62 protein-coding genes (2 of these 62 cut by a window edge) are annotated in these 56654 nt (G+C 40.2%); 19 read left to right on the top strand and 43 right to left on the bottom strand.

The genetic code is table 11. The features are described 5' to 3' along the window. From rpoA to I6E80_RS18490, 17 genes are all read right to left on the bottom strand, one after another. A protein-coding gene (gene rpoA / locus I6E80_RS18570; protein WP_002959452.1) for a DNA-directed RNA polymerase subunit alpha crosses the window boundary here: on the bottom strand, window positions 1-820 show its 5' portion. It extends 167 nt beyond the left edge of the window; the window shows 820 of its 987 coding nt (coding positions 1-820); its start codon is at window positions 818-820; its stop codon lies beyond the left edge, outside the window. A gap of 24 nt (window positions 821-844) precedes the next feature. After that, window positions 845-1465, bottom strand: a complete 621-nt coding sequence (gene rpsD / locus I6E80_RS18565) for a 30S ribosomal protein S4 (protein ID WP_002959461.1) — start codon at window positions 1463-1465, stop codon at window positions 845-847. A 21-nt stretch (window positions 1466-1486) separates the two neighbouring features. Beyond that, window positions 1487-1873, bottom strand: a complete 387-nt coding sequence (gene rpsK / locus I6E80_RS18560) for a 30S ribosomal protein S11 (protein ID WP_002959471.1) — start codon at window positions 1871-1873, stop codon at window positions 1487-1489. Window positions 1874-1885: 12 nt separating this feature from the next. Continuing rightward, window positions 1886-2242, bottom strand: a complete 357-nt coding sequence (gene rpsM, locus I6E80_RS18555; protein WP_007584664.1) for a 30S ribosomal protein S13 — start codon at window positions 2240-2242, stop codon at window positions 1886-1888. Window positions 2243-2366: 124 nt separating this feature from the next. After that, entirely contained in the window at window positions 2367-2480 is a 114-nt protein-coding gene (rpmJ, locus tag I6E80_RS18550; protein ID WP_002959476.1) for a 50S ribosomal protein L36, read from the bottom strand. 22 nt (window positions 2481-2502) lie between these two features. Then, window positions 2503-3831 carry a preprotein translocase subunit SecY gene (gene secY, locus I6E80_RS18545; RefSeq protein ID WP_024599499.1) on the bottom strand — a complete coding sequence of 443 codons (1329 nt, stop codon included), beginning with the start codon at window positions 3829-3831 and terminating at the stop codon, window positions 2503-2505. A gap of 10 nt (window positions 3832-3841) precedes the next feature. Continuing rightward, window positions 3842-4276 carry a 50S ribosomal protein L15 gene (rplO, locus tag I6E80_RS18540; protein ID WP_002959480.1) on the bottom strand — a complete coding sequence of 145 codons (435 nt, stop codon included), beginning with the start codon at window positions 4274-4276 and terminating at the stop codon, window positions 3842-3844. A gap of 4 nt (window positions 4277-4280) precedes the next feature. Then, the gene (gene rpmD, locus I6E80_RS18535; RefSeq protein WP_002959482.1) at window positions 4281-4463 is read right to left on the bottom strand and encodes a 50S ribosomal protein L30; all 183 of its coding nucleotides are present in this window, start codon (window positions 4461-4463) and stop codon (window positions 4281-4283) included. A gap of 2 nt (window positions 4464-4465) precedes the next feature. Continuing rightward, window positions 4466-4972 (bottom strand): 30S ribosomal protein S5, encoded by a 507-nt coding sequence (gene rpsE / locus I6E80_RS18530; RefSeq protein ID WP_002959485.1) that lies wholly within the window; start codon window positions 4970-4972, stop codon window positions 4466-4468. Window positions 4973-4981: 9 nt separating this feature from the next. Then, window positions 4982-5332: a 50S ribosomal protein L18 gene (gene rplR, locus I6E80_RS18525; protein WP_002959486.1), complete on the bottom strand. Its 351-nt coding sequence runs from the start codon at window positions 5330-5332 to the stop codon at window positions 4982-4984. Window positions 5333-5341: 9 nt separating this feature from the next. Continuing rightward, on the bottom strand, window positions 5342-5875 hold the full coding sequence (gene rplF / locus I6E80_RS18520) for a 50S ribosomal protein L6 (protein WP_002959488.1): 534 nt from the start codon (window positions 5873-5875) through the stop codon (window positions 5342-5344). Between the two features lie 13 nt (window positions 5876-5888). Then, complete coding sequence (gene rpsH / locus I6E80_RS18515) at window positions 5889-6281, bottom strand: 30S ribosomal protein S8 (RefSeq protein WP_007584660.1); 393 nt, start codon at window positions 6279-6281, stop codon at window positions 5889-5891. Between the two features lie 21 nt (window positions 6282-6302). After that, window positions 6303-6608, bottom strand: a complete 306-nt coding sequence (gene rpsN, locus I6E80_RS18510; protein ID WP_010554914.1) for a 30S ribosomal protein S14 — start codon at window positions 6606-6608, stop codon at window positions 6303-6305. A gap of 10 nt (window positions 6609-6618) precedes the next feature. Further along, entirely contained in the window at window positions 6619-7158 is a 540-nt protein-coding gene (gene rplE, locus I6E80_RS18505; RefSeq protein WP_010554915.1) for a 50S ribosomal protein L5, read from the bottom strand. 16 nt (window positions 7159-7174) lie between these two features. Next, entirely contained in the window at window positions 7175-7489 is a 315-nt protein-coding gene (gene rplX / locus I6E80_RS18500; RefSeq protein ID WP_002959496.1) for a 50S ribosomal protein L24, read from the bottom strand. A 10-nt stretch (window positions 7490-7499) separates the two neighbouring features. After that, window positions 7500-7868 carry a 50S ribosomal protein L14 gene (gene rplN / locus I6E80_RS18495; protein ID WP_002959498.1) on the bottom strand — a complete coding sequence of 123 codons (369 nt, stop codon included), beginning with the start codon at window positions 7866-7868 and terminating at the stop codon, window positions 7500-7502. Window positions 7869-8141: 273 nt separating this feature from the next. Next, complete coding sequence (locus I6E80_RS18490; protein WP_170072840.1) at window positions 8142-10112, bottom strand: AsmA family protein; 1971 nt, start codon at window positions 10110-10112, stop codon at window positions 8142-8144. 233 nt (window positions 10113-10345) lie between these two features. Here I6E80_RS18490 and I6E80_RS18485 point away from each other — a divergent pair, with 233 nt between their 5' ends. From I6E80_RS18485 to I6E80_RS18450, 8 genes are all read left to right on the top strand, one after another. Continuing rightward, entirely contained in the window at window positions 10346-10777 is a 432-nt protein-coding gene (locus I6E80_RS18485; RefSeq protein WP_197184287.1) for a hypothetical protein, read from the top strand. 8 nt (window positions 10778-10785) lie between these two features. Next, window positions 10786-10986, top strand: coding sequence for a helix-turn-helix transcriptional regulator (locus tag I6E80_RS18480; protein ID WP_197186171.1), 201 nt, complete (start codon window positions 10786-10788; stop codon window positions 10984-10986). Window positions 10987-11141: 155 nt separating this feature from the next. Continuing rightward, complete coding sequence (locus I6E80_RS18475; RefSeq protein ID WP_024591362.1) at window positions 11142-12305, top strand: hypothetical protein; 1164 nt, start codon at window positions 11142-11144, stop codon at window positions 12303-12305. A gap of 277 nt (window positions 12306-12582) precedes the next feature. After that, on the top strand, window positions 12583-13269 hold the full coding sequence (locus tag I6E80_RS18470) for a TorF family putative porin (RefSeq protein ID WP_197186170.1): 687 nt from the start codon (window positions 12583-12585) through the stop codon (window positions 13267-13269). Between the two features lie 192 nt (window positions 13270-13461). Further along, on the top strand, window positions 13462-14175 hold the full coding sequence (locus I6E80_RS18465) for a YIP1 family protein (protein ID WP_197186169.1): 714 nt from the start codon (window positions 13462-13464) through the stop codon (window positions 14173-14175). 55 nt (window positions 14176-14230) lie between these two features. Continuing rightward, window positions 14231-15397: an efflux RND transporter periplasmic adaptor subunit gene (locus I6E80_RS18460; protein WP_197186168.1), complete on the top strand. Its 1167-nt coding sequence runs from the start codon at window positions 14231-14233 to the stop codon at window positions 15395-15397. Continuing rightward, on the top strand, window positions 15397-16104 hold the full coding sequence (locus I6E80_RS18455; RefSeq protein WP_024594267.1) for an ABC transporter ATP-binding protein: 708 nt from the start codon (window positions 15397-15399) through the stop codon (window positions 16102-16104). The genes I6E80_RS18460 and I6E80_RS18455 overlap by 1 nt, the downstream gene beginning before the upstream one ends. Beyond that, a complete protein-coding gene (locus I6E80_RS18450; protein WP_076925846.1) occupies window positions 16097-17335 on the top strand; it encodes an ABC transporter permease in 1239 nt (412 codons plus the stop codon). The genes I6E80_RS18455 and I6E80_RS18450 overlap by 8 nt, the downstream gene beginning before the upstream one ends. A 12-nt stretch (window positions 17336-17347) precedes the next feature. Here the strand turns inward: I6E80_RS18450 and I6E80_RS18445 are convergent, their stop codons facing one another. The 4 genes from I6E80_RS18445 to I6E80_RS18430 form a co-directional block, all read right to left on the bottom strand. Continuing rightward, window positions 17348-17677 carry a hypothetical protein gene (locus tag I6E80_RS18445; RefSeq protein WP_024599489.1) on the bottom strand — a complete coding sequence of 110 codons (330 nt, stop codon included), beginning with the start codon at window positions 17675-17677 and terminating at the stop codon, window positions 17348-17350. After that, window positions 17674-17985 (bottom strand): Bor family protein, encoded by a 312-nt coding sequence (locus tag I6E80_RS18440; RefSeq protein WP_024599488.1) that lies wholly within the window; start codon window positions 17983-17985, stop codon window positions 17674-17676. Before I6E80_RS18440 ends, I6E80_RS18445 begins: the two co-directional genes overlap by 4 nt. Window positions 17986-18168: 183 nt before the next feature. Continuing rightward, window positions 18169-21747 (bottom strand): M1 family aminopeptidase, encoded by a 3579-nt coding sequence (locus I6E80_RS18435; RefSeq protein WP_197186167.1) that lies wholly within the window; start codon window positions 21745-21747, stop codon window positions 18169-18171. 9 nt (window positions 21748-21756) lie between these two features. Continuing rightward, complete coding sequence (locus tag I6E80_RS18430) at window positions 21757-22638, bottom strand: ABC transporter ATP-binding protein (protein WP_197186166.1); 882 nt, start codon at window positions 22636-22638, stop codon at window positions 21757-21759. A gap of 186 nt (window positions 22639-22824) precedes the next feature. On the opposite strand from I6E80_RS18430, the gene I6E80_RS18425 reads away from it, so the two are divergent. Next, on the top strand, window positions 22825-23502 hold the full coding sequence (locus I6E80_RS18425; RefSeq protein WP_024599486.1) for a nitroreductase family protein: 678 nt from the start codon (window positions 22825-22827) through the stop codon (window positions 23500-23502). Window positions 23503-23706: 204 nt separating this feature from the next. Here the strand turns inward: I6E80_RS18425 and I6E80_RS18420 are convergent, their stop codons facing one another. Then, complete coding sequence (locus tag I6E80_RS18420) at window positions 23707-24009, bottom strand: metalloregulator ArsR/SmtB family transcription factor (RefSeq protein WP_024599485.1); 303 nt, start codon at window positions 24007-24009, stop codon at window positions 23707-23709. Window positions 24010-24308: 299 nt separating this feature from the next. Between I6E80_RS18420 and I6E80_RS18415 the strand changes: the two genes are divergently transcribed. Next, complete coding sequence (locus I6E80_RS18415; protein WP_024599484.1) at window positions 24309-24653, top strand: rhodanese-like domain-containing protein; 345 nt, start codon at window positions 24309-24311, stop codon at window positions 24651-24653. Between the two features lie 22 nt (window positions 24654-24675). Here I6E80_RS18415 and I6E80_RS18410 read toward each other — a convergent pair whose 3' ends face one another. The 5 genes from I6E80_RS18410 to I6E80_RS18390 form a co-directional block, all read right to left on the bottom strand. Further along, a complete protein-coding gene (locus I6E80_RS18410; protein ID WP_197186165.1) occupies window positions 24676-25071 on the bottom strand; it encodes a DUF1801 domain-containing protein in 396 nt (131 codons plus the stop codon). A 45-nt stretch (window positions 25072-25116) separates the two neighbouring features. Continuing rightward, window positions 25117-25662, bottom strand: a complete 546-nt coding sequence (locus I6E80_RS18405) for a PH domain-containing protein (RefSeq protein ID WP_197186164.1) — start codon at window positions 25660-25662, stop codon at window positions 25117-25119. A gap of 66 nt (window positions 25663-25728) precedes the next feature. Next, window positions 25729-26346: a LysE family translocator gene (locus I6E80_RS18400; protein ID WP_170072836.1), complete on the bottom strand. Its 618-nt coding sequence runs from the start codon at window positions 26344-26346 to the stop codon at window positions 25729-25731. After that, complete coding sequence (locus I6E80_RS18395) at window positions 26347-26529, bottom strand: hypothetical protein (RefSeq protein ID WP_170072835.1); 183 nt, start codon at window positions 26527-26529, stop codon at window positions 26347-26349. 17 nt (window positions 26530-26546) lie between these two features. Then, the gene (locus I6E80_RS18390) at window positions 26547-26945 is read right to left on the bottom strand and encodes a DUF3224 domain-containing protein (RefSeq protein ID WP_024599479.1); all 399 of its coding nucleotides are present in this window, start codon (window positions 26943-26945) and stop codon (window positions 26547-26549) included. A gap of 91 nt (window positions 26946-27036) precedes the next feature. Here I6E80_RS18390 and I6E80_RS18385 point away from each other — a divergent pair, with 91 nt between their 5' ends. Continuing rightward, entirely contained in the window at window positions 27037-28815 is a 1779-nt protein-coding gene (locus I6E80_RS18385; RefSeq protein WP_024599478.1) for an ABC transporter transmembrane domain-containing protein, read from the top strand. Here the strand turns inward: I6E80_RS18385 and I6E80_RS18380 are convergent. Further along, the gene (locus I6E80_RS18380; protein ID WP_024599477.1) at window positions 28812-29444 is read right to left on the bottom strand and encodes an OmpA family protein; all 633 of its coding nucleotides are present in this window, start codon (window positions 29442-29444) and stop codon (window positions 28812-28814) included. The genes I6E80_RS18385 and I6E80_RS18380 overlap by 4 nt on opposite strands. A gap of 190 nt (window positions 29445-29634) precedes the next feature. On the opposite strand from I6E80_RS18380, the gene chrA reads away from it, so the two are divergent. Next, entirely contained in the window at window positions 29635-30789 is a 1155-nt protein-coding gene (chrA, locus tag I6E80_RS18375) for a chromate efflux transporter (RefSeq protein WP_197186172.1), read from the top strand. Here chrA and I6E80_RS18370 read toward each other — a convergent pair. From I6E80_RS18370 to speA, 4 genes are read right to left on the bottom strand one after another with little or no spacing between them, the layout of a single operon-like run. Continuing rightward, window positions 30749-32005, bottom strand: a complete 1257-nt coding sequence (locus I6E80_RS18370) for a mechanosensitive ion channel family protein (protein WP_024599475.1) — start codon at window positions 32003-32005, stop codon at window positions 30749-30751. The two genes, chrA and I6E80_RS18370, sit on opposite strands and share 41 nt — an antisense overlap. Continuing rightward, a complete protein-coding gene (locus I6E80_RS18365; protein ID WP_121955065.1) occupies window positions 32002-32922 on the bottom strand; it encodes an acetyltransferase in 921 nt (306 codons plus the stop codon). Before I6E80_RS18365 ends, I6E80_RS18370 begins: the two co-directional genes overlap by 4 nt. An 18-nt stretch (window positions 32923-32940) precedes the next feature. Next, entirely contained in the window at window positions 32941-33825 is an 885-nt protein-coding gene (locus I6E80_RS18360) for an acyltransferase (protein ID WP_024599473.1), read from the bottom strand. 60 nt (window positions 33826-33885) lie between these two features. Then, window positions 33886-35766, bottom strand: coding sequence for a biosynthetic arginine decarboxylase (gene speA / locus I6E80_RS18355; protein WP_024591379.1), 1881 nt, complete (start codon window positions 35764-35766; stop codon window positions 33886-33888). 198 nt (window positions 35767-35964) lie between these two features. Between speA and speE the strand changes: the two genes are divergently transcribed. Continuing rightward, entirely contained in the window at window positions 35965-36828 is an 864-nt protein-coding gene (gene speE / locus I6E80_RS18350) for a polyamine aminopropyltransferase (protein ID WP_197113285.1), read from the top strand. Between the two features lie 220 nt (window positions 36829-37048). On the opposite strand, the gene I6E80_RS18345 is transcribed toward speE, so the two are convergent. Together I6E80_RS18345 and I6E80_RS18340 are read right to left on the bottom strand one after the other, a co-directional pair. Next, window positions 37049-38281 carry a hypothetical protein gene (locus I6E80_RS18345; RefSeq protein WP_197186163.1) on the bottom strand — a complete coding sequence of 411 codons (1233 nt, stop codon included), beginning with the start codon at window positions 38279-38281 and terminating at the stop codon, window positions 37049-37051. Continuing rightward, the gene (locus tag I6E80_RS18340) at window positions 38271-38894 is read right to left on the bottom strand and encodes a methylamine utilization protein (RefSeq protein ID WP_197186162.1); all 624 of its coding nucleotides are present in this window, start codon (window positions 38892-38894) and stop codon (window positions 38271-38273) included. Before I6E80_RS18340 ends, I6E80_RS18345 begins: the two co-directional genes overlap by 11 nt. Window positions 38895-39052: 158 nt before the next feature. Between I6E80_RS18340 and I6E80_RS18335 the strand changes: the two genes are divergently transcribed. Continuing rightward, on the top strand, window positions 39053-41095 hold the full coding sequence (locus tag I6E80_RS18335; protein ID WP_197186161.1) for a glycoside hydrolase family 97 protein: 2043 nt from the start codon (window positions 39053-39055) through the stop codon (window positions 41093-41095). A gap of 22 nt (window positions 41096-41117) precedes the next feature. On the opposite strand, the gene envZ is transcribed toward I6E80_RS18335, so the two are convergent. Continuing rightward, window positions 41118-42431 carry a two-component system sensor histidine kinase EnvZ gene (gene envZ / locus I6E80_RS18330; protein ID WP_197186160.1) on the bottom strand — a complete coding sequence of 438 codons (1314 nt, stop codon included), beginning with the start codon at window positions 42429-42431 and terminating at the stop codon, window positions 41118-41120. Between the two features lie 5 nt (window positions 42432-42436). Next, window positions 42437-43156, bottom strand: a complete 720-nt coding sequence (gene ompR, locus I6E80_RS18325; protein WP_002959552.1) for a two-component system response regulator OmpR — start codon at window positions 43154-43156, stop codon at window positions 42437-42439. A 195-nt stretch (window positions 43157-43351) separates the two neighbouring features. Between ompR and greB the strand changes: the two genes are divergently transcribed. The 4 genes from greB (at window position 43352) to I6E80_RS18305 (ending at window position 47387) form a co-directional block, all read left to right on the top strand. Next, window positions 43352-43831 (top strand): transcription elongation factor GreB, encoded by a 480-nt coding sequence (greB, locus tag I6E80_RS18320; protein WP_076925836.1) that lies wholly within the window; start codon window positions 43352-43354, stop codon window positions 43829-43831. Between the two features lie 116 nt (window positions 43832-43947). Beyond that, a complete protein-coding gene (locus I6E80_RS18315; RefSeq protein WP_024599664.1) occupies window positions 43948-44259 on the top strand; it encodes a hypothetical protein in 312 nt (103 codons plus the stop codon). 50 nt (window positions 44260-44309) lie between these two features. Then, a complete protein-coding gene (locus I6E80_RS18310) occupies window positions 44310-44891 on the top strand; it encodes a CBS domain-containing protein (RefSeq protein WP_024599663.1) in 582 nt (193 codons plus the stop codon). Window positions 44892-45059: 168 nt separating this feature from the next. After that, window positions 45060-47387 (top strand): Tex family protein, encoded by a 2328-nt coding sequence (locus I6E80_RS18305; RefSeq protein ID WP_076925834.1) that lies wholly within the window; start codon window positions 45060-45062, stop codon window positions 47385-47387. 70 nt (window positions 47388-47457) lie between these two features. Here the strand turns inward: I6E80_RS18305 and I6E80_RS18300 are convergent, their stop codons facing one another. From I6E80_RS18300 to bioH, 3 genes are all read right to left on the bottom strand, one after another. Then, the gene (locus tag I6E80_RS18300; RefSeq protein WP_170072829.1) at window positions 47458-48318 is read right to left on the bottom strand and encodes a putative metalloprotease CJM1_0395 family protein; all 861 of its coding nucleotides are present in this window, start codon (window positions 48316-48318) and stop codon (window positions 47458-47460) included. Window positions 48319-48322: 4 nt separating this feature from the next. Then, window positions 48323-48631, bottom strand: a complete 309-nt coding sequence (locus tag I6E80_RS18295; protein WP_197186159.1) for a hypothetical protein — start codon at window positions 48629-48631, stop codon at window positions 48323-48325. A gap of 90 nt (window positions 48632-48721) precedes the next feature. Further along, entirely contained in the window at window positions 48722-49459 is a 738-nt protein-coding gene (gene bioH, locus I6E80_RS18290) for a pimeloyl-ACP methyl ester esterase BioH (RefSeq protein WP_197186158.1), read from the bottom strand. Between the two features lie 74 nt (window positions 49460-49533). Between bioH and I6E80_RS18285 the strand changes: the two genes are divergently transcribed. Further along, window positions 49534-50211, top strand: a complete 678-nt coding sequence (locus I6E80_RS18285; protein ID WP_197186157.1) for a ComF family protein — start codon at window positions 49534-49536, stop codon at window positions 50209-50211. 9 nt (window positions 50212-50220) lie between these two features. Here I6E80_RS18285 and I6E80_RS18280 read toward each other — a convergent pair whose 3' ends face one another. The 4 genes from I6E80_RS18280 to I6E80_RS18265 form a co-directional block, all read right to left on the bottom strand. Further along, complete coding sequence (locus I6E80_RS18280) at window positions 50221-52341, bottom strand: TonB-dependent receptor (RefSeq protein WP_076925830.1); 2121 nt, start codon at window positions 52339-52341, stop codon at window positions 50221-50223. A gap of 83 nt (window positions 52342-52424) precedes the next feature. Continuing rightward, window positions 52425-52655: a hypothetical protein gene (locus I6E80_RS18275; protein WP_143475958.1), complete on the bottom strand. Its 231-nt coding sequence runs from the start codon at window positions 52653-52655 to the stop codon at window positions 52425-52427. Between the two features lie 176 nt (window positions 52656-52831). After that, window positions 52832-54199, bottom strand: coding sequence for an alkaline phosphatase PhoX (locus I6E80_RS18270; RefSeq protein ID WP_197186156.1), 1368 nt, complete (start codon window positions 54197-54199; stop codon window positions 52832-52834). A 192-nt stretch (window positions 54200-54391) separates the two neighbouring features. Beyond that, a protein-coding gene (locus I6E80_RS18265) for a M14 family zinc carboxypeptidase (RefSeq protein ID WP_197186155.1) crosses the window boundary here: on the bottom strand, window positions 54392-56654 show its 3' portion. It continues 290 nt past the right edge of the window; only the last 2263 of its 2553 coding nucleotides appear in the window; its start codon lies beyond the right edge, outside the window — the gene reads right to left on this strand; its stop codon occupies window positions 54392-54394.

Raw genomic sequence — 56654 nt, 5'->3', positions numbered from 1 at the left:
GCTCGGCTTTCAAACAATTTGCTGAGCGTACTGTTAATTCAAGATCATCAACTGGACGAAGTAGAATAGGATCGAATTCTGGCTTCTCTTCTTTCTCTTCTGGCTCAGTTACATCACGTAAATCTACGAATGCATCTAATTGCTCAGCTAAGATAGTAGACGCACGGCGGATCGCTTCTTCTGGATCTAAAGTGCCGTTTGTTTCCATATCAATGATTAACTTGTCTAAATCTGTACGTTGCTCAACTCGAGCTGATTCAACCGAGTACGCAATACGTTCAACTGGGCTAAATGATGCATCAAGCAACAATCTACCAATTGGACGCTCATCGTCATCAGAGGATAAACGACTAGATGCCGGCACATAACCACGACCGCGTTCAACACGAATACGCATGCTGATCTCGCTGTTATTTGTAGTTAAATTACAAATAACGTGATCTGGATTAGCAATTGTTACATCGCCATCGTGCTGAATATCAGCCGCAGTAACAGGGCCTACACCAGATTTAGTCAGGGTCAGAAAAACTTCATCTTTGCCTTCTAACGTTACTGCTAAACCCTTAAGGTTTAATAGTATTTCAATGATGTCTTCTTGAACGCCTTCTTTCGCGCTGTACTCATGTAAAACACCGTCGATTTCAACTTCAGTTACTGCACATCCAGGCATAGATGAAAGTAATATACGGCGTAAAGCATTACCCAGAGTATGACCAAAGCCACGCTCTAATGGTTCTAAAACTATTTTAGAACGCGTTGGGTTGATAGCGTCGATGTCGACTAACCTTGGTTTTAGAAATTCTGTAACAGAACCCTGCATGTTATCCTCTCTTAACTCTTAACTTTACTTAGAGTAAAGTTCGACGATTAGTTGTTCATTAATGTCCGCAGACAAATCTGAACGCTCAGGTAGGCGCTTGAAGCTGCCTTCCAGTTTCTTACCGTCAACTTCAACCCAAGTCGGCTTTTCACGTTGCTCAGCCAACTCTAGAGCAGCGATGATACGTGCTTGTGTCTTAGACTTCTCACGGATTACAACAGTATCTTCTGGAGTAATTACGTATGAAGGAATGTTCACAACACGACCATTAACTAGAATCGCTTTATGGCTTACTAACTGGCGTGCTTCAGCACGTGTGCTAGCAAAACCCATGCGATATACAACATTGTCTAAACGTTGCTCTAAAAGCTGTAACAAGTTTTCACCTGTGTTGCCTTTAAGGCGAGCAGCTTCTTTGTAGTAGTTACGGAATTGCTTTTCTAGTACACCGTAGATACGACGTACTTTTTGCTTTTCACGTAATTGTAAACCGTAATCAGATAAGCGACCTTTACGAGCGCCGTGCTGACCAGGTGCAGTCTCAAGTTTACACTTAGAGTCGATAGCTCTTACGCCGCTCTTAAGGAACAGGTCAGTACCTTCACGACGACTCAGCTTGAGCTTAGGGCCCAAATATCTTGCCATGTTATTTCTCCTAACCTATTGTTAAACGCGACGTTTCTTCGGTGGACGACAACCATTATGTGGTATTGGCGTCACGTCAGTTATGTTGGTAATACGGTAACCAGCAGCATTCAAAGCACGTACAGCAGATTCACGACCTGGACCTGGACCTTTGATGAAAACTTCTAGATTTTTTAAACCGTATTCTTGAGCAGCAGTACCTGCACGCTCTGCAGCAACTTGAGCAGCAAATGGTGTAGATTTACGTGAACCACGGAAACCTGAACCACCGGCAGTAGCCCATGATAGTGCATTACCTTGACGGTCGGTAATCGTTACAATAGTGTTGTTGAAAGACGCATGAACATGAGCCATACCATCAGCAACTTGTTTTTTAACCTTTTTACGACGAATTGGTGTCTTAGCCATAATACTATCCCCTTATCGCTTAATAGGCTTACGAGGACCCTTGCGGGTGCGCGCGTTAGTCTTAGTTCTTTGACCACGTAGTGGTAAAGAGCGACGGTGACGTAGGCCACGATAACAACCAAGGTCCATAAGGCGCTTGATATTTAAAGTAACTTCACGACGAAGATCACCTTCAACAGTGTACTTGCCAACTGCATCACGCAGTACGTCAAGAATTTCGTCTGAAAGTTCACCGATTTTTGTGGTTTCGGCGATACCAGTCGCTACTAAGATAGCCTTAGAGCGAGTCTTACCTATGCCATAAATAGCTGTTAAACCAATAACTGCATGTTTATGATCAGGGACGTTAATGCCAGCAATACGGGCCACTAACACATCTCCTATATTCGAATTTGGTAATCATCTGTTTGAAAAGCCCGTAAGGATACTCAAACGAAGACCAAATTACTACTAAAAACACAGGCCGAGAAAACTCAGCCTGCACGCTGTTTACTTAACCTTGCCTTTGCTTATGCTTAGGCTCACTGCAAATTACGCGTACTACACCAGCACGTTTAATAACTTTACAGTTACGGCATATTTTCTTAACGGAAGCACGTACTTTCATTGCTCAACTCCGTAAACTGACCTTATCGACCGTAGCCTTTAAGGTTCGCTTTTTTCAGCACAGAATCATACTGATGAGACATCAGGTGAGTCTGTACTTGTGCCATAAAGTCCATGATCACTACAACGATAATCAAAACTGATGTACCGCCGAAGTAGAATGGCGTTTGCCACGCCATCGTCATGAATTCAGGCACCAGACAGATAAAGGTTATATACAAAGCACCTGCCAATGTCAGGCGTGTCATCACTTTATCAATGTATTTAGATGTCTGCTCACCTGGACGAATACCTGGGATAAATGCGCCAGATTTCTTAAGGTTATCTGCAGTTTCACGTGGGTTAAACACCAACGCTGTATAGAAAAAGCAGAAGAAGATAATAGCCGCAGCTAAAACAAGCGAGTACAACGGTTGACCTGGGGTCAACGTAGTAGCAACAGCTTGTAATACATCAGCGACTGGACCTTCACCTTGGCCGAACCAGCTGGCAATTGTACCAGGGAACAGAATTATACTGCTAGCGAAGATTGGTGGAATAACACCCGCCATATTTACTTTTAGTGGTAAATGCGTGCTTTGGGCAGCAAATACTTGACGACCTTGTTGGCGTTTCGCGTAGTTAACAACAATACGACGTTGCCCACGTTCGAAAAACACTACAAGATAAGTAACAGCGAATACGATTACCGCAACCATCAACAGTACAAAAACATTCAAATCACCTTGGCGCGCCATTTCGACTGTCGAACCAATAGCAGACGGCAAGTTAGCTACAATACCAACAAATATTAGAACAGAGATACCGTTACCGATACCGCGCTCTGTTATTTGTTCACCCAACCACATAAGGAACATAGTACCAGTAACTAAACTCACCACTGCGGTGAAATAGAAACCCATACCAGGGTTAACAACTAACCCCTCCATCATGCCCGGTAAGCTAGAAGCAATACCGATTGATTGAATAGTAGCTAGCACAAGCGTGCCATAGCGTGTGTACTGGCTAATTTTTTTACGCCCTTGCTCACCTTCTTTCTTAAGCTCTATAAACGGAGGATACATATGCGTTAATAGTTGCGTAATAATCGAAGCCGAGATATACGGCATAATACCCAGTGCTAACACTGAAGCTCGCTCAAGAGCACCACCACTGAACATGTTGAACATCTCAACAATGGTGCCCTTTTGTTGCTCGAAGAAATCGGCAAGTACAGCGGCGTCAATCCCAGGGATCGGCACAAATGAACCTAGACGGTAAATTATGATAGCACCCAATACGAAGAGTAATCGGCGCTTCAATTCCGAAAGTCCACCTTGTGCACTTTGTGTATCTTGACCTGGTTTAGCCATTAGTACTTCCTTAGTCTTCTACCTTGCCTCCGGCAGCTTCAATAGCTTCGCGAGCACCTTTAGAGGCTTTAAGGCCTTTAACGGTAACAGCGCGTGAAACTTCGCCAGATTTAACAACTTTAACGAAAAGAACGTTCTTTTTAACTAGACCAGCTGCTTGTAACGCGCTTAGGTCTACCACATCGCCTTCAACTTTAGCGATTTCAAAAAGGTTTATTTCTGCAGATACTAAAGATTTGCGAGAAGTAAAACCAAATTTAGGTAGACGACGTTGCATAGGCATTTGACCGCCTTCAAAACCAACGCGTACTTTGCCGCCAGAACGTGATTTTTGACCTTTGTGACCACGACCGCCAGTCTTACCTAGACCAGAACCGATACCACGACCAACACGTTTTGGAGCAGTTTTTGAACCTGCAGCAGGTGAAAGTGTATTCAAATGCATCGAATTAACCCTCTACCTTAACCATGTAAGAAACCTTGTTTATCATACCACGTACACATGCTGTGTCTTCTAACTCAACAGTGTGGTTGATACGACGTAAACCAAGACCGCGTAATGTAGCTTTATGTTTCGGTAAACGACCGATAGAGCTTTTTACTTGTGTTACTTTTACAGTTTGATTTGCCATGGTTACCCCAGTATTTCGTCTACGCGAAGGCCACGTTTTGCAGCGATTGACTGTGGAGAATTCATATTCTCAAGAGCCGAAATCGTTGCACGTACCACGTTGATTGGGTTAGTAGAACCGTAACATTTAGAAAGTACGTTCTGCACACCAGTCACTTCAAGTACTGCACGCATAGCACCACCTGCAATGATACCAGTACCTTCAGATGCTGGTTTCATGAACACTAGTGAGCCAGCATGACGTCCCTTAACAGGATGCTGTAATGTGTTGCCATTTAGGTCTACGTTGATCATGTTACGACGTGCTTTTTCCATTGCTTTTTGAATAGCAGCTGGAACTTCACGTGCTTTACCATAACCAAAACCTACTTTACCTGCGCCATCACCAACTACAGTTAGTGCAGTAAAGCTAAAGATACGACCACCTTTAACTACTTTAGACACACGGTTCACCGCGATTAGCTTTTCAGCTAGATCAGGCTGTTGTTGCTTTGCTTCTACGTTAGCCATAGTCTACTCCTAGAATTGCAAACCGGCTTCACGCGCAGCATCAGCTAGCGCCTTCACACGGCCGTGATATTTAAAGCCACTGCGATCAAAAGCAATCTTTTCGATGCCTTTGTCAGCCGCACGTTCAGCAACCGCTTTGCCAACTGCTTGCGCAGCTTCAACGTTACCGGTGCCTTTAACTGTTTCGCTAATAGCCTTTTCAACAGTAGAAGCAGCAGCCAGTACATTACCCTCAGCATTTACAACTTGAGCGTAGATGTGACGTGGCGTGCGGTGGATAACAAGACGCGTTGTGCCTTGTTCAATATAATTTCTACGAGTGCGTTTAGCACGACGTAGACGAGCTGTTTTTTTATCCATCGTCTTACCTTACTTCTTCTTAGCCTCTTTACGGCGTACATTCTCATCTGAATAACGAACACCCTTACCTTTATAAGGCTCAGGTTTACGGTATGCACGAATGTTAGCAGCTGTTTGACCAACTAACTGCTTGTCTACGCCCTTAACTAGAACTTCTGTTTGGCTTGGAGTTTCAATCGTAATTCCTTCAGGAACTGCGAAATTAACTGGGTGTGAGAAGCCAAGAGTTAAATCTAATGTTTTACCCTTAGCTGCAGCACGGTAACCCACGCCTACTAACTGAAGTTTCTTCTCGTAACCTTCATGCGTACCAACAACCATGTTGTTGATTAGAGCGCGAGCAGTACCTGCTTGAGCCCATGCATTCGCTACGCCATCACGAGGTAAAGTAGTAATAACGTTGTCATTAACTTGTACTTCAACAGCGTTGTTGATAGTACGAGTAAGTTCACCGTTTTTGCCTTTAACTGTGATTTCCTGGCCTTTTAATGTAACTTCTACACCGGCAGGAACAGTAATTGGTGCCTTTGCTATGCGAGACATAGTTCCCCTCCGATTAAGCTACAAAACCAATGATTTCACCACCAACACCAGCACTACGTGCTGTGCGGTCTGTCATTAGGCCTTTAGAAGTTGATACGATAGCGATACCAAGACCACCCATTACCTTAGGTAATTGGTCACGTTTCTTATAGATACGTAGACCAGGGCGACTTACACGCTGGATATTTTCAATTACAGCTTTGCCTTCGAAGTACTTCAACTCGATAGAAAGCTCAGGTTTAGTTTCACCGTTAACGGCGAAATCTACGATATAACCTTCGTCTTTTAGTACTTTAGCTAATGCTACTTTCAGCTTTGAAGTTGGCATCGTTACAGATACTTTCTTCGCTGATTGACCGTTACGAATTCGTGTAAACAAATCCGCGATAGGATCTTGCAAGCTCATAGTCTTACTCCCATGATTCTATTACCAGCTAGCCTTTTTAAGGCCAGGAATTTCACCGCGCATAGCTGCTTCGCGAACTTTAATACGGCTCATGCCGAATTTGCGAAGGAAACCATGTGGGCGGCCCGTAATGTTACAACGATTACGTTGACGTGCAGGGCTAGAATCACGAGGTAAAGCTTGTAGCTTAAGTACCGCGTCCCAACGATCATCTTCAGATGTATTAACATCACTGATGATAGCTTTTAGTGCTGCGCGCTTTTCAGCGAACTGAGCAACTAGTTTTGTGCGCTTTGCTTCGCGCGCTTTCATAGAATTCTTTGCCATAACCCTACCCTTATTTCTTAAATGGGAAGTTAAACGCTTCTAACAACGCACGGCCTTCCTCATCAGATTTCGCAGAAGTAGTGATGGTAATATCCATACCGCGTACACGGTCTACTTTATCGTAATCGATTTCTGGGAAGATGATTTGTTCACGTACGCCCATGCTGTAGTTGCCACGTCCATCAAAAGACTTAGCACTTACGCCACGGAAGTCACGAATACGTGGGATAGCGATTGATACCAAACGCTCAAAAAAGTCCCACATACGCTCGCCGCGTAGGGTTACTTTACAACCAATCGGGTAACCTTCACGCACTTTGAAGCCAGCAACAGATTTGCGTGCTTTAGTGATTAGAGGTTTCTGACCAGAGATTGCTGCTAGATCCGCTACTGCGTTATCTAAAATCTTCTTGTCAGCTAGGGCTTCGCCCACGCCCATATTCAATGTGATCTTTTCGATCTGAGGGACTTGCATGACAGAGCTGAAACCAAACTTCTCTTGAAGTTCAGCAACTACTTTGTCTTTATATACTTCATGCAGTTTCGCCATCATTCTACTCCAACTATTAGATAGTTTTACCAGTAGATTTAAAGATACGTAATTTCTTACCATCTTCAATCTTGAAACCTACACGATCAGCTTTACTCGTTTCCGAGTTGAAGATCGCAACGTTTGATGCATCCATAGATGCTTCTTTCTCAACAATGCCGCCAGCTTGGTTCAATTGTGGAACCGGCTTTTGGTGTTTCTTGATCAAGTTTATGCCTTCGACAAAGATTCGACCAGATTCAGTAACAACTGAAAGCACTTTTCCGCGCTTACCTTTGTCTTTACCTGCTAGTACGATTACTTCGTCATCACGACGTATTTTTGCTGCCATGATTGGCTCCTTACAGTACTTCTGGGGCTAGTGAAACGATTTTCATGAACTTATCATTACGAAGTTCGCGAGTCACAGGGCCGAAAATACGTGTACCAATTGGCTGCAAGTTATCATTTAAGATAACAGCCGCGTTGCTGTCAAAACGGATCAGAGAACCATCTGGACGGCGAACACCTTTTCTGGTACGCACAACTACCGCGTTTTTAACATCACCTTTCTTCACTTTACCGCGAGGAATAGCTTCTTTTACAGAAACTTTAATGATGTCGCCAATCGCTGCGTAGCGACGGTGTGAACCACCAAGGACTTTTATACACTGCACTTTGCGAGCGCCGCTGTTATCAGCAACTTCCAGCTGAGTTTGCATTTGGATCATGTTAATGACCTCCGGTGTAGTAATTACAACGTGTCTAAAATTCGTTTAAAAATCAGACATTTCGATTAAATCCCAATCAAAAAACAAACGAGTTGTCTCTTAAGGGCGGGCAATTGTACCAGCATTGAGGGGGTAGTGATAGGTTATTTTTTAATTAATTTAGAGCGTACGGTTATTAAAGTTGAGTAATTACGGCTATGTAGCTATTTTACAGGTGGTTACAAAACAAACAAGGCACTATATAAGTGCCTTGTTTGTTTTAACTATAGATGATTAACCGAATAAACCTTTTAATTTATCTTTAATCTTATCCTTTGCTTTGTCTTTGGCTTTTTCTTTTGCCTCATCGACTTTTTGTTTAGCTTCATCTTTAAGCGCATTACCCACATCAAGCTTTATACCAACATCGTGGAAAGGCCCTTTTATACGTAGTGGTATTTTAAAACCAGTACTGTCATCAGTGGTTCCCTGTCCTTCGATTGATCCAACTATGCCTGTAACCAAACGGTAGTTAACCGCTGTTTGCGGTAAATCAACATCGCCTTCACCTGATATTCTTATGAGTGGGCTAATAAGTGATAAATCAGTATTTTTACCAACACCATTAGTAAAATTAAAACTACCAGTTAGTGCAGAGAAATCTGTTTGCTCAGATTCTTCAAATCCGGTATCCAGCCCTTCAGACGCTGCACCAAAGTTTCCTGAAATGAGTTCCTTACCTTTACGAACCATCTCAGCTATATTCGCACCTTTTACAGCCCCATCAGCAAACTCAAATCCAAGTTTTCCGTTAAGCGCACCAATAAACGACTTTTGACTTTGGCCAGTTGTGTTTAGGTTCCAATTTAAAGAACCCTTACCCATTAGCTTGTCAAAACCTGCCGCATCAGTTAATAAAGGCTGTGCATCTATACCAGCTAAGTCAAAGTTAGTTGATATTTTATAAGGCACTTGTTGTGCGTTTACATTGATAACCCCTTTACCTGACCCTTCATAAGCAGAAAAGCTATCTAAGCTTAGTTTTGCAACGCTATTTTTTAAAGCAACAGTAAATTGATTTGCGCCCAACTTAATATCGTTAGCTTTTAATCCACTTGAACGAATAACTACATTCGCATCTAGTGAATTTAACGCACTTAGATCAATTTTAGTGTCATCCCATACTATTGGCTCTGCAGGTTTATCATTTTGCTCTACTGGCTCTTCTTGTTTTGCTACTGCTTCAGGTAGATACGGATTTAAATCAAGCATACCTAAATCAATATCAGCATTTACAGTTAAACGCTTACCTAGGTTAAGCTCACTCTTACCTTTTATTTCCAATGCGTCTAACGTCGCAACTAAATCTTCTAAATTAAATTTCTCACCTGCTAGGTGCATTTTACCGTTTACACTAAATGCGTTAAAAGCATTATCTTTAGCGTCTAACTCTACACCTTGCCATTTCGCAATACGTTTAACAGACTCACCACTTAGTGCTAACTGACCTTTAATATCTTGGCCTTGCCCAGCGATGCTCCCTTCGAACGTTAAATCAACTAAACGAGAATCTAAGGTTTGTTTAACATTAAAAGTAGCACCTTCAATTGCTTTAGCAGGAGTATCTAATTTTATATCAAGCTCAAAACGCTCCTGCATATAAGTAATACCCCCTTTTACTTCTAATGTTTTACGAAGTGATGGAAGTAAAATAGCGAGTTCTAAATCACTAATTTGTTGCTTAGCACCTGTTAGACCATCTAGATAAGTAAATGTGCCGCCATAAATAGCAACCTCACCTAACTCAATATCAAAGTTATCTGGAAGCTTTATCGCTTCACCTGATTGGCTTTGCTCTTTAGGTTGCTCTGCAACTGCATCAAATAACTGCCAATTAGCTTTACCATTTTTGTCAGTTTCTAATAGGATATTTGGTTCGTTTATCACAAACTTATCTAATTTAAACTCACCACCAAATAATGAAAACCAAGGTATGTGTACAGCAAGCTGTTTCATACTCGCCATATCGGCGCGCGAACCTGATTCCATATTTGCAAAATGCACGTCGTTAAGTTCTAACTTTAATGCAGGGAATACGCTAAGTGTTTTATCACCTTTAATAGTAAGAGTGCGCCCAGTTGTTTGTTCTACCTGCTGCGACACTTTATTAAAAATAGTATCAGTAGGGATTAAAAACGGTGCGGCAACAATTAGTGCTATACATAATAAAAGTATTACACCTACAATTTTAAGTAAGGTTTTCATGATCGTCCTTTCAAACGTGCAAATAATGTTCTTATCATAGCGAGTGTTAGCCTTAAAATCATTGTAGTTGATGTAAAAAAGCCACTAAAACTACTTTACCTGTTCTATATGAATCTTTCCTGAAACATTTTGATACCTTTAGGTTACAAATAAGTATTGACCCGATGATACCCCAAGGTTACATTGATACCCAAAGGTTACAAAAAATAAAATACTATCACAGGATGAATACTATGAAACAACAGGATATTAAAACTGAAGAACAATTTATGGGTCAAAACATATGGATTAGTTTAAGCGCAGGGATAGTTTGTTTACTTCTCTGTGTTTACTCACTAATAAAACAAGATCAACATATTGGAGGGCTTTTAACTGTTGGAATGGGCGTTTTTTTTTATGTAGTTATAGTGATTATTTACCTCATTAAAGGGGGCTTTCCGTTAAAAATGTATTTTCAATACGCTTATAAAGATGAGTTTCTAAACACCATTGATACTAATGCCTATAAACATTTAAGTTTTGCATTTGTATTTTGCCTTCTTGGAGTTTTTTATAAAGGTAATGAAATAGCTAGCGAGGTCTCGCATGCAACTATGGCAATATTCTACCTAGGTATCATGCTCTTGGTATATGGCGCTTCATTGCTTTGGCAAAATCGTGATTAGGAGAGGAAATGCAAAATAACATAGCAAAGTATCGAAAAGAAGCCAGGCTTTCACAGCAAGAACTTGCTGATGCTATTAACGTGTCGCGCAAAACAATAAGTACCGTAGAAACAAACCGGTTTACGCCGTCGGTAATAATTGCTCTAAAAATAGCAAAGCATTTTAATACCTCAGTCGAAGGTCTCTTTGTACTGGATGAAAATGATTGATACATGTTAAAGCATTAGTCTCATTTTATTAGCAAAAATACTGATTTAGTCACTTCAATTGCAACGTATGGAGGACAGCGCTGTTGTTATTAGCGTAATTGCGCTAAAATAGACCAGCAAAAAAATATATATCTAAACCGGAGATTCTACAAGGCATGAAAAAACTGCTAATTTCACCGTCAAAAATGACGCTAGGCGAACAAGAAAATCAAATCTATCAGAACATTCTGAAGCAATCTTCAGAGTTAAGCCTTAACCTTATGGCCGTGAAAGTAGAAAACCACCCTGATGATTTTTTACCTTGGTGTTACGAATTGCTAAGTGCAAGCAGAGATCGTATGAACTACGATTTACTAGAGCCACAGCAGTTACCAGTACTTAAGAAGCTACACGATCAGCTTATTTCAGCTATCAGCTTTTTACAGGTTAAAACTTTACGTATTGCTCCGTGGCCTGTTGTAAGTGTATTTGTAGAACAACACAAAGATGTTATTGCACTTGATGAACAGCTTCGTTTGGTAGACTACATCAAAAGCATTCGTGAACAGTCTCTTAAAGATATGATTCCTGAAGACTTACTTGCGTTTAGCGGTAAGCACATGGCATCACTTGATCCAAGCACATACAACTTTGACGTTGAATGGTTTGCATCTACAAAAAGTGCAAAGAGCTTCCATCAAATGCTTGGTGATTTACCAGGTGCTTTTGACGATGCACTAGTGAATATTCCACTTGAAGGTGATATTACTCAATACGAATATCAACAATTTGTTGCTGCTTATTCAAAAATATTCACCGACAACAACGAAAAACCAACACTTGCGCCTGCAACACGACTGCTTGCAATGCGTCGCCCTGATTTATTTACTCCGATTACAAATAATCGATTAGATGCATTATGTGGTGCCCTTGGTGTTTCTAAACTTAAAAATAGTGATTTTGAGCGTTACTGGCAAGATATCGTAAAAGGTATTCAAGCTATGTCATGGTACAAAATGGCTAAACCTAGTAATGAGTTAGAAGAACAATTGGTTGCTATTAAAGCATTAATTCCATGTTTCTTTCACTACGCTGATGCTAAAACACCAGATAACTCTAACTACATTAAACTGCTAACCAAGCCTAAACGTACTACAACTACTACAGGTAAAACTCAGCGTAGAGGTAAAGAGTCTGCAGAAATATTAGTAGACCGTGCACTTGCTGCTGACGATATTCCTGAGCATATTCGCAGTAAACGTGATTCAATTGTGAGTGAAGTACAAAAAGGTCGCAGCGTAAACGAAACAATTAGCCTTATGCGCACTATATTCGGTTAAAATCTTCTAATTTAGCCGTACTTTTATGGTGCGGCTAGGTTAATTTATGCACCAGCAATGTGCGCAACATCTTCCTTCATATTATACCCCCATCCTATTCATAAAATTCAAGCTCATGTTTTTAATAAATAAAAAATAATTTTTAATAAAAAATAATGAAGCTGGCACATACAGTGCAATTATCCCGTTAGTTAAACAATAAAAAGCCGTCAGCCTAAAGGTTCCGATTACATAATAAAAACCTTGGCGAGCAAAAATCATATAACGGGAAATGGACATGCTAAAACTAAAAAAAACAATCGCTATCAGTGCTATAGCATTAATGGGCGCAACATCTTTAACGTCAACAGCCGTACATGCTGAAGTAACAGCAAACGCAGCGGCAACATCAAACTACTTATGGCGTGGTCAAGAGCAAACTGGGGGCGATGCAGCTATTTCAGGCGGTATTGATTACGCTAATGAATCGGGCTTTTATGCAGGTACTTGGGCTTCAAATGCATCGTGGGCAGATGAAATGACTTATGAGCTTGACTTATATGCAGGCTTTGGTGGCAACATTAACGAAAGTGTTAGCTACGATGTTGGTTATATTTATTACGCTTACCCAGACGCAGCCTCTGAAGCAGACGCAGATTTCTCTGAAATTTACGGTAGCATTAGTGTTGAAGGCTTTACCTTTGGTGCTTCTGTACTAGCAACATCAGCTGCAAGTGGTGACGGTACAGACTTTGGTGATTCACTTTACCTGACAGCTGATTACGGTTTTGCTGTTGGCAGTAACGGCACTGAAATGGCACTTCACTTGGGCCATTACTCTGGTGACTTTATTGGTGATGACAATATCTTAGATTACGGTGTATCAATTTCGAAAGACGGTTTTACTTTTGGTTTGTCTGATACAGATATGGATGATTCAGATATTAAAGCTTACGTTGCTTATTCTGTAGACTTTAATTTATAAGAAAGAATGTGTTACTTGCTGCAACACGAAGGGCCTTTTGGCCCTTTTCTTGTTTTTGAACAAGCCCCTTCACACCTGTTAACAAACCGTTACAATTGAATGAAAACAATACATACATTTTCCTTTATTCTATTACCTAGTCACTGGGCATTTATAACTGCCTAGCCATAAAATAGGTATAAAGGAATAATAATGAAATCACCTAACGCGTTTAGCGCCCTACTCGATATTTATATAAGTCCTAGTAAAGCTTTCAATGGTGTTGAACACGCCAGAGGTTGGTCATGGCTTGCTTTTATAGTCATGTCTTTAGTTTCAATGGCGAGTATTTATATTTTTTATTCCACTGTTGATATGCAGTTTTTGATTAATGAGCAAGTAGCAGCATCAACTATTGATGCGACGATTGGCGAGCAAAAAATGATTCGCCAAAGTATAGAGCAAAATGCAGAAGGCCAAATATGGTTTGGTTTGTTTGGCGGCGTAATTGCGCTGGCTATCATGAATGCATTAATGGCACTTTATTATATGCTTGTGGCTAAACAGGATCCTGAATCAGAACATAGCTACGGAGCTTGGTATGGATTCTCTACCTGGACAATGATGCCAGTTGTTATTTCAAGCCTAGGAACAATTGCTCTTGTACTAAGTGCAAGTACAGATCAAATATCTCAACAAGCCGTATTTAGCTATGCATCTATTAACCAATTAATAATAGGACTTGAAATTGGCCATCCTTTTTATAGCTTATTAGAATCAATAAACTTGTTTAGCTTTTGGAGCATTGCGCTGGGAATGATCGGCTTAAAATGCTGGACTAATTTTTCAACTAACAAAGCACTCCTATTCTCTGCTCTTCCTTCAATTATTATTTTTGGTATTTGGGCAATCATTGCAGCAAGTTAACTCTTAAGTGGAGGTAGATACTAGCTCCACATTACTTAATTCACGGATAGATAAAATGAAAAAAGCAATAATCATCACACTCGCTGTAGGCGCATTTATAGCCCTAATTGTGTCAAAGCAAATTTCTGGCGATGAAAAACAAGCCGAAGTAAATATTGCTCAAGTAGAGCTTGGCGACATTGCTGACTCAATAATGGCTTCAGGTAATTTAGTTTTTAATACACAAGTGCAATTACGCTCTGAAGTGACAGGCCGAGTGGATAAAATATTTGTTCAAGAAGGCCAAGGAGTTAAACAAGGCGATATGTTAATGCGCCTTGATACAACTGCTTTTGAATCAGAAGTTACCCGCAGTAAAGCAATCCTTCGCGCCACAGAGATTGAAATTAAACATAGTAGAACACGCCTGACCAATCTAGAGCGACAACTTAAAAGACAAAAAGACTTATACGATGTAGGTTTAGGTAATCAAGAAAGCTATGAGAACATTGAAAGCGCACGCGATCTAGCTAAAATCGATATTGAGTCACGAATAGAGTCGTACAACCAAGCACAAGCGTCACTACAAATTGCGCAAGATCGCTTAAGTAAAAGTGTATTTAGAGCTCCAATGAGTGGCTTGCTTGCATCTGTAAATATTAAAGAAGGTGAAACCGTTATAGCTGGTACTACTAATATTATTGGCTCTGATTTAATGCTAGTAGCCGATCCTAGCGCTATCTTAGCCGAGCTACGTGTGGATGAAACCGACATTGCGAGTATTAAGCTTAACCAAAAAGCGAATATTTATGCGGCCGCATACCCTAATAAACCATTTAGCGGCACAGTAATCAATATTGGTACTTCAGCTAAAAACCAAGCCGGCTCTCAAGGTTTATCGTTTAAAGTAAAAGTATTACTCGATACTACTGAGCGCCAGCTATATGCAGGAATGAGTTGTAGAGCAGAGATCGCAACAAGCATTGCCGAAAACGGTTTAAAACTTCCAATAGAAGCAATCCAAAAAGAAGACGATAAAACATTTGTATGGCGACTAAATAGCGATAATACAGTTAGCAAAATTGCCATAACTGTTGGAATATCATCTGATATAGAGCAAGCAATTACTGAAGGCTTAAATGAGGGCGACAAAATAGTTATTGGCCCTGCGCGCCCAGTAAGTCTTTTGACTGAAGGTGATGTGGTAAAACTTAAATCAGATGCAGACAAGGAAGAAGCCTAATGTCTGCGGTAATCAAGCTAGAGCATATTAATAAACAATACAAAATGGGCTCAGAGGTATTTAAGGCACTTGATGATGTAAACGTACATATAATGCAAAACGAATACGTGGCGATTATAGGACCTTCTGGTTCAGGCAAGTCGACCTTAATGAACTTATTAGGCTGTTTAGATACACCCAGCAGTGGCGAATACTACTTAAAAGACAAACTAGTAAAAAGTATGACCGAGACAGAGCTTGCTCATCAGCGTAATGAAAGCGTTGGGTTTATATTTCAAAGCTTTAATTTAATACCACGTGCAACCGCACTAGAAAATGTAATGCAGCCTTTAGTGTATCGCTTTATCCCTAGCAAACAGCGCAAGCAACAAGCCCTAGAAGCACTAAAACGGGTAGGTCTCGGTGATAAAGTTAATCATTTATCTAGCCAGCTATCGGGCGGGCAACGTCAACGGGTTGCTATTGCCCGCGCTTTAGTCACAAAACCACATATATTATTAGGAGATGAACCCACAGGTAATCTTGATAGTAAAACGACCCGCGAAATTATGGATTTGTTTGATGAGCTGCATAACGAAGGTCACACTATTATTTTAGTAACACATGAGCAAGAAATTGCCGATCATTGCCAACGCGTAATTCGTTTAGTCGACGGTAAAGTGGTAAGTGATGTAACTAAAGATGAAGGAATCAAGCAGCATGTTTAAATCAGCTCTTGCGATAATGGAAGGCACTAAAGCCGCTTTTTCAGCTATTAAAGCTAATGCAATGCGCAGCGCACTGACCTGTTTGGGCATTATTATTGGTGTTGCCGCCGTAGTTACTGTAGTTGCAGTAATGCAGGGTTTTACAAAGCAAATAAATGATCAATTTGCTGATATGTCGCCAGATGTAACAACAATAAAGCCTTACACCAGTATTGAACTCGAAATGGTTGGTAAAAATGCCAAGCTTACCTACGACGATTTTTTAGCTTTAAAGTCGCGTATAAAAGAAGCTGAAACGCTAACTGCCCTAATGTTTACCTGGCGTTTTTCGGGAGGGGCTGAGTATGGAAATAAAAGCCATTCATCGCGTGTAATAGGTACTGAGCAAGACTATCAAAAAGCGTATCGTACTTACCCTGAACTTGGCCGCTTTATTCGTGCCGAAGATGATGATAAACGTAGAAGAGTCGCATTTATCGGCCCTTCAATCATAGAAAAGCTAAACCTTCCTGAAAACCCAGTAGGTGAATATATAAAACTAGGTGGTGAATGGTTTAGGATTATTGGTGTTGCTGAAAAACAAGGTAGCTTATTTGGCTTTGACCAAGACGATTACATTAATATTCCAATTAGTACTATGAGTGCTTTAGAAGGCGGAAGTACACAAACTAATGTGCAAATTATGTTTAGGTTAAATGAAGGTACTAACGAAGAACAAGTGCTTGCAAAAATAACCCGTGTATTACGCCAACTACATAAACTAAAAGAGAAGGATGAAAACGACTTTGAATTTGAAACCGCTGAAAAATCTCGTGCCCAAATAGATAAATTTACCAGCAGTGCTACCGCTATTACTGCAGGTATTGTTGGCATTAGCTTACTCGTTGGCGGTATTGGTGTTATGAATATAATGCTCGTGTCGGTAACTGAACGCACACGCGTTATTGGTACATTAAAAGCACTAGGCGCAACGCCTGGCTTTATTATGCTGCAGTTTTTAGTTGAAGCCGTTGTGCTTTCACTCTTTGGTGGCTTAATAGGACTCATTATAGGGTATGGCGCCGCAGGGCTAATTTCATTCTTAGTCCCGAGTATGCCTGATGCATATATACCAGCATGGGCTGTAATACTATCGTTCGGATTTACATCAATGATTGGAATTATATTTGGTTTAGCCCCCGCAATTAAAGCAGCAAGACTAAACCCTATAGATGCACTACGTTACGAGTGATAGTGATAATAATTACTCAGCTTTAAATGGTACCTTATTACATTGTACTTCTACTGTTTTAGGGTACCAAGCTGGGCCGATTTGATTCACAACCACCTCAGCTAAACCATTAGTAAACGATTTATACGTATGAACGCTTTGCCACTCCCCTTGTGGGCAATGTGTTGTTAAATCTAACGGCTCTGATCCCTCGTACAACGCAAGTGCAAAATTATGATGCCACCGTGAGCTTTTTAGTGCTTTATTGCTTACTTTGCTCTGCATACCGTTATCAAAGTAAATATTTGTACACCCCGTTAAAATAATTAGTGTGCAACCGGCTGCAAATAACTTGATGCTCATAATGTCTCCCCTAGTACTTGCTCTTGGCACCACACTTTAATGGTATGGGGCGAGTATATTCCAAGCGTAATTAAACTCAGCGCTCCATCACTAAACGTTTGTTGTGACTGCATTTGAATAACCGGTGTATCTAAGCAAACTTGTTTTACATCTACCCGCTGCTCACCCACTAATCCCCATAAATAAAATGGGCGGCTATCCTCGTAGGTCGCTTTACTTGTAATTTTTGCGATAGCTTGTGGCTGTATGGTTACCGCAGAACAAGCACTGAGGCTTAATGCTATCGCCCCTATAATTAATGGTTTCATACTCTTCCTTATAAACTAAATACCAGTAAGGTAACTTTATAAGAGAACATAAAATATTAGCGTAAAAAGCTGTGGGGAATATGTAGAAACGCTATGAAGTTTTATACAGTTTATTACACATAAAGGCCGCATAAATGCGGCCTTTAAAGTAGTCAGTTTAAGTGCTTAGTAAATAAATAGACTTTAAAACTTAGCTAAGTTGTTTTTACTATCTTTGTCGACCAGCTTAATGTAAGGATCAACCCCCGCAAATAATGGTTTTTCTTTTACTTTTAGCTCAATAGTATTGGTACCAGATACTATTTGATGCTTTTTCGAGTAAATAACAAAGTCTTCAGCGAGTAAGTTTTCAGGGTCGTCGCTAAATAATGCAATATCAATTAGCTCATCGAGCGGCTGCTCGGTTTCTTCACCTTGTCCATCGGCATGCTGCTTAACGGCTTCTACATTAAGAGTTACGGTATAAAAGCCTTCGCTATCAGCGCTATCTGTAACTGACACATCTTTCATCTCAAACTCATACAAGGTGATATATTTAAACTGATCGTCAATAAAACTTTGCTCTGCTTGCGTTGCGTCTTGTTTTAAATAGCTAAGTAAATCAAGCGTAGTTGGGTATGGTGTTGATTGGTATTTAAACTCATTCAAAAATGCTTTAAGTGCGGCATTTAAGCGCTCTTCACCTAATCGGTCATACAAAGCCATCATCGCAACTGAGCCTTTATTGTAATGAAGATATTGTTGAGACTGCGTTTTATACAGCGGCATTTCTTCAAAGGCTTCGCCAGTACGGCCCATTAAGTATCTATCTAACTCGTACTTTAAAAATTTACGAAGTTTCTCGGCGCCAAAGCGTTTTTTTAGCACCATAAGTGCGCTGTATTGGGAGAGCGATTCAGAAATAACGGCACTGCCCTCTACATTAGCCCCCGATACTTGATGCCCCCACCATTGGTGTGCAACTTCATGTGCGGTTACATAGTAAGGGTAGTCAACTTTACTCTCATCTCTTAAGTCTGTAATAAAACCAATACTTTCAGAGTAAGGCACCGTATTAGCAAAACTTTGCGCAAACGAGCGATACTTAGGAAACTCAATAATACGTAACTGCTTATGCTGATACGGGCCAAAGGCTTGCGTGTAGTAATCTATTGAGTCTTGAACTGACTCAATCATGCGGTCAACATTCCATGCATGATCTTTGTGGTAGTACACCTCAATATTTACACCGTTATGCTCAACTTTTTTACTTTCAAGCTCTGCCGAAAGCACAGAGTAAAAGTTTATAATTGGAGCATCCATTTCATAAACAAAAGTACGGCGCCCGTCTTTTACACTCTCACTTTTTAAGTAACCTGGTGTAATAGCAAATTGTGACTCATCGGTGGTTACCGTTGCCTTATAGTTTATAAAGCCATTAGCAGGCCCAAACTCATTTTGCGTATAATAGCGGCTGTCTTCTAGTTTATGTGCGCGCTCAAGTTCAGGTAAATCGTGCTTGCGGCGCTCATACTTATCGGCAATTTGAAAATACTTTTGATAACCAAAATTTGGTAATAATTCTCCATTATTTACAAATGTCCCGTTGTGCACGAGTTGAGTATCAGATCTTCTATCAACAAAACCGTCGTGTTCACGAGAAACTAAAAGCTCACCTTCGCGTACTTCATTAGGCATTAGCGGTTGTTCAAACTCAAACCATACCATGCCAAAATCGGTTAAACGTTCTACTATTTTTCCGCCCGCCATTTTTACATCCCAGCTTTTAGATTGGCTAGGCTCGTTGATTAACACACGGGTTATTGGCTCGTTTGCGGTATTGGTAAACTTAATTTTGGCCACGGCATTTAAAGCACGCTTTTTAGGATAAATATCAATGTTTAAATCAACATCAGTTATTATAGGCAGTGGCAAGTCTTTGTATTGTGAAAACTCTTGCTCATACCTTACTTGTAGCGCTTCGCTATCATCACTTGTTACAAACTCGTTGATTACACGGGTGTTGTAATAAATGTTATAACCCGCGCCCACAAATACCAATAAACTTATAACGGCTGCAATCTGGCCTTTTAAAGACATGTTGTAACGTACTAAAGATAAACGAGTACGCAATGTTTGCGACGGGCCGCGATGCCATAAAGCAAACCCTACAATAGCTAAAAACACACTCAATGCCCCCCAATATAGGGTATACCAATGCGCGCCTTGTAAAAAATGTCCATAACCGTTTATATCTGAATACGGTACGCTACTGCTTTGCGAAAAATGATACATATGATGCTCAAACCCGTAAGCACCCATTACCATTTGAGCAATGTAATACAAAATAAATAAACCCATACCTATGTATTTATTAGGGCTAATTATTTGTAAAAAGAACGCCAATATAGCCATCATAATAAAAGGCAGTAATGTAAGGTAACCCAACCTAAATAAGTACTGGCCAAGCTCTAGGTTAAATTGCCCCTTAAACAGTTGTACTGCAATGGTAAACATCATGCCTACTAAATAAAGACCACAAACTGCAGTGATTAACGCAATAATTTTAGATACCCAAAACACACTGTTATGCACCGGGAAACTGTCAACAATATCACCCATACCACTGTGGCGTTCTCGCCAAACCAGCTCTGCGCTGTAATAAGCAATAATGATAAACATAAACAAAGCGGAGGAGTTTTGAATAATGCCCACCATGTTTTGTGTAAGCGGCCAATCTGTTGTGCCATACGCGCCAATAGGCGCAAAGAGTGGTGCGAGTAACATAGTAATACTGACACCCGCTAAAATCATAAAAGGGGCACTTAATATAACCTGCTTAAGTTCAAATAAGCTGCGCATTACTAATTGCGATTGCGTATTTACCCCTTTTGACTTGTAATTTTTAGCGCTGCTAATAAGTGCTGCTTGTTTATTTTTTACAAACGTTGAGACAGCAAATTGCTTTTTCTGTTTTTTACTTACTACGCGATTACCTAACTTTCCGAGGCCAAAAAACATCGCTAAACTTATTGCTACCCATAAAATACGGTTAATTAAAAAATCGCCCGAGAGCGTTAACACTTCGGTATTTTTATCACTTACAGTCCAGTAACGGGTTAAGTCAATTAACGAACCGAGGCCGAATGGATCTGCGTAAACAACAATATTCCTAAACGCTAAATCATCAAAATAGATACTCGCCAATTGGTAGGTTATATAAATCACTACGGCCGTTACATATACCGCCATCATGGTTTTAAAATAGACCGCCACACTATTAAAAATAGCACTGAGTACCAGTAAGCTGGGTATTGCTAAATATAAAAAAGGCGCTGCGTAATATATAAACTTATTAGGGCCTACTAGCTCACTATCAAGCCAGCCAACCAACAAGCCAAATTGAGATCCCAAAAACACGCCTAATGGCACAGTTAAAAAAACAACTAGCACAACCAAGTAAGCACCAAAAAAACGTCCTGATTGATAAACAAGAGGGTCAACGGGCTTACTAAATACCAGCTCATCCATTTTGCTTTCACTGTTGCGAATAGCGGAGCTGGCAACAAAATTAACCACTAAAAACATAGCGAGTGTACAAAATGTAACGGTTAAAAGCATAATAGAGAAAGGCGAGTTCATATGAACATTCGCCCCACCTAGCGGAAACTTACTACTGGAGCTTATAAAAAACGCCATAAAAAAGAAGATTAACGACGTCACATAAAACGAAGGCTGGCGCACAAAGTAGCGCAGCTCAAACGCGAGCATATTAAAAAACATAACGCCTCCTTATGCTACTTGGCTGTTACGATGATTAAGCAGAGTAGAAAAATACACATCTTCTAGGTTTGCATTACTTGCTTCAAACCCTTGTGGGGCTTGCTCTGCTATTACATGTAAAATTGTTTTCCCTGCAAATAGGCGCTTAGAAATAACCGGTAATTGTGGTTCCAGCTCTTGCGCTTCTTCTTGGCTCATGGCTTTGCGCCAGATTTGCCCTTGGAGTTTATCGGTAAGGACAATTGGGTTGCCCTCTAATAGTATTTTGCCGCCGGCCAGTACGGCCATGTTTGGGCAAAGCTCTGCTACATCTTCAACAATGTGAGTCGATAATATAACGACTTTTTGCTCACCTAAGCTTACTAACAGGTTATGGAAACGATTACGCTCTTCAGGATCTAACCCTGCTGTTGGTTCATCAACGATTAGTAAATCAGGGTCGCCTAATAACGCTTGAGCAATACCAAAACGCTGACGCATACCGCCCGAAAAGCCACTTACGGCTTTAGAGCGATGTTGATATAAATTAGTGTGCGCAAGTAATCCTTCAACCGACTCTTTACGCTCGGCTTTATTATGAATCCCCTTTAAAACAGCCATATGATCCAGCAAATCGTAAGCACTAACACGTGGATACACACCAAAATCTTGCGGGAGGTAACCTAAACGTTGGCGCAGTGCCTGTGGGTCTTTAAAAACATCAATACCATCAAAAGTAATTGAACCTGAATCAGCCGACTGCAGTGTTGCAATGGTACGCATTAGCGATGATTTACCTGCGCCATTTGGCCCAAGTAATCCAAACATCCCTTTACCTATAGATAAATCAACACCTTGTAGTGCATGTACGCCGTTATCGTAGGTTTTAGATAACCCTGTTATTGATAGCATTTTTACTTCCTTGAATATGAGTAATTATTTTTATAATGTTTTATACCACAAGAAAAATAGGAACATAAGTTACTTGCTGGTTAAATTTGTAACAACAAATAAACATAATTTAAACTCATAACACTTGCCTGCACTGTATTCACTCGGTATAAAAACCACATATACTTTTATAAGAAGCGAAAAGCCATGCAAGATCACCAAAGCCAGCCATTAAACGACTTTATAGAATACCCACACGACGAAATGCTAAATCGCGCTAACGAGTTTTTAACCACTAGCCAACGCCGCCATAGCATTCGCAGCTTTAGCGATCGCCCTGTACCAAAAAATATTATTGAAGCATGTATAAAAGCAGCTGGCACAGCACCTAGTGGAGCGAATCATCAGCCTTGGCATTTTGTGGCTATAAACAGTAGCGATGTAAAAAAACAAATAAGAGAAGCCGCAGAAAAACTAGAGCGTTCTTTTTACGAAGGCAGAGCAGGTGAAGAATGGTTAGATGCGCTAAAACCGTTAGGTACCGACGCCAATAAACCTTACTTAGAACATGCGCCTTGGCTTATAGCTGTATTTAGTCAAAAAAAGGGGGGCGTAAGCACCGATGATAAAAATACGAATTATTATGTGCATGAGTCTGTTGGCTTAGCTACCGGCTTTTTAATTCAGGCTTTGCATCGTGCTGGTTTGGCAACCCTTACTCATACTCCAAAACCAATGAGTTTTTTAACCGACATATGTGGTCGCGATAAAGATAACGAGCGCCCGTATATGCTACTTATTGCAGGCTACCCTAGTGACGATGCCACAATACCCGCGCATGCACTGGATAAAAAATCTATTGATGAAATAGCTACGTTTATTTGAGTTGGTATTCAACCGCAAATTTTCGCTTGAGTTAAATCTTGCGATAACATGCTGCTACATATCTATAGTTTGGTCTAAGCATAGTAGCTGTTTTCGTACGAGCTCTATTTACGTACAAACATTTTAAAAATTAATAGCACAAAAGTAATAGAGCTGAGGTTATTCTTTTGTGCTTTCACTGCGCTACTGACGCAACTAAAAGCGTTAGTCTTTACAAAATAAGCTATATAGCGTGCTAAGTAATTGCACTGCGTTATCGTCAATTACACGATAATAAATAGTTTGGCTTTCACGGCGAGTGGCAACAACATTCGCTTTTCGTAGTGCAGCTAAATGCTGAGAAAGTGCCGATTGTGCTAAAGGTACGGCTTCATTTAGTTGCGATACGCTCATTTCTTTATCTTGCAAAGAGCATAAAATCATTAAACGATTTTTATTCGCTAAAATTTTTAATAACTGCTCTGCCTGCGCCACATTCCCAGCCATTGCAATAAAGTCGATGTCCATAACATGCTCTTATTATAAAAAGTGATTGGAGTATAAATATATACATTGTTAATGTCTAACATTAGAATTTACTAATATAGAAAAAACGAATATAGTAAATAAAACACTAAATAAAGCTCAATAGCTCATTTTTTAATTGCGGAACTCATAATTACCGTATTTGTGTTGCTGCAATATTTTGATCCTAGATGAATATGGCTTACTGTTTTTACTACAATAAACTTAATTCAACTGCTATTAGTTGCTGGTATCTGATGATCACACTATTACGCAAACGTAACCTTAAGGAATAAAAAAGCATGCTTACATCAATCCCTGATTTACTTAAAATTATCACACCTAACCAACGCCGTATTGACGCAGCGCAAGCGAAACTCGAGCTTGAACAAAATAAAGGTTTACTTATTGATGTGCGAGAACCTGCAGAGCATGCAACAAAAGCAGCTGTTGGAGCAATAAATATTCCGCGTGGGTTACTCGAAATGAAACTAATGGAAATAGAAAAAGACGCAGCACGTCCAATTTACGTGCACTGCGCAAGTGGTGCTCGCGCAACGTTGGGAGCAGAAGCATTAACGCGTGTGGGTTATGAAAACGTGACCGTTATTACCTGTGATGCAAACCAAATATGTAGTGTGTTTTAAGCATCTACTTAAGTGCATGCAGTTATGCACCTAACAAAGGTAGGCGTTTAACGCTGTGATAAGTCAGTGCTAATTTAATACACGCTTTAAGTGGGTGTTCTGGTAATGGCTTTTCACTATTTAACACTATTGCTCTATTTCCTTCAAAGGTAAGATTATGAGAGTACAATTCTCTAAATGTGCTTACTAGCTTTGATTGGCAATGAAAAAACAAATAACACGATGAGCCCTTAAAGCCTATGCGAATGGGACTGCCATTTATTACGCTATAACTTGGCTCTCCCCACTTTAGTGACTCTTCAACGGCTCCTAAGTTTTGCTCTTGTGCTACGATATAAATTAACTCTCGTAATTTTATGAGCTTACTTTTAATTAACTCAGGATAATTATTAAATATATTTTCGACACCCTTATTCATAAAAGCATCCTTCTTAGCAGAGCATTCGTTACATTTAAGGCTAAACTATTTTTGCTGCCTTTCATCAAGTAAAACTAGTAGCATCTGCTCAATATTTTTAACACTATAAGTAAGTGCTCTCAGTAGCTCTTTCTCACTTTGCTCTGTTGCCTGCTGCGACGTTTGACCTTGATTAGCCAATACATCTTTTTGCTCAAGTATCGCCTCTCTAAACTCACTCGCATTAACTACACCAAGCAAAGATACTAAAGCGCCATTTCCTGACTGCCCAGCTGTTTCAAAACTTAAACGGTACAACCCAAACAGTCGCATTAGTGGGCCTTGGCTTAAACCTACATCGGTTATTTTTTCAAGCGGAATAGATTTTTCTTCTTTAAATAATATGCCACGTTTAACTACCAATTTTTGTGGTAATAAGTCAGCAGACATAGCTGCGAGTATTCGCCCGCCCACTAGCCATACAATCGCCAAGACAATGGGTAACAACGGAATAGTCACCAGCGCTAGTACACTAAAAAAAGCGGCCATTAGCATCCAGTATTGCTGAACCTTCGGGTCGAAAGATGCACTTTTTAAAATATGTTTTGTCATTGTTTTAATCCTTTATCTATATAACTAAAAATACACTCTGCAAGCTTCAATAATCTCTACTCAATCTTACAAGCTAATAACAACTTTTATAGCAAGAGCAATAAACACAACACCCAGTATTTTATCAAGCCATGGGTTTTGCTTAGTAAAGCCAAAGCGGGTTTTAGAAACCTCGGTCAATAATGCCACCAGCAAATACCAGCCGGTATCAATGACAAACACCGTTAAACACATAATTATGCCCACACTTAAAGTAAGTGCCTGAGGGTCTATAAACTGTGAGAACAAGGCTAAAAAGAAAATAGCGAGCTTGGGGTTTAAAAACGCAATGGCAAAACCATCTTGTAATGCTTTAGCTTCACTTACCTCACTTTTTTGTACTTCAAGTTCGTTATTACTTGGTTTTGCTAGCAATATTTTTATACCTAAATACGTCAAATAGGCCGCACCTAAGTAAACTAGTATTTGATAAACAGTTGGAAACTGCGTCATTAAAGCGCCTAACCCCAATAACGATGCACCGGCATACAAGCCAACGCCAATACCATGACTGAGCGCGGCAAGCATACCGTTTTTCATACTGCCATTAAGTGAGTGCTTTAAAACCACCGCTAAACTTGGCCCTGGTGACATTGCACCCATCATGCAGATAGCCGCTAGGCTTAACCATACTGAAAGTGTCATCTAAAGCTCGTCAGTTTCAATAAATAATGTATAACCGTGCACTTGCCCATAAAAGCCACTTAATGGCACTGCGTTTATTACTTTCCAACCATCTTGGTTTAATTCCTGTATGCGATCATTCAGTGCGACTATATCTACGCCACCCAAAAAACGGGTCTTTCTAAATTCGATTACTTTTTGCATTTTAGTCCTTGTGTACTTTATAAAGTGTATTCAAAATCGTAGTAGTGAATTCCTTGCTCAATACGTATTTTCATACTGCCAGTTAACCCTTCTAGCTCATTAGTGCCTGAATCGGGTATTACATTTAAAATTAGGCTGTCTTGCCCTTTATCCATCGTGCCAAAATGCTGCAGTACAAAACTGCCTTTTTTGCCGTCAAGCTCACCTATCACTTGCTCTATGGCAACATAACCGGCGCTGCCTTGGGTTGGTGTCATGGCGCTTAGCATTTCGCCCTGGCTGGTAGCATTAAGCACACCACTAAATGTTTTATCTATCGACATACGCCCTAAGTTAATACCATTTTGGCCGCTTGCGTAGCCTTCTATTGGCGCTAGATTTACATTAAATTCTCCACTTACGGTTGCAGTAGTCATAACGTTTCCTTATTGATGCTAATATTTAAGAGTATTGATTTTTATTATCTTAGTGCCATATCTATACCTTAACCTTTAAAAAGAATCCACTATGTCAAAAAACACCTCTGCATCCGAAAAAGCTGCGTTTAGCAGTTTATTACCTGTTTTTGCGTTTATTAAACCGTACAAATGGATGGTAGTAGCCGCCCTAGCTGCGTTATTAGTTACCGCAGGCGTTAACTTGTCATTAGGGCAAGGTGTTAAATTTGTTATTGATCATGGCTTTATTGCAGGATCAAAGGCCCAATTACAGCAGGCCGTATTAGTACTTATTGGTTTAATCAGCTTGTTAGCGATAGGTACCTTTAGCCGTTTTTATTTAATGTCGTGGATTGGCGAACGAGTCAGTAACGATATTCGAAAAGCCGTATTTAATCGTATTGTAACGCTGCACCCTAGCTATTTTGAAGAAAACCGCAGTGGCGAGCTTATGTCGCGTTTAACCACCGACACCACATTACTGCAATCAATTATCGGTTCATCTTTTTCTATGGCGCTGCGCAGTGTACTTATGTTGATTGGTGGCTTAGCTATGCTGTTGTTCACTAATTTAAAACTTACTTTAGTGGTTGTAGCCTGTGTACCACTGGTACTTGTTCCCATGATGATATTTGGTCGCAAGGTACGCAAACTCGCAAGCTCTAGCCAAGATGCCATTGCCGACATAAGTACCTATGCCGGAGAAATCATACAAAATATTAAAGTAGTGCAAAGCTATAGCCATGAAGAGCAAGAGCAACATGCCTTTGCGCTTGAGACCGAAAAAGCCTTTAACGTGGCTAAAAAACGTATTAAGCAACGTTCATTTTTAATAGCCGTGGTGATTTTTTTAACCTTTAGTGCCATTAGCGCTATGTTATGGGTAGGTGGTAATGACGTACTTGCAGGCACCATGAGCGGGGGTGAGCTAGGTGCGTTTGTGTTTTACGCTATTATGGTTGCAATGTCGGTGGCAACCGTTGCTGAAGTATATGGCGAACTACAACGTGCAGCAGGCGCTGCGGCGAGATTACTTGAGTTACTTGCTGTTAAAAGTGAGATAGAAAACCCGCTAAACCCACAAGATAGTCATTTACTGCATGATAGTAGTAGCCCTGCGATTACGCTTGAAAATATAAGCTTTAACTACCCTTCTCGCCCAGACGTAAGCGCGCTTAATAAAATAAGCCTAAATATAAATCAAGGCCAAACCGTGGCAATTGTTGGCCCTTCTGGCGCAGGTAAAACAACATTATTTGAATTACTACAGCGCTTTTACGATCCTGCTAGCGGAGCCATTAAATTTAAAGATGTAAACATTAAAGATTTATCACTTAATACTCTGCGCAATAAAATGGGCATGGTAGCGCAAAACCCTATTTTATTTAGCTCCGATGTAATGCATAACATTCGTTACGGCAACCCAAGTGCAACCGATGAGCAAGTATATGCCGCAGCAAAGTATGCGCATGCCGATGAATTTATCAAACAGTTACCGCAAGGTTATAACAGCTTTTTAGGTGAGCAGGGTGTGAGGTTATCCGGTGGGCAAAAGCAGCGAATTGTGCTTGCACGTGCCATATTAAAAGACCCTGAAATACTTCTTCTTGATGAAGCCACCAGCGCGCTGGATGCGCAAAGTGAGCACCATGTACAAGCTGCACTTGAGCATTTAATGCAAAACAGAACAACGTTAATAATTGCCCATCGGCTGGCAACGGTAAAACATGCCGATGTAATTGTAGTAATGGAAAATGGGGAAATAATAGCAACGGGTACTCACCAAGAGTTGTTAGCAAGTAACCCGCTGTATCAAAAACTGTGTGAATTACAGTTTAATAAAGACTAACCTTCGGTATTTGGCACTATCTGAATTTCTACCCGGCGGTTTTGAGCACGGCCATTTGCACTATCATTAGTTGCAATTGGGCGTGTTTCGCCATAGCCCATGGTGCTAATACGTGTAGCCATAATTTGTTGGTTCACTAAGTAGTCTTTCACACTTTGTGCGCGTTCACGCGATAGGTTCATGTTGAAGCTATCTTTACCCGTACTGTCGGTATGACCTTCTACACTAAGGTAGGTTTTTTCGTACTTGTTCATTACTTTAGCAATCGCATCTAACGTATCGTTAAAGCCTGATGAAATATAAGATTGAGCAGTCGCAAACGTAATGTTTGATGGCATTACTAAACGTAAGTTATCGCCCTCTCGTACTACTTCTACACCAGAGCCCGCTAATTCATCACGAAATGCTTCTTCTTGCTTATCCATGTAGTCGCCAACAGCTGCGCCCGCTAGTGCACCAATAGCTGCACCAATAAAAATACGTTTATCTTTATGATTACCCGTAGCCTTACCTAATACACCTCCGGCTGCGGCGCCTATAGCGGCTCCTTTACCTGTGTTATTCATTTCACAACCAGAAAGTAATACAGCTACTACGGTTACGCTTAAAAGTGATTTAGTTAAAGTCATGGTGATACCTTATTCATTAAGAATTTAGCAAGAGTATGCAAATACATGTATGAACAAACTATGAAGAGAGTGTTAAAAGCAACGCATCTTGCTTGATTGTTAAACAGACCTCAAACTAATGTGCCATTTTAATAAAAATGTCATACTACGCTGTGACAATTTAATGAATTTTACAAAGGATATTGGCGCAATGTTAATTGCTATTTTTAAACAGTTTTTTTTACTAGGGTGCATGAGTTTTGGTGGCCCCGCTGCGCATTTAGGTTATTTTAAACGTCACTTTGTAGACTCATTAAATTGGCTAACCAATACTCGTTACGCACAACTTATTAGTTTAAGCCAAGCACTGCCAGGACCAGGCTCTAGCCAAGTTAGTTTTGCTATTGGCGTTGAGCGTGCTGGAGTACTGGGTGGTATAGCTGCCTTTGTAGGCTTTACTCTGCCTTCGTTTTTAATAATGGTGCTACTTGCTGTAAGTGCACATCAGTTTGACGCTGTTTACTTTGCTATTATTGCAGGCTTAAAGTTATTTGCCGTTGTTATAGTTGCTGATGCCACACTTAGTATGGCTAAAAGCTTTTGTACAAGTGCTGCGCTTAAGTTACTTGCCGTAATGAGTACACTTGCTTTGGTATTATTTCCAATGATGGCCACTCAAATCGCTATTTTAATAACCGCTGCAACAGTAGGTGCTATATGGCCTTTATTAAAACTTGGTACAGCCACAAAAAATGTTAGCAGTACAAAAAGCAATATTAATTGGATTGTACTGGGGTTATTTGCGCTCTTACTTGGTGTGAGCTTTATTCCACTAGGGCATGAGTTTGCTTTGTTTGCCCCTTTTTACCAAGCAGGTGCAATGGTGTTTGGCGGCGGACACGTAGTGCTACCGGTACTTCAAGCTGGCGTGCCAGCATTGAGTGATGATCAGTTTTTAAGTGCTTACGCGAGTGCACAAGCGGTGCCAGGACCTATGTTTACTATTGCTACTTACTTAGGCGCACAACTTACTACAGAGCAACCTTTAGTGGGTGCTCTTATAGCTACACTGCTTATATTTATGCCTGGTTTTTTACTTATACTCGCGTTTCAAAAGAGCTGGATTAACTTGGCAAGTAAGCCACGCTTTGCAAGCTCAATAGCGGCGCTTAATGCTGCGGTAGTCGGTTTTTTAGCGGCTGCACTGTATTCGCCAATCTGGACATCAGCTGTGCATAGTCTTTGGCAAGTTGCGTTAGTAATAATTGTATTTGCATGGCTGCAATTTAAAAAGCCACCTATTTGGTGGCTCTTAGCTTTGTTTATTACTGTGGGTCTTTTACAACACTATTTGCCATCACTCTAAATGTTGGCTTATCTGTTTGTTGCTCGTTAGGAGGGCTTAACTGCCCACTAACACTTTGATACGCCCTAAGCCCAAACACAGGTAATACCGCAAGCAAATGATCCATTATTTCGGCTTGTAAGTGCTCGTACGAAATCCAGCGTTTATCTTCACTAAAGCAATAAAACTCAATAGGCAAACCATGATTAAGTGGTTGTAGCTCTCGTACCATTAACGTAAGCGACGTATTAATTTTACTGTGCTGTTTTAAATAGCCTTCAGCATAGCGACGAAATAACCCTAAATTAGAAACCTGAGCAGGTAATGTCGTTACTCGAATATAGTCGTGCAGTGGAATAGCCGCATCAATTTGTTTTCTAAACTCATCACCCACTAAACAAATACTGTGCATATCTATGTTAAGTGAACGTTTAATACGCCTACCGCCCGACTCTTGCATGCCGCGCCAGTTTTTAAATGAACCCGCTACCAACATATAAGTTGGAATAGTTGTTATGGTGTTATCCCAGTTACGTACCTTTACAGTGTTTAAACCCAAATCAATTACTTCGCCATCGGCGCCGTAGTTTTCTACTTGAATCCAATCACCATAGGTTACTAAACGGTTTGCTGCTATTTGAATACTGGCTACAAAGCCTAAAATAGTGTCTTTAAATACTAATAACGTAACGGCAGCAATAGCACCAAAGCCAGAGAGAATATAAGTAGGTGACTTCTCAAGAAAAATGCTCACAATTAAAATTGCACACACAATAAAGGTTATTAGCTTAACAACCTGAATTAAGCCTTGAATGGGTACTTCGCGTGCAAACTCTAACTGGTTATAAATAGTACCCGCAATGCTCACAATACTACTAAAAATGAACCCGGCATAAATAATAAGTAAAGCTTGTCCTATCGTTTTTAGTATTTCTGCTGCTATTTCGTTAACTGGGTATACACTATCAAATGTAGCTAAAAACAATACGCAGCAAAGCATTCCTGCAATACGTTTATTTAGCTTATTAAGCATAGGCGAAAGCGCACCAATTCGCTCAGGGGAAAGCCTCGTCACTATTTTTTGAATGCCAGGTAACATTAACCTACGAGTAAATAAGTAAACAATTAATAAAGAAAAGATCCCTATCGAGACTGCGGTGATTGAGCTAAGAAAATCCGCGTCGGGTACTTTTTCAAACCAAGGAGCAATTAATTCCTGTAGGTGGGTGTTGGTCATAGTGTTTCAATTTCCTTACTGATTTGTGGTTCAGGTAAATCTTGTTGAGCATAAATGTCGGCAAGCTGCTGATCTTTAGCAACCCATAGCTCATTCACATAATGTTGAAAATTAACTTTAAATACGTCATCGCTTTGATAGCTGCCCTGCATGCTTTCATTAATGGGCGTTACGTTTATTGAAACATAAATAGAATCTAGCTCACCTTTTAACAAGTTACGACAAACATGATCTGTTTTACCGCTATACACTAAACTTGTATTAAGCATGGCATCAAATTGATCGGCTAATACTTCAAGCGCAAAAGCGATGCCGCCAGCTTTAGGCTTTAATAAATACTTAAAAGGACTTTGTTGCAGATTATGTTTGGCTGGCGTATAGCGTGTACCTTCAACAAAATTAATGATGGTAGTAGGATGATGACGAAAATTACGACAGCTACGCTTGGTGCGCTCTACATCTAATCCTTTCAACTTTGGGTTTTTAGCTAGTTGCGCTTTGCTTACCCGTTTCATAAACGGCATACCCATAGCCCACGCACCAGTCCCAATAAAAGGCATGTATTTTAACCCGTCTTTTAAAAAGAACTTAGGGGCAGGCAATGCATGTAATGAGCTAAGTACGGTTATATCTAACCAACTCGCGTGGTTACAAATAAGTAAATACCAACTTTTTGAGTTTAAGTCGCCACTTATATCAACCACAATATTAGGGCAACCTAACCAAAGCCCTAAACGGTTGCCGTTACACCAACCTCGGTAAGCGCTGTGTAATATAGAGTTAACCACAGGCAAAGGCAGTAATAACTTAATAAGGCCCAGTACAAATACTAGCGAGCCAAAAAGTATCATGTTAGAAAACAATACGCAGCCTACAATTAAGCCGTTAAGCCAATTGGGTAACCACTTTTTTAGCATAACTGTAAGCTCATATTTTTACCTTTTACTTATGGTTTTTTCGAGCGATTGCAGTGTTTGCTCTTTGTTTTCCCATAAGCGGTTTAACTCGCTTTGAAAGCGAACTCTAAATTCAGAATCACCTGTGTAGTCACCAATAAGTTCTTCGCTTACCGGCCTTACTTCCACGTGTACGTTGATATTTTTTACCTTACCACCAGCAAAATCCATAAAAGTAGGAATGCCATCAGGGTAGTGAATTGTTACGTTAACCACTTTAGTAATTTGCTCGCCCATTGCTTGCATTACAAAAGCAATACCACCCGCTTTTGGTTTTAATAAATGTGGGAACGGGCTATTTTGACGTTCATGCTTTTGCGTAGTAAAACGAGTGCCTTCTACAAAGTTAACTACGGTTACTGGCATTTCTTTAAATTTTTCACACGCTTTACGCGTGGTTTCTAAATCTTTGCCACGCAACTTTGGATTCTTTTTTAATTGGCTTTTGCTCGTGCGAGTCATAAACGGAAAATCAAGCGCCCACCAACACAAACCTAAAATAGGCACGTAAATAAGCTCTTTTTTCAAAAAGAAGTTTAAAAATGGAATTTTTCGATTAAACACACGTTGTAATACTAAAATATCGACCCAGCTTTGGTGATTCGCTATTACTAGGTACCAATCCTTTAGTTTAAGGTCTTCAAGGCCAGTTACATTAAGTTTAGTTGGCGTAAATAACTTTTGATTTAAGCTATTAAAGGTAACCCAAATAGTTGCAAATTGCTTAGCTGCCCAGCTCATAAGCTTTTGTAAAGGCTTAATAGGGATAAGCTTTATAAGCCCACAAACAAAAATAGGCACAAACCAAAAAAGTGTGTTTATTGTGTAAAAAATAATACTAAATACACTGCGAATAACTGACATTACTTCCATTCCTTTAAACATTGCGCAGCCACTAATACTGCGCTTTCAGTTGCTTACAAATTAATCTTCAAAATAGGTATAGCCTTCAAGGCCTGCATTAAGCTCAGCTAAATAACCTTCTTTACACTGCGTCGATACATCAAGTTTATTAACTTGGTACGCAAAGTTGTCAGCTAAAATGGCGCTATCATAGTCAACAAACTTTAATACATCCTTAACGCTATCACCTTTTATGGCATTGGTTAACACATAACCTTCATCGTTAAGCTCTACGTGCACCGAATCAGTGTCACCAAATAGGTTATGTAAATCGCCTAAAATTTCTTGATACGCGCCGACCATAAACATAGCAATATGGTACTGCTCGCCATGCTTATATTCAGGTATTGGTAGGCTGGTTTCGATACCAGCGCCTTCAACGTACTCACGAATTTGCCCATCAGAGTCACAGGTAATATCTTGAATAATCGCGCGCTGAGTCAATGGCTGAGTTAAATTTTCGATTGGCATAACTGGAAACAACTGCTGAATACCCCAAACATCAGGCAATGACTGAAATAATGAAAAGTTAACGAACAGTTTATCTGCAAGTTTTTCGTTTAAATCGTCGAGTACTTCACGGTGCGCGCGCGCGTTATTACTAAGTGATGCCCGTACACGATGTAAAATAGTAAAGTAAAGCTGCTCTATTTTCGCCCACTCTAGCATGCTTACTAAGCCATGCACGTACTGATCGTGCGCTTCGCTAAATAAGTGCATAGCGTCGTGATAAATCTCTAATGCCATACGCGGGTTTAAACGCTGTAAACACTGCCACATTTCATCAAGCACTAATGCGCTATTTTCAAGTGGTGGCTCTGGATTTAAATGATTAGGCGCTTTTTCTACGTCAATTACATCAGTAATTAATACCGCATGGTGAGCTGTTAAAGCACGCCCCGACTCGGTGATAATGGCCGGATGCGTAAGGTTATGCTGATCGCACACTTCTGCAAATGCATTCACTACGTTACGCGCATACTCTTCTACGGTGTAATTCATTGAACACGCACTACGCGAGCCAGAGCCCTCGTAATCAACGCCTAAGCCGCCGCCCACATCAACGGTATTTAACGGTACGTTTAATTGCGTAAGCTCAGCAAAGTGGCGTGCACATTCACGTAAAGCACGGTGAATATCACGAATGTTGGCAATTTGAGAACCAATATGAAAATGCACCATTTGCATTAAGTGCAGCTTATTATGCTTTTTAAGCACTTCAACAGCACTTAGTACTTGGCCTGCTGTTAAACCAAACTTGCCTTTTTCACCGCCCGTATTTTGCCACTTGCCTTTGCCTACTGAGTTTAGGCGAATGCGAATACCAATAGCCGGTTCAATGCCTAGGTTGTCTATTTCTTCTAATAAGGTGGTCAGTTCTGAAAGCTTTTCTACCACAATTTTTACGCTGTGGCCCATTGCTTGACCAATACACGCTAAGCGTAAAAACTCACTGTCTTTATAGCCGTTACATACAATAGTGATTGGCTCTTTTGCCACGCCCAAAATAGCCATAAGTTCTGGCTTTGAGCCTGCTTCTAAGCCAACAAGCCCGCTTGGATGCGCTAATAATTTACTCACTACAGAGCGCTGTTGATTTACTTTAATTGGATAAACACAGGTGTATTTGCCGTTATATTCACGATTTGCTCGCGCTTGCGTAAACGCGTTAGTAAGTGTGTCTACACGATTTTTTAAAATATCAGTAAAGCGCACTAAAACCGGCAACGTTAAACCTTGTTGCTTAAACTGCTCAGTTAATTGCGTTAAAGAAATGGCCGGTTTTGTTTGGTCGCCATCTGGGTAAGCCACCAGTTCGCCTTGTGCATTAATATCAAAATAACCATCACTCCAATGAGCAACGTTATAAGTGGCGCGTGCTGTTTCTAAACCCCAGGTCATGGCAACTCTTCTTTAGTCAATTAGGTATAAAGGCGCATTTTAATACGTCACTATCCACTAGGCTAACAAAAATTGAACTTTCACTCACTCCTAACTAACTTTATTCGTCAAATCAGTTAAAATGTCATTGAGCAAAACGCCAAGCACTGGCAGAATTGCCCCTTTTTCATACTCAACCTAAAAAGTGTAATAGTAACTATGGCAAATTTAGATCAAAGTAAGTGGTTTACTGAAATTAGCGACCGCGATGGCAGCGCATTTTCATTACGTATTAATAAAAAGTTAGATGAAAAACAGTCTCCTTTTCAAAAGGTAGAAATGTTTGAAACCACAGACTTTGGTAATTTAATGATCATCGACGGGTGTACTATGGTAACAACCCGCGAAAACTTCTTTTATCATGAGATGATCAGCCACCCTGCACTTTTAGCGCATCCAAACCCTAAAAACGTCGTTATTATTGGCGGCGGCGACTGCGGTACTTTACGCGAAGTATTAAAACACCCAGGCGTAGAAACTGTAACGCAAATAGATATAGACGAAGTAGTAACGCAAATGTCGTTAAAATACTTCCCAGAGCTTTGTGAATCTAATAACGACGCCCGTGCAACGGTTATGTTTGACGACGGTATTAAATACATGCGCGAAGCCGCTGGCGAATCTATCGACGTGGTTATTGTTGATGGCACCGATCCGGTAGGTCCGGGTGAAGGGTTATTTAACCATGCGTTTTACACAAGCTGTTTAGATGCACTGCGCCCAGGAGGTATTTTAGTGCAACAAAGTGAATCGCCACTTATGCACATGCCATTATTAGTTGAAATGCGCGAAGCAATGCTAAGCGTAGGCTTTAACGATTTACAAACATTACCATTCCCACAACCAATTTACCCAAGCGGTTTATGGTCAGTAACACTTGCACGTAAATCACAAGCATTTGACGGCTTTAGAGAAGATGGCGCGGCACAAATAGCAAAGCACAGTGAATACTACAATAGCGGTATTCATCATGGCGCACTCGCTACACCTAACTACATGAAACGCGCATTCGATAAAAAATAATACCAATCTGCTTATATATGGGGTCTATTTAACGTTAAGAAAATTACGCTAGAACTAGGCAAAAATTTTTGTATCTAGTTGTTCTAAATAAAAAATTTTTAACGACGTTATAGTGCAATTTAATTCGTTAAATTGATCAAAGATTTATGCAGGTTGGTATAATCTATACCAATTTTATTAAACTAAAAAGGGAGCTTTAAATGCTCCCTTTTTTATACTTTTAAAAACGCCATTGCGCATTTAGCATTATTTGCTGCTGCGAGATTCGTTCATTAAATCCAATTGGCTCTCTATTTTTAGCAACACTTTTAAGGGCTGAGCCTTCAACCCCTATTTGTAGTTTATTAGTAAGCTGGTATCGCCATGTTGCTGTTAAACCTTCGCCATTGCTTGCATTAGGGTCAAACGCGGTTGTGTCGTTGTCAGCAACTTTAAAATAATCGTAACGTACTGAAACTCGATGTTTGCCTTCTTTATGGCTTAGCATTAAATAATGACTATAAAAAGCATTATCAATTAATGCGTTACTGCCCATTTCAGTTTTGCCATTGAGTGCCTGAGCAATAAAACGTGTCTTGCTGTTAAATTTATAAAGCCAAGCGGCGCTCGTAAATCGAGTATTCCAAGCATATTGCCCGGAACTATAATTAACAGTATTTGGATCACCATTATTATCATAATAGTAGATTCTAAATTGAGACTGCTTTAAGTAATCCCAATGTATACCGGCGTAATAACCAAAGCGCCCGTCTACTTCCTCAAACGGTAAAACCTGATTAGCTTGCCAGCGTAATTCGTATTCGTTTAATGCCGCTACAGGCGCAAATTGCACGCTTTCGTTAAACGTTGTTTGTCTATCGTGTAATGCAAAGCCACGCCATGCGAGTAAAGTACCTGCGGGGTCATTGCCTTTAAATGTCGCACCTACAAAGCTAAAGCTATGTCTGCTGTTAAAACGTTTTGCTGGGCGCTTAATGGTCACTTCAGCACCAACGGTACGCACTTCCTCACCTATCCAGCTATTAATAGCTGAATTTGTATAGTTATAAGGAGAAGTCCAGCCTATGTCAGGGTTTTCAAGCGACATAAGCGGATAAAATCCCCCTACGCGCACGTGCCATTTATAGTTACTGTTAGATAGTGGCTGATACTTTACAAAAGCTTGCGTAAAACCAAGGCCAACGTCAGGATCTTGATTCGCATTTAACACGCCGTGAGCCGACCAGCTAGATGCTAAATCAACATTAAAATCTAAAATACCTTGCGATAGAATAAGCTCATCACTTTTAGTATCGTGCCGATATAGTCCGATACCGCCTTCTTGAAAACTAAGCGTATTATCACCCTGCACGGCTCTAATTTGTATTAAGCCTTTTACTTGTGCATACAACACATTACTAAAACATAAAGCACCGGCTACAAGTGCCAGTCTCATTAGCCTATTAATAATCATCAAATTCATCCGTAGCAAAATCAATTTGCTCCGCTATTTCCTGCTTTACTTTATAAGTGATAGGGTTGGTAGCCACAGTAATAGTTTGAGATTCAATCTTACTAATATCGCTAAACCCAGAATGCCAAACACTTAACGTGTATTCGCCTGCATTGGCATTTAAATTTACATGTCCATTTTCATCAGTGATTGCAAAAATAGTGCTATCTACCACCACAATATAGCCTAACATCCAATCATGAATATTACAGCCAAGCTCAACAACACCCGTTTGTTCAAAAGTAATAGGCGCTTTTGGATGCTCCTTATATAGTTTTAATTCAAACGTTTTAGCTTTAGAAAATGAATAAACATGATGCATGATTGAGTCCGCATTCGGAAACTCTACCTTTGCATTTTGTGGGACAACTAAAATACGCGGCTTAAACTCTCGATTTTGCTGGGTCATCGCATAAGGTGCTTCTGGAGGAATAACGCTAGAGGGGCCTCCTGCAGTTAGCCATACAACAGCATTAGGTAACGGGTCATTATTAGCATTTTTAATTGTAATATTTGCTGCAAAAACTCCAGTACTAACACTTAGTAAAAATACACAAAGTAAGCTTTTTATCATTTTCTTGTCGCTATTATCAATTTGTTTACATTATAGACCGATTAAGCCACCAAATTCTTTCTATTTTTTAAAACATTGAATACGTATGTAGGCAGTCGTATTAATCATCAACAGTCATTATCCTTAAATGTCACCACCGACTCATCTAAGGACACACCATGAGAATTCCTGCACTTATGCTTTTAGCCTTTGCTAGTAATAGCTACGGACAAACCGTAGAGCTAAAATCGCCAAACACACAAATAACAGTAAGCATCTCTGACGAAAACAACACGCCAAGCTACGCAATAAAATTTAAAAACAAAGCGGTTATAAACAAATCTTTACTGGGGTTTGAATTTAAAACACAAGCGGCCTTTAGCGACGGCTTTAAAATTAAAAGCATTAAACAACAAAGCGTTAATACACAGTGGCAACAACCCTGGGGCGAGCGCCAAAATGTTGTTGACGAATATAACGAAGTAGCCATTACTTTTACAAAAAACGAGCCAAATAAAGGTACCTACACTATTCGATTTAAAGCATTTGATAGTGGGGTTGGATTTAGATACGAAGTACCACAACAAGTAGGCTTCGAACATACAGAAATAACCAAAGAGTTAACTGAATTTGCAATAAACAATAGCCATGATGCAACAGCATGGTGGATACCTGCTCGTGGCTGGAACCGCTACGAATATGTTTACAACACCACCCCACTTAACGAAGCTCCACTAGCCCACACACCATTTACGTTTAAAACAAGTGATGGTACTCATATTAGTATTCATGAAGCCGCACTTGTTGATTACGCAGGCATGGTACTTAATCAGCGTCGCTCTGGTACGTTTACTGCCGATTTAACGCCGTGGTCAGATGGTGTCGCCGTTAAAAAACAAGGTGCTTTTAAAACACCATGGCGCACCATTCAAATAGCCGACAGCGCTGTTGGCTTAGTTAATTCAGATATAATACTAAATCTAAACGAGCCTAATAAACTCGGTGACGTGTCGTGGGTTAAACCTGGTAAATATGTCGGTATTTGGTGGGGTATGCATATAAACACGCAAACTTGGGGTAGCGGTAAAAAACACGGCGCCACTACGCAAACCACAAAATACTATATGGATTTTGCAGCGCAGTATGGTTTTGATGGCGTACTCGTTGAAGGCTGGAATATTGGCTGGGATGGCGATTGGTATTTTAATGGCGATGTATTTAACTTTACCAAACCGTACGACGACTTTGATATAGCAGCGCTTACTCAGTACGGCAAAGAAAAAGGCGTACAACTCATTGGCCACCATGAAACATCAGGCAATGTAAGCAACTACCGTGACCAAATGGAAGATGCTTTTGCCCTTTACGAAAAATCAAACGTAAGCCAAGTAAAAACAGGTTATGTAGCCGATGGCGGAAATATAAAACGTATAGACAAAAACGGTATTGCTCGCCACGAATGGCATGACGGCCAGTTTATGGTTAACGAATACCTTTATAACGTAAAACTTGCAGCTAAACATAAAATTAGCATTAACACTCACGAGCCAATTAAAGATACAGGCCTGCGCCGTACTTATCCAAACTGGATTGCGCGCGAAGGCGCACGCGGACAAGAATACAATGCATGGGGTTCGCCACCTAACCCACCAGAGCATGTACCAATGCTTGCTTTTACCCGCATGCTATCTGGGCCGATGGATTTTACGCCAGGTATTTTTGATATGAGCTTTAATGGTTTAGGAGGCGATACAAACCGCCCACAAACCACTCTCGCCAAACAACTCGCACTTTACGTTGTTTTGTATAGTCCAATTCAAATGGCTGCCGACTTACCTAAAAACTACTTAGCTAAGCCCGATGCGTTTCAATTCATTCAAGACGTACCAACAGATTGGCAGCAAAGCATTGCTCTTGATGGTGAAGTGGGCGACTTTATTGTATTCGCTCGTAAAGAGCGTAAAAGCACTAAATACTCAGGAAACGATTGGTACTTAGGTGCTGTTACTGACGAAAAAGCCCGAACTATTGAGGTAAAACTCGACTTTTTAGAGCAAGGCAAAAAGTTCGAAGCGCAAATTTATAAAGATGGTAAAAACGCAGAGTGGAAAAATAATCCGTACGATATAGCTATCGAAAAACGTATTGTAACTACAGACGATAAACTAACGCTTGAGCTGGCCACCAGTGGCGGCACAGCTATTCGTTTTAAAGCACTTTAATATAATAAAACCCCTGCATTTACTATGCAGGGGTTAATACTTTTATTGGCAAATATACTTGTGCACTTAAACCGCCTTCTGGACGGTTTTCTAGTTTTACTTTACCGTCGTGCATATCAACAATGCGTTTAATAATAGCAAGACCTAAACCACTGCCTTCACTGCCACGTGCAGCATCGCCTTGTTTAAAGGGCTCAAATACAGACTCTAATTCGTTTTCAGGAATGCCGGGACCACTATCGTTTACAGCGATAACTACATACTTTTTGTTTGAATTAAAGTAGCTAAGTACTTCAATATTGCCCTCAGAATAACGCAGTGCATTACCAATCATATTGGTAATTACACGCTTAATAGCCACAGAGCTTAACGGTATATTGCCTATATTTGGATTACTTTTAAACGTTATAGTACGTTGATGCTGAAGCTCAGAATTGACAACCTCGGCAACTAAAGCATTTATATCTTCGCAACTTAGTTCTTCACGCTTATGGTGGCGTAGATACTCAATAAACTGATCAATAATCCCGTTCATGTCTTCTATATCGTAAATAATACCTTCACGAAGATAATCATCTTCATCAACCATCATTTCGGTGGCTAAACGAATACGCGTAAGCGGCGTACGTAAATCATGAGATACACCGGCCATTAGTAAACGGCGGTCGTTTTCGAGTGCGGCAATTCCGCGCGACATTTGGTTAAACGCACGCGTTACTTCTATTACCTCTGTTGAGCCTTGTTCTTCTAACTTAGTAGAAAAATCGCCTTTACCCACTTTCACAGCAGCTTGTTGCAGTGCTTTTAATGGCCTATTGAGGTGCCTTGCAAACAACCACCCACCCAGCACACTTAAAAAACCAATACTTGATAAGTAAAACGTTAAAAACTCTAAGTTATTCTCTTTAAAGCCTTTAAGCGGTACCTTTACCCAATAACCTGGTGCTTGCGGTGCTTCAACCCAATAAATCAACGGATCAGTTTGGCTAATACGTACACGAGAGTAACCACCAAGTTGCTCAGTCATACTACGCGATAGCATAGAATACTCGCGGCTTTGCCCAAGCCCTTGGCGCATTGCTTCTCGCTGAGTCATCACTTCAATGCCAGTGATTTCAAAAAACTTTGCAGATACTTCGTCGTTTATTTCAACGCCATCTTCCCAGTCAATAAATACCGTTTTAATTTGCTTAGCAAGCATCAAGTTAACTTGCTCAATGGTTGGTTTTACAACATAAAAACTAACCGTAACATAAGACACTATTTGATTTATGAGTAGCAGAGCCGCCACTAAAAAAACAGTTTGTCCAAAAGCACTGCGCGGAAACATGCCCATAAATATTACTTTTCACCGTCGGGAACAAACACATACCCCAAACCCCAAACGGTTTGAATATAACGTGGATTAGCAGCATCTACTTCAATCATGCGTCGAAGTCGCGACACTTGCACATCAATACTTCGCTCAAGCGCACTGTAATCACGCCCACGCGCTAAGTTCATTAGCTTATCGCGGCTAAGTGGCTCACGCGGATGCGAAACAAGCGCTTTAAGCACTGCAAACTCACCACTGGTAAGCGATATTGTTTTATCCCCTTCACTCATTTCGCGCGTTGCCAAATTAAGCGTAAATTTACCAAAAGCGATTAAGTTTTCTTCAGCAGCAGGTGCGCCTGGCACTTCTTTTGCGCGGCGACGTAAAATTGCTTTTATGCGAGCAAGTAGCTCACGTGGATTAAATGGTTTTGGAATGTAATCGTCAGCGCCAAGTTCAAGGCCAATAATGCGGTCTACTTCGTCGCCCTTTGCAGTAAGCATAACAATAGGAATTTCATTTTCTTTTTGGCGTAGACGGCGGCAAATCGATAAGCCATCCTCGCCCGGGAGCATTAAATCGAGAACCATTAAGTGAAAGTTTTCTCGCTCTAGGAGTCTATCCATTTGCTCCGAGTTTCCTGCGGTTCTAACAATAAAGCCTTGCTCTACTAAGTAACGTTCAAGCAAACTGCGTAAGCGCATATCGTCATCAACAACTAATACTTTTGTGGTTTCGTGTCCCATGATCTCTTTCTTATTTTTATATCCAATTACTAGTTAATATAAATGAAAAACTTAATAATCAAAAACTAATTACTTGCTTAGATTGTTACTGAACATTTCAAAGCTTACTTACTCGTACTTTATTATATTTTACGCTCGACAAGTTTTGACAAATTTAATAACGTGCACACCATTAGAGCTAATAAAGAATTCACCATGAAAACAAATTTAGTTACCCGCGAAGGTTACTTACAATTACAACAAGAACACGACCAACTATGGAACGTTAAACGCCCAGAAGTAACAAAAATAGTAAGCTGGGCAGCCAGCCTCGGAGATCGCTCTGAGAACGCAGACTATCAATATAACAAGCGTTTGCTACGCCAAATTGACCGTCGGGTACGCTATTTACGCAAACGCATACCTGATTTAAAAATCATCGATTACTCTCCCGTGCAAGATGGAAAAGTGTTTTTTGGTGCGTGGGTCGAAATTGAAAACGAAGAAGGTGAAGTTAAAAAATTCAGAATTGTAGGTCCTGATGAAATTTACGACCGTAAAGATTACATATCAATAGACTCACCTATGGCGCGGGCGCTGATAAAAAAACAAGTGGACGACGATTTTGAAGTACCTACTCCTCAGGGTAAAAAGCAGTGGTATGTAAACAGTATCGATTACCAAAAAAAGAAATAAAAAGTTTTGATTCAGATCATGTTAACTTTTGATTGTGTAAATTAAAGCAATAAGCTATAACTGAATTATTCAAGTTGATTTGTTTAATTTGAAAGCAGTTAATTAAGGTCGTGGTTATGTCAAACATAGTACAGCGCATATTTAGTAATGCCGTATTGTTTGCACTTTTAATGAGTGTAAGTTTGACGCTGCATGCCAGCAACACTGACGTAAACCTTGATAACGCTAAACTATCTAATCACTTTATTGCTTGTGATATTCCTGACCAAGCAAACCTCGATTTTGACGTAGACTCTCACGTTAATACTATTACCTTTAGGTCGCTTCAACCACTTCCTAATGTCGTAGATTCTTTTTATAAGAGTACCAATCTAAACAGACCTTTTAGCACTGCATACCAACGCGGACCACCTAGCTATTTAATTTAATTCATTATTTTACAACTTAATTAAATTTTATAACTACTAAGGTGACTACTATGTCTAACTTTAAAGAATTGCGTACTCAGAATGTTTCTCACGGCGTTATAGCAAGCACATTTGCAGATGACCAACCATTGATTGATTTATCATCTCCAGCGCTAAAAATGGTAAATAACTTTACTCAAAAAACGCCTATTCGTGCAGAACATACAACAACGATTACAGATGCACTTAAACAAGTTAGTGCACAACAATCTGATTTTGTTTTAGTAACCGACGAGAACCAAAAATTAATTGGCCTAGTTTCTAGCGCCGATTTACAAAGCTCTAAAATTACTATTATTGCAGAGCGCTTAAATATGCAACGAAGCGAAGTAAGCTTGCGCGATATTATGACACCAGTTAACCGTCTTACAGGTGTAAGCATGCAAAGCTTAAGCTATGCATGCATTGGTGATGCGCTGCAAACGATGGAGCATCAGGGCACAATGTTTTTATTAGTTACAACAGCAAGTAGCGAAATTTGTGGTCTAATTTCAGCTCGCCAAATAGCTAAAACATTACATATTCCACTGCATATTAGCCCTATTGCTCACTCTTTCAGTGAAGTATTAGAAAACATTGAGCACCCTCACTAGGGCGCTCTTTTAGTTGAATTGATTTACTCCCTTCCCAACCATCTTAAAGCAAGTGAAATAGCTTGCTTTAAGAGCTTTTTATTACTACCTCCTGTGATATTATTCAAGCAATTAACGGCGCCAGTAACACGCTTCTGGTCTTATTTTATTGTATAAAAAGGTTTTTGCATGAGCGATATCTCTGCACGTTTAGCCGGTGAGTTAAACGCACAGCAGCAACAGGTTGTTGCAGCTACAAAATTACTTGATGAAGGCGCAACTGTTCCTTTTATTGCCCGCTACAGAAAAGAAGTTACCGGTGGCCTAGACGACACCCAATTACGCCTTTTAGAACAACGTCTATCGTACTTACGTGAACTAGAAGAACGCCGTAGTTTTATTTTATCGACCATCGAATCGCAAAATAAATTAACGCCAGAGCTAAGTGCCGATATAACTAATGCACAAAGTAAAACTGAACTTGAAGATTTATACCTACCTTATAAAGCTAAGCGCCGTACTAAAGGCCAAATAGCAATTGAAGCTGGTTTAGAGCCTCTTGCAGATGCACTATTTAAAGATGCTAACCTTGACCCAGAGCAACAAGCCGAGCAATTTGTAAGTGCTGAAAAAGGCTTTGCAGATACAAAAGCGGTACTTGAAGGCGCTAAATTTATCTTAATGGAGCGCTTTGCTGAAGACGCAAAATTACTTGCTAAATTTAGAAGTCACATAAGCCAAAACGGTGCAATTGAAAGCACCGTAATTAAAGGCCAAGAGCAAGCTGGTGCAAAATACCGTGATTACTTTGAGCATCAAGAACTTCTCAAAAAAGTACCTTCTCACCGTGCGCTTGCTATGCTTAGAGCCCGAAATGAAGGTGTACTTCAGTTAAATGTTAACCCAGAGCCTAGCGCTGAAAATTCAGCGCAACTATGTGCCAACATGATTGCGGAGCATTACCGTTTAGATATTAAATATAAAGCGGCAAGTCCTTGGTTATTAAATGTTGTGCAATGGGCGTGGAAAATTAAGTTAGGGTTGCACCTAGAGAATGAATTTTTTGCAGCAATGCGCGAAAAAGCAGAAGCTGGTGCAATCGACGTATTTGCCAAAAACTTAAAAGATTTATTAATGGCAGCACCTGCCGGCCCTCGTACTACTTTAGGTCTTGATCCAGGCCTTCGTACTGGCTGTAAGATTGCCGTTGTTGATAGCACAGGTAAATTACTAGCTACACAAACTATTTTCCCTCATGCTCCACAAAATCATTGGGATAAATCAGTGCGTACGTTAGAGCAACTTTGTCGTCAGCATAAAGTTGAGCTAATTGCGATTGGTAACGGTACTGCATCACGCGAATCAGATAAGTTGGTTGCTGAGCTTATGAAAGCAAACAGCGAACTTAAACTTAGTAAAATTATGGTTAGCGAAGCCGGCGCATCGGTTTACTCAGCTTCTGAATTTGCAGCTAATGAATTTCCAGATTTAGATGTTTCTATACGAGGGGCTGTCTCTATTGCGCGCCGCCTTCAAGATCCACTTGCTGAACTTGTTAAAATTGAGCCAAAATCAATTGGTGTTGGCCAATACCAACACGATGTATCGCAAAGCCAATTAGGCCAAAGCCTTATTTCAGTAGTTGAAGACTGTGTAAACTCAGTAGGTGTAGATTTAAACATGGCATCGGTACCGCTACTTACACGCGTATCTGGTTTGAACAAAACATTAGCGCAAAATATCGTTAATTATCGCGATGCTAACGGCACTTTTACTAAACGTAGTGAGCTTAAAAAGGTTGAGCGTTTAGGTCCAAAAGCATTTGAACAAGCGGCTGGGTTTTTACGTATTAACAATGGTAGCGATCCACTAGATAACTCATCAGTTCACCCTGAAGCTTATCCTGTTGTTAAACGTATTTGTGAACGCAATAGCGTAGATGTCAGTAATCTAATTGGTAACAGCGACTTTTTAACTAAACTTGCTGCTAACGATTACACTGACGAAAAATTTGGCTTACCAACCGTTACCGACATTATTACTGAGCTTGATAAACCAGGTCGCGATCCGCGTCCTGAATTTAAAACAGCTGAGTTTAAAGCTGGCGTTGAAAAAATTAGCGACCTAAAACCAGGTATGATTTTAGAAGGCGTGGTTTCAAACGTTGCTAACTTTGGTGCATTTGTTGATGTAGGTGTTCACCAAGATGGTTTAGTGCATATTTCAGCAATCACGAATAAATTTATATCAGACCCACGCGAAGTAGTAAAAGCGGGCGATATTGTAAAAGTGAAAGTAGTTGAAGTAGACGCTGCACGTAAACGCATAAGCTTTACTATGCGTTTAGATGACGATATTGATACAAGTAATAAGTCAGCAGCTCCAGCTACGCAAAAACCACAAGCACGTGCTAATAATTCACAACCTCGTGCTGCAAAGCCTAAACGTGACAACGGTAATGCGTTAATGGGTAATGCATTTGCCGATGCGTTCGCTAATGCTAAAGTGAAAAAATAATACTTGTACAGCTAAGCTAAAACGAAAAAAACCGCGTAAGCGGTTTTTTTGTGTTCATTTTACGAAGTTATTAACCATACGCCGAAAAGCCACTTTCACTTTGTGGTGAACTCGTCATTTGATAAAAATTGGCAATGCGCCCAGCTCGAGCTTCCACATCGGCATCGCGAGATTGCTCTGTATTCGTGTCGCTTTCTGATTCTGCAGTGCTGGTTTCGTTGGCTGAAAGCTTGTTACTTTGCTCATCGTCTTCGCTTTGCTCTTCTTCTGGCATCGCAAGTTCAGCTTGAGCAGCTGCCATTTTTTGTGTTGCATCAGCTGCTATTGATCTATCAGCTCCCGATGGTTCTGCAGGCGCTAATGCGGCAGCCCGCACGGTTTGCATCTTATCGATGGTGGCTTGCGGATCATTGGGGACTTCAGATACATCAATTTGTACCTCACCACTTACGGCATAGTTGGTGCCATCTGGACCGCGCTCATAACCATAGCTAGGCGATCCTGCATGTTGCCCGCCAACAGCAGCATGAGCTTGTTCGTGTACACGTACTTCTGTATCACGGGCTTTAAGTTCTTTAATTTGCTGTTGTTCTTGTTCGAGCTGTTGCTCTTCTTGCTCAGTTTCTTGTTGAGACGCTTCTTGTTCGGCATCTTGATCGGCACTCTCTGAATTTTCTGAGTTGCCTTCACGCTGCTCAATTGCTTTATCGTCAGCTAGTTTACCGGTAGCATCGTAAGTAGATACATCACTATTATTGCCTGGAAGTTTGGCTTTTTCAGCATCACTTTGCGCTTTGGTTTCTGTATTGCTTGCGCTACTAGATGCGGGAGCAGGAATAACTTCGCGTAGTTGGTTGTCACGCCGTGCAGTTTCCGTATAAACATTTGCAGTGTTTATATTGATAGACGGAAATGGCGTGACAATATTCATAATACTAAACTTTAATATCGATTAACGTGCCAAGTACATCATCGGCCGTTTGAATTGATTGCGTGTTTGCCTTAGCATTAAACTCTTCAACTTTTAAGTTAACAAGCGCTTCATCAACACGAGCTAGTTGTGCTACTGGTGCAGTAACAGCTTCTTCAGGGCGTGCTGCGCTAAGCTGACGTTGCTGCGCTAATTGTGCATCATCTTGCTGTTCTATACTGGCACGGTTAATCTCAGCACTGGCTTTTTCAATACCTTGGCTAGCGCGATTAAACCCTTCTACACCACTGTTAAATACAGATCCGATTGGCATATTAAAATCTCCACCAAATAAACATTGTTTAATTATCGCTCAGGTTCTGCTCAAAATAAAGCTTTAAACAGGGCTATTCTTAGCTCTATTTTAAAGCATTGATTTAACGACAGATAAAAACTCACTTTTATGAGAAATAAATGGTGCGTGCGACGCTTTATCTAGTACTTCGTATTCAAACTCAGTATTTAGTGCTGACATTTCACTAATTGCTTTATAAGGCACTAAGGCATCAAGTCGACCAAATACTCCTTTGATAGGTACTGGGCAATGAGCAAATAAATCACGTAAATCGTCGTTTTGTAAAATATCCAAGCCAGTACTCAGCGCTTCGACTTTTGGCGCACTATATTGGTTTAATAATTGTTTAAGTTGCTTTATATCATCACGTGCCGACTCGCTACCCATTGCTTGAATAGCTAAAAAGCGATCTATGGTTTTTTCTCTGTGATTAACTAATTGTTCTTTAAATTGGGTAAGTACTTTTGCTTTTATTCCGGGCCAATTATCTGCCTCCGCAAAAAAAGGAGTCGATGCAATTAAAATAACTTTTGATACTTTTTCAGGCCAATGCTTTGCAATATAAAGTGCAAATAATCCACCTAACGACCACCCCATTAAAATGCTCTTCGGCTTTAACTGCTTACTTAAAGTTTCTGCTGCATCATGCAAATTATAAGGGCTTGGGCAAACATGGCTATTACCAAACCCAGGTAGGTCAAGGCTACGTACACTTCCTGAATATAAAAACTCAAGTTCTGGCTGTACTAACTGCCATACGCCCTGATTCATTCCCCAACCATGTAATAACACTAACTCATTTTGCATATTTGCCTAACCTTTACCAAACTTAGGCTCATCATAACGTTTAAAAAGGCGATTGCAATGCAAGGAGCGAGTCAGTGAAACAAGCCGTTTTAAATTGGTTATTTCCCTCTTATTGCATGCAATGTCAAAATACGATTACGACCTCTTTAGGGCTTTGTGATTATTGCCTTGAAGATTTACCGTTATTTGATTTTAGTAAGCATAAGAATTTACTGCATCGACCCGATATTGTTGAGATGTTTCCTAATTGCGAGTTTGATAAATTATTTGCCTGTGCTTTTTATCAACCTCCTTTTGAACATTGGCTTAAAAAGCTAAAATTTAATAATCAAATTCATTATAAAAAGGCATTGCAGCAAGTTATACAAAAACAATTAACGCAGTTTTTTGAGCAAAGCCCTACTTTGCCAGATACCTTTATTATTTTACCTCTTCATAAAAGCCGATTCATTACTCGCGGGTTTAATCAGGTAAGCCAAGTTTGGCGACCATGTTTAGATAATTACGCACCACTGAGTAACGTACTTATTCGCAATAAAAAAACACAAGCTCAGTCGGAGCTATCTAAAGCAAAGCGTATTAAAAACTTAAAAAATGCCTTTATTTGTACAGAGGATATGGGCGGTAAAACAGTCGCTATTGTTGATGATGTGATGACGACAGGGGCAACACTTAATGCGGCTACACACGCCCTAAAGCAAGCCGGCGCTAAACACGTTTGGGCTTTTACAACGTGTTTAACGCCAATTTAGTTTTAACGATTAAAAACGAGCTCTTATACCTAGGCTAACTGAACGACCAGGTAGAGGTGCCTCATCTTTTAAGTATGACGAATGTACCCGCCCTTCTTTATCAGCTAAATTCTCGCCTTTAATATAAATAGTCATATCAACATCGCCTAAATCAAGATAATAATTAGCTGAAGCAGAAAGCATAGTATAACCATCTGTATTAGTTTCATTTTCGGCTATTTTATCTTGCTTACTGTTACGGATAACTTCTACTTCAGTATGCCAATTTCCATACTCGTAGTGCACAGATGATCCAAATCTCATTGGTGGTATTCTTGGTACATTACCGCCTGCATCTAATTTAGCGCGTGTATAATCGGTAAAAACTTCTAAGCGCCAGTCATCATTTAAATGCCAATCAACTTGTGCCTCGTAGCCGTATAAGCGTGCGTCTTGCTGTGCAAACAACACAACAGGTAAGCCATCGGTTTCTTCATCTGGCTCACCTGATATAGCCACTTGCTCCTCAAAGTCAGCTGATGTGATAAAGGCACCATCGCTGATAACTAAATCTGTAAAATCTTCAAAAATATAATTATTAATCTCATTATTAAACACACTAACGCTGGCATTCCATGTATCTGCATTGTAACGATAAGTAATGTCTAAATTATTTGAGACCTCTTTGTCCATACTGTCACCAGTTTGCACAACATTATATTGACCGTTGTCGTCGTTAAGCTCAAACCCACCGCCTATTTCATAAGTACCCGATCCAATATGAGGACCATATGCATATATTTCTGAAGCCGATGGTGCACGTTGTGAATAGGCATAATTAAAAGCAAGTGAGTGTTTATCGTCAATACTCCAAACCACTCCAGCAGAGCCTGATACGGCTGTGTAATCTTTGTTGTCGAATGAAACAATATTTGATCCACTTAACTCAGTAAAAAATTCATTATTTACATTATGCGTTAATTGTTCAACACGCGTACCAACTTGCCATAGCAGTGAACCCACCTCTTTTTCTTCCATTAAAAATGCGGCAATACTGTCTGTTTTTGTTGGTGGAGTAAACGCTTCTTCACCTATCGCTTCAAAGTCGCTTTTGTTGTAATGCAAACCAACAATACCTTTCCAACCATAAACAGGTGCATGTTCAGCCCATAACCTTGACTCTATACTTTCGTTTTTAAAAGTAGTGCCAATTTCAGCACCTTCGATTTCAGAATGCTCATAGTCTGTATACGCATTTTGCCAATGCACTGCTTTAATAAAACCATCGAGATTATTCCAATCAACAACCCCTTGGTAGCGGTTTTGATTTAGCTTTATAAATACCCCCTCTTCACCCGGTAAACCGTATTCAGAGTCCATATGGCCATACGCAAGAGCAACTCGGGTATCATCTGTTATCCAACCAGCACCAAAATTATAACCGCTGGCATCAATAGCTGAGTTAGCAAGTGTAGTGCTGCCACCGTCTTCATCTATATTTGCCGGCACTGGGATTTTATAATCATCGGTTTTTCGGGTATATCCATCAATATGGAAAGCGAAATCACCTGAACCTGCATTTAAATCTGTTGAAACGGTGTTAGCATCTGCAACATTATCGTATTGTGCAAACACTTCACCACTCACCCCTTCTTGTCTTTGTGTGGGCAGTCGGTTATCAACCACATTTACCACCCCACCAATTGCACCACTTCCGTATAAAAGCGTGGCTGGTCCTCTTAAAACTTCAATTTGGGTTGCTGTAGAGGTTTCGGTAGAAACTTGGTGATCGGGTCCTACGCGCGATGCATCAGAGGCACCTAAACCATTTTGCACAACCTTAATTCGCGGTCCATCTAGGCCACGAATAATGGGGCTACTTGCAACAGGACCAAAGTAAGAGCTATGTACTCCAGGTACATTCTTTAAAGTATCACCTAACGTTGCAGCTTGGTTTTGATCTAGCGCTTCACCACTCAAAATGGTTACAGGTGTACTTGATTCAAGCACGGTGCGCTTTAGTGGAGAAGCTGTAATCAACACTCTTTCTATATCTGTTTCATCTTTTTGAATGTTTTTGTCAGCTGCATATGCCGTGCTACTCATTGCTGTTAATAAGGCAATCACTAAAGGCGAATAATTATTTTTCATGTCGTTATCTCTAAAAATACACAATAAAACTCACTCGCTATCATTAAATAACGAGCGTTTGAAATACGTTTAACTGGTTAGCTTTAAAGAACGACGGGTGGGTCTCTGTTACCTGTAATTGCAAAAAATACACTGTAAAAGTGCTGAGTATTTAACTTTGTAAAGGAGAAATAATGAACGTCTGACTCAAACAGAGTCACTTTAGCGGGTATAGAATCTTCTAAATCAAGAGAGCTTAAGCATAGCTCACATTCTTGACCCGTTTTTAATGCGTGAGAGGTGTCGTGCCAAGCAGAAAAAACACTGAATAGCACAACAAACACTAATATATATTTTAATAGTGTTGTTTGGTTTCTAAGTGAATGTAATGTAAATCTCAGCATGATAGATATAATATAACGTTACTGATATTTATGTCGATAGATTAATTTACTTTTTATCTACTTCGCATATAGACCCTGTTAAAAAATCTCTCAACAGGGTCTATCTTTTATACTTTAAAGCTATCCCATGGACCTGTAATAGCAAGTGTTTTAGTGGGTGAATATACGTTTACAAATAGCGTGTTACCATCAGGTGAAAAGCACGCGCCAGCAAGCTCTGTTTGCGCGGTTAAGCGAGCAAAGGTATACACATCTCCGCTAGGTGTTACACCACGTAAATGATTGTCTACTACGTCGGTATATTGATCTTCACATACGATTAAGTGCCCATTAGGTGCAACCGTTAAATTATCACCAAAATTAAACAACGATTTATCTTCACTTTCTACAAATAATTGCATTGTCCCTGGTGATGAGCTTTCATTCTCTTTGCCTTCAAACTCTGAGGGTTGGTATTTCATAACTTGCCCAAGTTGTTTTTTACCGCCATTAGTACAGCAAAAATAAAGCTCTTTATCACCCCAGTGCACACCTTCACCTCGAGCAAAAAGTGCAGCACCTTGCTTATGTCCACGTATTCTTAAATCATCTTTAGGGCTTTGTGGTTCATCTAAATCAACCCACTCAACATCAAAACTGGTATGTAGAGGCATTATTGCTTCACTCCAATTTCGAGTATCAAACTGTGGAGTACTCTTTATAGCCATCGCTTGCAACTTGCCGCCGTTTTTAAGCTTGCCGTATTCATTAGGAATAAAACGATAAAATAAGCTATCCCCTCTGTCTTCAGTAAGATAAACAATGCCTGTACGTGGATCTATTGCAGCCGCTTCATGATTAAAGCGCCCCATTTCAACAAGCGGCTCTGGTTTTACCAAACCTTTTGCCGTTGCGGGCACTTCAAATATGTAACCGTGAGATTTACCTAATCCATCAGCCTGATCCGTAACGGTTTCTTCACACGTAAGCCAACTTCCCCAAGGAGTAATACCACCAGAGCAATTACGTATTGTTCCGCAGAGCGATAGAAATTCTTGTTCTTTTTTATGCTCTTTAATATTGTAAATAATGTGGCTTGTACCACCAGGGAGCGCTACACCATCATTAAATATATCGTAAGCTAAAGGCGTTTTATGCAACTTAATACTTGTTGCCGCCTGCTTAATATTTTTTGGTGAAAGCTCATGGTTACGTACCAATGCCACTCTTTCATTATCAAGCGCAATACACCCCATACCATCGGCTTTATCTGGCACAGATAAGCCATCGTCCATTTTATCGCCCAGTTGAGAAATAACGCGGTAACTAAAACCTGCAGGTAAATCGAGTAATTTATTAGAGTCAGGAATTAAAGAACCATATGCCAATACACTATCGGTCAAGTTAGCTAAAGTAACTTTACCAAATGCACTTCGGGAAAGACCAATAAATGCGAGTGTGCCAGCACTCAAAATAAACTGTCTTCTGGAAATCATATTTAAGCCCTGTAAAGGTAATACTTTTAAATGAAGGTAGATAATAAATTAAAAATAATTATAAAAACGCACTCGGGCTATAAATTCATGAAAATGTCATATAGCAAGCAGGGAGGTAATATAATTAATAACTAAAAGTCATTAAACAAAAAACAGGCTATATAAAAGCCTGTTTTTAAATTCAAAAAGTAATTATTGTTCGCCATTTGCCCTAAAGGTATGTCCAAAAAATAGAGCATTGCTTAGTAACCTGCTAGTACCATACCAGTAACCTCTAAATACAGGGTCGTCGGTCATGCCGATTACTGTACCTCGCCCGTACGAGTGTGCAATTAAGCCTGCGCCGCCAGCAACCTGCTCAACATTAACAGCATCGGTAAAACCCGCTAACAGTGGCTTTTTAGTATACATAAGTACATTTATAAACGGTGCGTCTGACGCTTCAAGTAGCCACGTGCTATTTTTAAATACGGGCAATGTATTGCGATTAAGTGAAAATGTAAGCGGGTGTGTTAAGTCTACATTAGTATTAAAAATGGCACCTGCAATGCGCTGACGCCCTGCTAAATGATCTTTATCACCATAACTTAAACCTGTCGTATTAAATGCACTCGCTACATCTTGTCGTGATAGGTAGCTTGCTTTGAGTAATTGCTGATCTGCTAAAAATTTAGCGCCGCCTTTGTGACCCCAAATAACGCCGCCTTTTCTTACCCAGCTTTTGATAGCCACTTTGTCGGTATCAGATAAGCTATTGTAATTGCCATGAGCAAGCACAATATGGCTGTAGTCACTTAATTCGAGTGAGCTTAAGCGGTTCATTTCAACAATTGTTGGTGCAACACCTACAAAACGATCTAGGTAATACCATACCTCGCCGACTTCGTACTGGCTTGCGCCTAGCCCGCCAATAAGCAGTACTTTTGGAGCACTAACAACCGCCATTGATCGCGACCCTAAATCGGCTCCTTTACTTGTTAAGCCTGATGTAATTGGTTTAATTGCAATACCAAACTCATTTTGTGCTTTATTTAGCAGAGTAATCCAATCTGTATTTGTTTGTAGTCCTGCCGGTATAATAATACTTCCAGGTTTAAAATTAATTTCTTCTGATGTTGATTTAGCCGTTAACGCTTTTAGCGCTACACGTGCTTTTATACCTTGCTGTAATAGGCTATTTAACATTTTAGGTGCTAAATAATCATCCCACGAAAAACCAAATGCGTAACCCTCGGTGAGTGGAGAAAATGATGGGGTTGCTACTTTTTCCCATGCTTTATCAGCAACCTTTAATCCCCAACTACTTTTAACTTTAGAAAATGGCAGATTAAACGCATGCGCTAATGTCCAGCCTGATACATCGTAAAAAGTATTATCAGTAAAGTTTTTTTGCTCACTAAAAACCGCTTTTACCAAACGGTATTGTGGCTGCGCTAATGGTACAAAGTAGCTATGCGTACTGAAATTCTTACCATCTGCTTTTAATGATTTAGTAAGTGGGTAAGCGTTAATTTGATGCTGCTTTAACAATTCTAAAAAATGCTCAATACGGGTGTTGTCACTTGCACCTTCAACAACATAGCCTTCAAAGCTTTCATCACTGGCTAAATCAGCTGCCTGATTATAAAACTTAGCTTGGTAATCAAGTAAAGCAGTTCGGTTATCAACAGCCGCCTTAAAGGTTGATAAGCTCGTTAATAACTGATTTTTAATAGTAAAAGGAAAAGTCAGTGTACCGTTTATGGTTTCTTGCACATGTCCGCGAGAGCTGGCTTGCTCAAATAAAATACCGACACCACCATTTACATCAGGATAGGTTGAACCTTTACCGTAATAGAAGTCATCAAAGCTTTCTTCGGTAAAGTACAGTGCGTTGTTTTTATCTAACGTTTTTGCGTGATAGTTAGCAATCGCTTTGGTTAAAGTTACATTTTCATCCGGTGTTATTGGGTGTTTACGGCTTGGAATACCTGGTTGAAAAAAGTAACTGCTATTAGGCCCCATTTCATGAAAATCGGTTAAGACATTTGGTTTCCACTGATGAAATTTGGCAATACGCGCGCGCGATTCAGGATGTTGTAGTAATAACCAGTCACGATTTAAATCAAACCAGTAATGGTTAGTACGGCTACTTGGCCAGTTTTCAACATGCTCACGGGTTTTAGGGTCACTTGATAAGTTCATGCCTCGGTTACTGTTGGCCCAATTAGCAAAACGAGCAAGCCCGTCAGGATTAAGTGAAGGGTCGAGTAAAATAACCGTGTTATTTAATAGCTCATCTATTTCAGTACCTTGTGCAGCAGCTAAGTAATATGCCACCAGCAAAGATGAGTTACTACCTGATGACTCATTGCCATGAACACTGTACCCCATCCATACAACGGCAGGATCGTCTTGTGCCTTACCACTGTTATTACTTAAGCGTGCTAAGTGAGCTTGGCGTGTCTGCTCTATG

Source organism: Pseudoalteromonas sp. NSLLW218 (assembly GCF_015864775.1).
Taxonomy (GTDB): domain Bacteria; phylum Pseudomonadota; class Gammaproteobacteria; order Enterobacterales; family Alteromonadaceae; genus Pseudoalteromonas.
The sequence above is the reverse complement of the archived record's forward strand: the minus strand, read 5'-3'. Positions and strand labels throughout refer to the sequence as shown.

What these genes read in the sequence shown, in the direction of transcription:
- rpsN (WP_010554914.1), bottom strand. Translation starts at nt 6,608, where the DNA reads ATGGCAAAGAATTCTATGAAAGCGCGCGAAGCAAAGCGCACAAAACTA.
- I6E80_RS18425 (WP_024599486.1), top strand. Translation starts at nt 22,825, where the DNA reads ATGCAAGATCACCAAAGCCAGCCATTAAACGACTTTATAGAATACCCA.
- rplX (WP_002959496.1), bottom strand. Translation starts at nt 7,489, where the DNA reads ATGGCAGCAAAAATACGTCGTGATGACGAAGTAATCGTACTAGCAGGT.
- I6E80_RS18340 (WP_197186162.1), bottom strand. Translation starts at nt 38,894, where the DNA reads ATGATAAAAAGCTTACTTTGTGTATTTTTACTAAGTGTTAGTACTGGA.
- rpsH (WP_007584660.1), bottom strand. Translation starts at nt 6,281, where the DNA reads ATGAGCTTGCAAGATCCTATCGCGGATTTGTTTACACGAATTCGTAAC.
- bioH (WP_197186158.1), bottom strand. Translation starts at nt 49,459, where the DNA reads ATGCAAAATGAGTTAGTGTTATTACATGGTTGGGGAATGAATCAGGGC.
- rplO (WP_002959480.1), bottom strand. Translation starts at nt 4,276, where the DNA reads ATGCATTTGAATACACTTTCACCTGCTGCAGGTTCAAAAACTGCTCCA.
- I6E80_RS18300 (WP_170072829.1), bottom strand. Translation starts at nt 48,318, where the DNA reads ATGAATATTGTCACGCCATTTCCGTCTATCAATATAAACACTGCAAAT.
- rplR (WP_002959486.1), bottom strand. Translation starts at nt 5,332, where the DNA reads ATGGATAAAAAAACAGCTCGTCTACGTCGTGCTAAACGCACTCGTAGA.
- I6E80_RS18405 (WP_197186164.1), bottom strand. Translation starts at nt 25,662, where the DNA reads ATGACAAAACATATTTTAAAAAGTGCATCTTTCGACCCGAAGGTTCAG.
- I6E80_RS18450 (WP_076925846.1), top strand. Translation starts at nt 16,097, where the DNA reads ATGTTTAAATCAGCTCTTGCGATAATGGAAGGCACTAAAGCCGCTTTT.
- I6E80_RS18390 (WP_024599479.1), bottom strand. Translation starts at nt 26,945, where the DNA reads ATGACTACTGCAACCGTAAGTGGAGAATTTAATGTAAATCTAGCGCCA.
- rplN (WP_002959498.1), bottom strand. Translation starts at nt 7,868, where the DNA reads ATGATCCAAATGCAAACTCAGCTGGAAGTTGCTGATAACAGCGGCGCT.
- I6E80_RS18280 (WP_076925830.1), bottom strand. Translation starts at nt 52,341, where the DNA reads ATGAAAAATAATTATTCGCCTTTAGTGATTGCCTTATTAACAGCAATG.
- I6E80_RS18305 (WP_076925834.1), top strand. Translation starts at nt 45,060, where the DNA reads ATGAGCGATATCTCTGCACGTTTAGCCGGTGAGTTAAACGCACAGCAG.
- I6E80_RS18435 (WP_197186167.1), bottom strand. Translation starts at nt 21,747, where the DNA reads ATGTTTTTTAATATGCTCGCGTTTGAGCTGCGCTACTTTGTGCGCCAG.
- ompR (WP_002959552.1), bottom strand. Translation starts at nt 43,156, where the DNA reads ATGGGACACGAAACCACAAAAGTATTAGTTGTTGATGACGATATGCGC.
- I6E80_RS18365 (WP_121955065.1), bottom strand. Translation starts at nt 32,922, where the DNA reads ATGCTAAAAAAGTGGTTACCCAATTGGCTTAACGGCTTAATTGTAGGC.
- I6E80_RS18415 (WP_024599484.1), top strand. Translation starts at nt 24,309, where the DNA reads ATGCTTACATCAATCCCTGATTTACTTAAAATTATCACACCTAACCAA.
- I6E80_RS18465 (WP_197186169.1), top strand. Translation starts at nt 13,462, where the DNA reads ATGAAATCACCTAACGCGTTTAGCGCCCTACTCGATATTTATATAAGT.
- rplE (WP_010554915.1), bottom strand. Translation starts at nt 7,158, where the DNA reads ATGGCGAAACTGCATGAAGTATATAAAGACAAAGTAGTTGCTGAACTT.
- I6E80_RS18345 (WP_197186163.1), bottom strand. Translation starts at nt 38,281, where the DNA reads ATGATTATTAATAGGCTAATGAGACTGGCACTTGTAGCCGGTGCTTTA.
- I6E80_RS18430 (WP_197186166.1), bottom strand. Translation starts at nt 22,638, where the DNA reads ATGCTATCAATAACAGGGTTATCTAAAACCTACGATAACGGCGTACAT.
- secY (WP_024599499.1), bottom strand. Translation starts at nt 3,831, where the DNA reads ATGGCTAAACCAGGTCAAGATACACAAAGTGCACAAGGTGGACTTTCG.
- I6E80_RS18335 (WP_197186161.1), top strand. Translation starts at nt 39,053, where the DNA reads ATGAGAATTCCTGCACTTATGCTTTTAGCCTTTGCTAGTAATAGCTAC.
- I6E80_RS18455 (WP_024594267.1), top strand. Translation starts at nt 15,397, where the DNA reads ATGTCTGCGGTAATCAAGCTAGAGCATATTAATAAACAATACAAAATG.
- I6E80_RS18475 (WP_024591362.1), top strand. Translation starts at nt 11,142, where the DNA reads ATGAAAAAACTGCTAATTTCACCGTCAAAAATGACGCTAGGCGAACAA.
- I6E80_RS18270 (WP_197186156.1), bottom strand. Translation starts at nt 54,199, where the DNA reads ATGATTTCCAGAAGACAGTTTATTTTGAGTGCTGGCACACTCGCATTT.
- envZ (WP_197186160.1), bottom strand. Translation starts at nt 42,431, where the DNA reads ATGGGCATGTTTCCGCGCAGTGCTTTTGGACAAACTGTTTTTTTAGTG.
- I6E80_RS18400 (WP_170072836.1), bottom strand. Translation starts at nt 26,346, where the DNA reads ATGACACTTTCAGTATGGTTAAGCCTAGCGGCTATCTGCATGATGGGT.
- I6E80_RS18485 (WP_197184287.1), top strand. Translation starts at nt 10,346, where the DNA reads ATGAAACAACAGGATATTAAAACTGAAGAACAATTTATGGGTCAAAAC.
- I6E80_RS18460 (WP_197186168.1), top strand. Translation starts at nt 14,231, where the DNA reads ATGAAAAAAGCAATAATCATCACACTCGCTGTAGGCGCATTTATAGCC.
- chrA (WP_197186172.1), top strand. Translation starts at nt 29,635, where the DNA reads ATGTTAATTGCTATTTTTAAACAGTTTTTTTTACTAGGGTGCATGAGT.
- rpsK (WP_002959471.1), bottom strand. Translation starts at nt 1,873, where the DNA reads ATGGCTAAGACACCAATTCGTCGTAAAAAGGTTAAAAAACAAGTTGCT.
- I6E80_RS18480 (WP_197186171.1), top strand. Translation starts at nt 10,786, where the DNA reads ATGCAAAATAACATAGCAAAGTATCGAAAAGAAGCCAGGCTTTCACAG.
- greB (WP_076925836.1), top strand. Translation starts at nt 43,352, where the DNA reads ATGAAAACAAATTTAGTTACCCGCGAAGGTTACTTACAATTACAACAA.
- I6E80_RS18470 (WP_197186170.1), top strand. Translation starts at nt 12,583, where the DNA reads ATGCTAAAACTAAAAAAAACAATCGCTATCAGTGCTATAGCATTAATG.
- rpsE (WP_002959485.1), bottom strand. Translation starts at nt 4,972, where the DNA reads ATGGCTAACGTAGAAGCAAAGCAACAACAGCCTGATCTAGCTGAAAAG.
- I6E80_RS18295 (WP_197186159.1), bottom strand. Translation starts at nt 48,631, where the DNA reads ATGCCAATCGGATCTGTATTTAACAGTGGTGTAGAAGGGTTTAATCGC.
- rpmD (WP_002959482.1), bottom strand. Translation starts at nt 4,463, where the DNA reads ATGGCAAATCAAACTGTAAAAGTAACACAAGTAAAAAGCTCTATCGGT.
- I6E80_RS18360 (WP_024599473.1), bottom strand. Translation starts at nt 33,825, where the DNA reads ATGTCAGTTATTCGCAGTGTATTTAGTATTATTTTTTACACAATAAAC.
- I6E80_RS18395 (WP_170072835.1), bottom strand. Translation starts at nt 26,529, where the DNA reads ATGCAAAAAGTAATCGAATTTAGAAAGACCCGTTTTTTGGGTGGCGTA.
- I6E80_RS18410 (WP_197186165.1), bottom strand. Translation starts at nt 25,071, where the DNA reads ATGAATAAGGGTGTCGAAAATATATTTAATAATTATCCTGAGTTAATT.
- rpmJ (WP_002959476.1), bottom strand. Translation starts at nt 2,480, where the DNA reads ATGAAAGTACGTGCTTCCGTTAAGAAAATATGCCGTAACTGTAAAGTT.
- I6E80_RS18315 (WP_024599664.1), top strand. Translation starts at nt 43,948, where the DNA reads ATGTCAAACATAGTACAGCGCATATTTAGTAATGCCGTATTGTTTGCA.
- I6E80_RS18380 (WP_024599477.1), bottom strand. Translation starts at nt 29,444, where the DNA reads ATGACTTTAACTAAATCACTTTTAAGCGTAACCGTAGTAGCTGTATTA.
- speA (WP_024591379.1), bottom strand. Translation starts at nt 35,766, where the DNA reads ATGACCTGGGGTTTAGAAACAGCACGCGCCACTTATAACGTTGCTCAT.
- speE (WP_197113285.1), top strand. Translation starts at nt 35,965, where the DNA reads ATGGCAAATTTAGATCAAAGTAAGTGGTTTACTGAAATTAGCGACCGC.
- I6E80_RS18385 (WP_024599478.1), top strand. Translation starts at nt 27,037, where the DNA reads ATGTCAAAAAACACCTCTGCATCCGAAAAAGCTGCGTTTAGCAGTTTA.
- rpsD (WP_002959461.1), bottom strand. Translation starts at nt 1,465, where the DNA reads ATGGCAAGATATTTGGGCCCTAAGCTCAAGCTGAGTCGTCGTGAAGGT.
- I6E80_RS18490 (WP_170072840.1), bottom strand. Translation starts at nt 10,112, where the DNA reads ATGAAAACCTTACTTAAAATTGTAGGTGTAATACTTTTATTATGTATA.
- I6E80_RS18440 (WP_024599488.1), bottom strand. Translation starts at nt 17,985, where the DNA reads ATGAAACCATTAATTATAGGGGCGATAGCATTAAGCCTCAGTGCTTGT.
- I6E80_RS18445 (WP_024599489.1), bottom strand. Translation starts at nt 17,677, where the DNA reads ATGAGCATCAAGTTATTTGCAGCCGGTTGCACACTAATTATTTTAACG.
- rplF (WP_002959488.1), bottom strand. Translation starts at nt 5,875, where the DNA reads ATGTCTCGCATAGCAAAGGCACCAATTACTGTTCCTGCCGGTGTAGAA.
- I6E80_RS18310 (WP_024599663.1), top strand. Translation starts at nt 44,310, where the DNA reads ATGTCTAACTTTAAAGAATTGCGTACTCAGAATGTTTCTCACGGCGTT.
- I6E80_RS18420 (WP_024599485.1), bottom strand. Translation starts at nt 24,009, where the DNA reads ATGGACATCGACTTTATTGCAATGGCTGGGAATGTGGCGCAGGCAGAG.
- I6E80_RS18370 (WP_024599475.1), bottom strand. Translation starts at nt 32,005, where the DNA reads ATGACCAACACCCACCTACAGGAATTAATTGCTCCTTGGTTTGAAAAA.